Origin of the sequence: Rheinheimera oceanensis (assembly GCF_018831085.1) — a bacterium.
Taxonomy (GTDB): Bacteria; Pseudomonadota; Gammaproteobacteria; order Enterobacterales; family Alteromonadaceae; genus Alishewanella; species Alishewanella oceanensis.
Map to the genome: position 1 here is coordinate 171588 of NZ_JAGPNM010000003.1, position 57087 is coordinate 228674.

Below are 57087 nucleotides of genomic sequence, written 5' to 3' on the forward strand. Positions count from 1 at the left end.
AAGCCGGTGCTGATTTTGCAGAACTGGCTAAAGCAGAATCTGCTGACACTTTTTCTGCAGACAACGGTGGTGTGCTGGACTGGTTAGTTGCAGGAGATGTTGACCCTGAATTTGAACGTGTTGCTTTTGGCATGAAAGAAGCTGGCGAGCTCAGCTCTGTGGTAAAAAGCGCTTATGGTTATCATATTATTAAGTTAGTTACTCTGGAGCCGGCTCAGGTGCAAGAGCTGGCTGAGGTATCAGCTGATATAGCTAATAGCATTAAGCAAGATGCGGCAACTGCAAAGTTTTATGATTTACAGCAACGTTTGGCTGAAGTCAGTTTTGAAGTTCCGGATACACTGGAAGATGCCGCAGCAGCGGTAGATGCCAAGGTTATTTCAACGCCATTATTTAGCCGCAATGAAGCAACAGAGCCTTTGTCTGCACCTGCGGTAATGAGTAAAATTTTCGATAGTGGCTTTATTAATGAGCGGTTAAACAGTGAGGTTATTGAACTGGATAACCAACGCGCTATCGTAGTGCGCGTTACTGATCACCAGCCAAAACGCACCCAATCACTGGAAGAAGTTAAAGCTGAAGTTGAAGCTGCGGTCCGTGCAGAGCAAAGCTCATTGTTAGCCAAAGCAAAGGGCGAGCAGATATTAGCTGCGGCTGCTCAGGACAGTTTAAAGGCTCAGGCTGAGCTGGCCTCGTTGACGCTGGAACACTCTGCAGATACACCACGCTTTGGTGGTACTCTGGATGCCCAAATTCGTGCTAAAGCTTTTGCTATGCCCCGCCCGGCTGATAAGCCGGCAATAGAGCTTGCTACGCTGGCTAACGGTGATGTCGTGCTGGTATCAGTGCTGGCGGTGAAAGATGCAGAAGTAACAATGGTGCCGGAACCCGCTCAGTTGGATCGTCTGGCAGAGCAGCAGGCAGAGCAGCATTACCGCGCCATAATTGCAGCGTTAAAAGCTAAGGCTGATATAAGCCGGAATTTACGCCAGGCTGTGACGGATACCCAGTAATACCAACACAGACAGATGAAAAAACCGTGGCTTGCCACGGTTTTTTTATGCAATCGCGCTATTAATCAGTTTGCGGCTGTAGTCATGTTCGGCATTGCTAAAGACATGTGCGGTGTTGCCGTAATCCAGCGCGGTACCCTGATGTAATACCAGCAAATCGTCAGCGATATGGCGTACCAGCCGCAAATGGTTGGTGATCAGCAGGTAAGCCAGGCCGGATTTTTGCTGCAGCTCCAGCAGTAAGTTAACAATTTGCGCCCGCAGCGATGGGTCCAGTGCAGTTAGCGCTTCATCTAAAATAAGCAGCTTAGGGTCAAGGATCAGTGCTCTTGCCAGTGCCACCCGTTGCAACTGGCCGCCGGAAAACATATGTGGATAGTATTCACTGTGTTCATCCAGCAAACCGAGCTGTTTTAATGTCTGGCGGATTTTTAACTTGCGTTGTTGCGCGTCCAGCACTGTGCTGAAACGTAATACGTCGTCCAGCATTTGACCTATTTTCTGGTGTGGATTGAGTGATTTTGCTGCATCCTGAAAAATAAAGCGGATAACATGGTTATATTGCCGGTAATGGCTAATTTTAACCGGTTGGCCAGCCAGCAGAATATCGCCGCTGTCTGGCTTTTCAATGCCTACCAGTAGTTTTGCCAGCGTACTTTTGCCAGAACCGGTTTCACCAACAATCGCCAGAGTTTTACCTTCTGCCAGCGTAAAGCTGATATTTTGCAGTGCAATAACACTGCGCTGACTGAACCAGCCACTTTGTTTGTGATAGGTCTTGCACAGATCTCTGACTTCAAGCAGGGTATTCATAAGTCTTTTTTACCGATTAAGGGAAAATGGCAGCTGTAATAGTGATTTTGTAAACGGTCCAGAGTTGGTGTTTTGACACATTCTTTACGGGCATTCGGGCAGCGGGGGCCAAGGCGGCAGCCGATAGGCAGATGCTGCAGTACCGGTATACTGCCAGGCAGGGCATATAAGGGTGTTTTCGGCTGCAGGTTTGGTTGAAATTCAGGTACGCTTTTAATCAGCGCATTGGTGTAGGGATGATAAGGCTGTTTGATAATGCTGGCGGTTTCGCCTGCTTCAACCAACTGGCCACAATACAGTACACTCAGGCTTTGGGTATAACGGGCTATACTTTCCAGCTCGTGGCTTATCAGTAGTACCGAGGTGCCTTTTAGCTGGTTAAAACTGGCCAGCAAACGAAATAGTTGCGCCTGGGTAGTACTTTCCAGTGCCGTAGTGGGCTCATCAGCAATCAATAGTTTTGGTGCCTTGGCAATAGCCATCGCAATCATGATTTTCTGGCAAACACCCTCAGATAACTGGTAAGGATAACTTTGCAATACTGCCTGGTGGTCACGCACCCCTACTTTGTGTAATAAACCAATGGCCTTGCGCCGGCGCAGATAACCGCGTTTCCACCAGGGGCCCTCCAGCAGGTGGTCTGGAATAGCTTCTTCGAGCTGTTCCAGTATGGCTGCTGTAGGGTCGAGGCTGCGGCTGGGTTCCTGATATATCATGGCAATGTCACGGCCAATGACTTTGCGCTGCTGATCATAGGGTAAACGCAGCAAATCCTGCCCACACCAGTTGAAGCGGTCGGCACTAACCAGCCAGCGTTTGTTAAGTACACCCACAATAGCCTTGGCAATAAGGCTTTTACCTGAGCCTGATTCGCCTACCAGGCCGCGGGTTTCACCTTCACGCAAACTAAGATTAACCCGGTCAACAGCCCGGATTAATCCATCGGGGGTTTTCAGCTCTATGGTCAGGTTTTTAATGTCGAGTAACAGCATTAGTTTTCCCGCCGTTTTTTCATGGCGTTACGCAGGCCATCGCCCACCAGATTAACCGACAATACCGCTGTAAATATCAGTAACCCTGGCAATGCAACGCCTACAGGGGCAACGTAAATAAGATCCAGTGAGTCAGCGATAATCGCACCCCATTCTGCAGTAGGAGCCTGGGCGCCAAGGCCAAGAAAGCCCAGTGCCGCAATATCGAGAATAGCGGTTGATAATGCCATCGTTGCGGTTACGGTTAGCCGCTCCCAGATATTGGGTAAAATAAGCCGGGTAAGCACCTGCCAGTTACTGGCGCCATCTAAACGGTAAGCGGTGACGTAATCCTGATTCAACTGCTCGGCAATAGCATTACGGATGCTGTGAACAAATTGCGGCAGTAAAGCCAGCATAATGGCCCACAGTGTGTTTAACAGCCCAGGGCCGAGTATAGCCACGATAATAATAGCTAACAGTAAGGATGGGATTGTCAGCGCTAAATCGAGCACATGGTTAAATACGCTGGATTTTACGCCTTTACTCATTCCTGCCAATACCCCCAGCAACAAGCCTATTAGCAAGGCGCCCATTACCGTTATAAGTGCAATACCAAAAGTATAGCGGGCTCCCATAAGCATGCGGGAGAACATATCACGCCCCAAATCATCGGTACCAAACGGATATTGCACCAGCCCTTGTTCAGACCACGAGGGGGCAATCAGCAACAGGGTATCGTTTTGCAGGTAGGGATCATATGGGGTTAGCAGCGGTGAGAGTATTGCCAGCAGAAAAAACAGCACAAACAACGCCAACCCCAGCATTGCGCTGTGCTGGCGGGCAAACTCGCGCCATAGCAACAGCAGCGGTGAACGGGCGTGTTGCTCATCGGGTAATAAACGAAAGCGGGCCATCTCAGCGCTTCCTTGCTAGAGGGTTGAATAGCGTATGCAGAATTTCTGTTAACATATTTACACTGATAACCAGGGTTGAGATAACCAGTAAACCTGCTTGAATTGCCGGGTAATTACGTTGATAAATACTGTCTATCAGCCAGCGGCCAATACCCGGCCAGGAGAAAATAACTTCTGTAATCATTGCCAGTGTTATAAGGGTACTAAATTGCAGGCCAATCTGGCGGATAACCGGCAGCAGGGCGTTACGCAGAGCATGCCGGTACAGCACTTGTGCACGGTTAAGCCCCTTGGCGCGTGCGGTTTTGATATAACTTTGTTCCCAAACCTCCAGCATAGAATCACGGGTAAAACGGATCATCACGGTGGTGGGGAAGGTTGCCAGCACTATTGTTGGCAGCAGTGTGTGGCGCAGTGCATTGAGCAGGGCTTCTGTCTGGTGCTGGCTGTTAGACAGCAGAATATCGGCCAGCATAAAACCGGTAACATGCGGGATTTCATACAATACGCCAATGCGCCCGGCCGTTGGTAGCCAGCCAAGGCCAAGTGAAAACAGCATAATCAGCAGCAGTGCCCACCAGAATACCGGTATTGAGTAACCTGCTATAGCCAGTGCTGAAATAATGCGGCTGATAATACCGTCCGGTTTTATTGCGGCAATGATACCCAGTGGAATGCCGACAAAAAAAGACACCAGCAGAGCATAAGCGGCCAACTCCAACGTAGCGGGCAGTAATATTTTTATTTCCTGTAGCAGTGGCTGTTTACTGGCAAAAGACAAGCCCCAATCGCCACTGAAAATACGCTGCAGGTAGGCAATATACTGTTGAATGTAGCCGCTATCCAAGCGGTACTCTGCTGTTAATTGTGTTGCCAGTTCTGCAGGAATATCTGTCAGGCCGGTAAAATTTTGCAATGCATTGCCCGGAAACAAATACCCCAGGCTAAATGCCAGTATGCTCAGGGCGATAAAGACAAAAACCAGTAAAAACAGGCGACGTAGTAAATACAGGGTCATTTAACATCCTTAACGGCGGTTGCCAGCGAGATCCCGCCGTAAGGATTAATATCAATGCCGCTGATGTCGCTGTTAAGTGCCTGAAAGCGTTGCGAGTGCGCAATGCTCAGTAACGGCATTTGCTCTGCAAGATATTGTTGTGCCGCTATATAATAACTGCGGCGTTGCTTTTGATCAGATGTCAGCAGCGCCTGGCTTATTAAGCGGTCAAAGTTAGTATCGCACCAGTTGGCTCTGTTAGTACCGGTTTGTGCAGCACTACAGCTTAAAAGCGGCCGGAAAAAATTGTCAGGGTCAGCATTATCGGCCGACCAGCCAATCAGCACTGAATCATGCTCGTTGTTACTGAGTTTACGGCGAAAACTGTTCCATTCGTAAGATACTATTGTGGCTCTGACACCAATTTGGGCAAGATCTGCCTGCATCATTTCGGCCATTTTCAGTGCATTGGGGTTATACAGGCGCTGCACTGGCATTGCCCAGATATCCATACTAAAGCCGTTGGCATAACCTGCTTCGGCTAATAATGCCTTAGCCTGAGTTTGATCAAAAGGTAGTTGTGGCAAGTCAGCATTATAAGCCCAGGATGTAGGCGGTAATACGGAGTTTGCTGCAGTGGCATAGCCAAAATACACGGCCTGTAAAATGGCTTCGCGGTTAATAGCCATTGCCAGTGCCAGCCGTACCTTGGCGTTGTCAAATGGCGGCTTAGTGGTGTTAAATGCCCAGAAACCAACATTCATGCTGGTGCTTTCCTGCACGTCCACATCGGGGCGCTGGCTGATAAGACCAAGTTCGGCCACACGGGGAAAGGCTACTATATCACATTCGTGGGTAAACAATTTAGCCATACGCCGGGCATTGTTCGGCACTATGTCAAACACTAACTGCTCAGGTTTTGCCTGTTCGCGCCAGTAGCTCTTATGGCGGTAATATCGTATCAGTACATCTTTTTGGTACTCTTTAAAGCGAAAAGGCCCGGTACCAACCGGATGGCTGTCAATTCTGCCGGGCTGGCCCCGGGCAAGCACGGCTGCGCCGTATTCTGCAGATAAAATGGCGGCAAAATCAGTAGCCAGATTAGATAAAAACGAACTGTCAGGCCGGGTTAATTCAAACCGTACGGTGTTATCACTGGTAGCTACAACACGTTCAACCAAATTGGCCCAGTCAACACTTTGAAAAAACGGATAATTACCGCCACCCTGATAATGAAAAGGATGGTTTTTATCCATAATACGGTTAAAGGTAAATATCACGTCGTCGCTGTTAAATGGCCTGCTGGGGGTAAAGTATTCGGTTTGATGAAATTGCACCTCAGGGCGCAGGGTAAACTCATACACAGTGCCACTGTCATTCACCTGCCAGTGGGTGGCCAGTAAGGGTTTAAGCTCACCGCTTTGCGGGTCAATATCCAGCAAGCGGTCATATAGCTGCTGGCTGATAGCATCAATGGTTGTGCCGGAGGTAACTAACTGCGGGTTAAACGCCTCTGGCGAGCCTTCAGAGCAGTACACTAAACCGCTGCGCACGGTTTCAGGCAGTTGCGGCTGGCAAGCGCTGACAACGGTTGCCACAAGCAGAGGCAAAAAACTGCGCCCGGGGGCTGACTGTATTATCTGGTTAAAGCTAACGTTCATACTTGCTGGCTTTCCAGTAACTGATATTTTTTCATATAGCCACGTAGCTGATGATAGGTCAGATTCAACAGTTCAGCTGTTTTTTTCTGATTATACTGACTGGCGGCCAGCGCCTGCTTAATCAGGCTTACTTCAAAATCCTGCGACAGGGTTTTAAAATCCTGTACCTGGCTGAAATCGAACTGGTTAGGTCGTGTTACAACTGTGGCAGCTGCTGCAACAGGCAACATGTTTGTGCTTTCCTGCACCGGTGCAGCTTGTTGTGTCTGCAGGCGTGGCGCTTTGATGCGATGTTTTGGCCGGTAAGGCGATTCGAACGGGTCTAACTGAATATCATGTACCGGCACATACGCATTATTGGTGCGGTATACACTGCGCTCTACTACATTTTTCAGTTCACGCACATTACCGGGCCAGTGGTAATCAAGCAGGGTACGTTTGGCTTTTTCACTAAAACCACTGAACAGCTCAAAGCCCAGTTCGCGGGCCATATTTATAGCAAAATGTTCGGCCAGTACCATAATATCTTCCTGGCGTTCACGCATTGGCGGTAAGGTAATAACATCAAACGCCAGCCGGTCCAGTAAGTCGGCACGAAATTCGCCCTGCTCGGCTAATACCGGCAAATCTTCGTTGGTAGCACAAATCAGTCTGACATCCGTTTTTATAGAGCGGCTGCCGCCTACGCGTTCAAATTCGCCATATTCAATTACCCTTAATAGCTTTTCCTGCACTAAACCCGGCGTATTTGCCAGCTCGTCCAGAAATAAGGTGCCGCCGTGAGCCCGCTCAAAACGTCCTTCATGGCGTTTACTGGCTCCGGTAAAGGCGCCTGCTTCGTGGCCGAATAGTTCACTTTCCAACAGGTTTTCATTCAGTGAGGCGCAGTTGAGCGTAAGGTATTGCTGATCCCAGCGCTGCGACAAAAAGTGCAGACGGGCAGCGATGAGTTCTTTACCGGTGCCACGTTCACCGATAATTAATACCGGCTTGTCTAACGGCGCTATTTGTGAGACCTGATCCAGCACATTAAGAAAACTGTTAGACTGGCCCACCAGATTATCTTGTTTGAATTTTATGCTCATGGCGTGCTATTTGTTAGTTAAATTGGCTAATTAGTAGTGTATTTCATAATATCCGCCAGCAGAAGCTTTAATGCAAAATAAATAAAAATTGATACTAATCATTGAGTTAAAATAAATTGCAAAGTTGGCAAGGAAACTGAATAGATTAGGTTGTACTAAACCAGTCATTTAAGAGGTAAATATTATGGGTATTTTTTCACGCTTCTCAGACATAGTGAACTCAAATATCAACGCACTGTTAGATAAAGCCGAAGATCCGGAAAAAATGGTCCGGCTGATTATCCAGGAAATGGAAGACACCTTAGTAGAAGTACGTTCTTCTTCGGCTAAAACCATTGCCGAGAAAAAAGAGTTGCAGCGGGTGGTAAACCGTTTGCAGGAAGAAGTGGCCGACTGGCAGGCCAAGGCCGAGCTGGCACTTAGCAAAGAACGCGAAGACTTAGCGCGCTCTGCACTGATTGAACGGCAAAAAGCTGCGGATCAGGCCAATGCAGTGGCAGCAGATATTACCAATCTGGATGAGCATATCAGCAAGCTGCAGGATGAAGTTGCACAGTTGCAGGAGAAACTGGCAGATGCCAAAGCCCGGCAGAAATCGATGTTAATGCGCCAGAAAACAGTGGCATCACGGCTGGAAGTGAAAAAGACACTGGACAGCAACCGTATTAACGATGCGATGTATAAATTTGAGCGTTACGAGCAGAAAATTGATACGCTGGAAGCTCAGGTTGAAGCCTATGATTTAGGTAAGAAAACCTTAAAGGATGAGTTTGCTGAACTGGCTGCTCAGGACAAAATTGACAATGAACTGGCGGCATTAAAGGCTAAAGTTAATCAGAAAGATAAAGACGCCTGAGCAGCAGGCGTTTAGGAGTAACTCATGGATTTTTCAGAAGTCATTGGTGTACCAATTATCCTGTTTATGATTTTTGTGGCACCGATCTGGGTCATCATGCATTACCGTAGCAAGAACAAAATGGGGCAGGGGTTGTCAGATCAGGAACTGTTGCAGTTAAATGATCTGGCACACCGGGCAGAGAAGATGGCCGACCGCATTAAAACGCTGGAAGCCATTTTAGATGCTGAAAGCCCGAAATGGAGGTCTTCACATGACTAAGCTTAAGCGTGAACTGTTACGTGATGATACCAATGGCAAGATAGCTGGCGTATGTGCCGGTATCGCCGACTACTTTGGCTGGGAACTCTGGCTGGTGCGCATTATTACTGTATCAGCATTTTTTCTTGGTGCCGGTGGTTTGGTTTCAGTGTTGTATATTGCTGCCTGGGTGGTACTGGAAAAAAAGTCCAAGGCCGCCTTCAAAGCAACAACTACGGCTGATTTAAGCCCGGCAACAGAGAAGGTGGTAGAGGTAAAAACCCGGGTATGGCAGCGTGGCGAAGCACCAAAAGACGCGCTGCAGCATTTAACCAACCAGTTTAACGGGTTGGAACTACGTTTGCGTGATCTCGAACGCCACGTGACATCAGCTAAATTTCAGTTAAATCGCGAATTTAACAGCCTCTAGGGTGGTAAGCCTTAGCTTATGGATCTATTCAAGCAACTTCAGCATCAAAGGCGCGAGCTGACAAGCCGCGCTTTTGATCGTCATTTACGCCTGGGGGTCACCGGGCTTAGCGGTTCAGGTAAAACGGCATTTATTACCTCATTGGTACACCAGCTAACGCAGGGCGATCAGCCGTTTAATTTGCCATTTTTTGATGTAGTACGCGAACAGCGTTATCTGGGCGGACGCCTGGCAAGCCAGATACTGGCTGTGCCGCGCTTTCCGCTGGAGCAAAACCTGCAGTATCTGCAGCAAGACCCGCCCGCATGGCCGCCATCAACCACGGGCTGGAGTCAGCTAAGCCTGCAACTGCGTTACAAAGCTGCATCTGGTTTGCGCTCTCATTTGCAGAGCCACAGCGAACTGGCGCTGGATGTTATAGATTATCCCGGTGAATGGTTGCTGGATTTACCGATGCTGGATATGAGTTATGCCCGGTGGTGTGAGTTTAGCTGGCAGCTATTTGCCAAAAGCCACCGCAGTACTGCGGCACAACCGTTTAAACAACTACTGCAAAATACCAACTTGCAGGATGCCAGCGAATTACATCTGCAGCAGCTTACAGACAGCTACAAGCAGCTACTGGCACAGTTTCATCAAACGCCCGGCGCCTATTTAAACCAGCCCGGCCGTTTGCTGGTACCGGGTGTATTGGCTGGTGCGCCTATGTTGCAACTATTTCCGCTGTTACCACAGCAGGCAGAGCAACCCTCTGCACTGGCAACCCAACTGGAGCAGCATTACGACAGCTATCGTAAACATGTGATCAAGCCGTTTTATCAGCAACATTTTTCTGCGCTTGATCGTCAGGTCATACTGGTAGATTGCCTGTCGGCTCTCAATGCCGGTTATGCTGCTATCACTGAGTTGCAGCAGGCCCTGCGGCTTATTTTGCAAAGCTTTAATTATGGGCCGTCCAGCCTGTTAAGCCGGTTGTTTAAACCTAAAATCAGCAAAGTACTATTTGCAGCCAGTAAAGCTGATCATGCTACGCCAGAGCAACACAAAGCGCTTACTTTGCTGTTGCAACAGCTATTACAGCAACCGCTGAAAAACAGCCAGTATCAGGCTGCTACCACTGAGGCCATGGCAATAGCTGCAATACGCGCCAGTAACAGTGGCTTTGTGCAGGCAGATGGTTTGGCACAGCCCTGCATAACGGGTACCGGGCTGGATCAGCAGGTGCTGACGTATTTCCCTGGCGACGTTCCGGCCAGCGTGCCGTCTGAAGCGGTGTTTGAACAACATAGGTTTGCTTTTTTACCGCTACGGCCATTGCCGTGGAACGACTCTCAGGCTTTACCTCATATGCGGATGGACCACGTGTTGCAGTTTATCCTCGGAGACAAATTACGATGAGCGAATTAAAGCAGGCCCGTTATTTTAGCCAGCCGAAGCTGACACCGACAGCTGTTGAGTTAAAAAGTGCCAGTTATTACCACGATGATGACTTTGTTAGTACAGCAGTAACTGAGGCTGCCCTGCCGGTGAAAACTAACCTTTGGTGGTGGCGTTTATCTGCGGCAACCTTGCTGGTTATTGTTGTGCTGTCGGTATGGCAATGGGGGCTAATGTTGCAACAAAGCTGGCAGCAAAGTGTGTTGCAAGGCGGCCTGTTAAGCCTGGTTACTGTGGCAGTACTGGTGCTGCTGACCAGTCTCGTCTGGCGTGAAGTAAAGTTATGGCGCCGTTTAGCCCGTAACCGGCAGTGGCAGCAAAGTGCACAACGTATCCGCCATAGCGTACAGTTTGGCGAAGCACAAAAGTTGTGTCAGGCGGTGGCGGCCAGTTTGCCGGCAAATCCCGATATTAGCGCGGCAATAAGCCAGTGGCGGGCGGCAGTAAAAGATGAGCATAGCGACGAAGAACAACTGGCATTGTTTGAGCATTTTGTGTTAACCGTGCTGGATAAACAGGCGCAGCAAATTATCTACCGTGCAGCCACAGATACCAGCATGGCGGTGGCAATAAGCCCCTTTGCCCTGGCTGACATGATATTAGTGTTATGGCGCAGCAGCCGTTTAGTGCGCGAATTGGCACAGCTGTACGGCGGCGCTATCGGCCAGTTGCGCAGTATGCTGTTGTTAAAGCGGCTGTTTGCAGCGCTGCTGTGGGCCGGAGGTTCAGAGCTGGCGCTTGATATGGCATCCGACGTGATTGGCAGCGAGTTAACGGCCAAGTTATCGGCCCGGGCCGGGCAGGGCGTGATTGCCGGTTTACTGGTGGCACGCCTTGGTAATCTGGCGCAGCAACAGTTGCGGCCATTACCGGTAACGGCTACTGCCAAAGTCAGTATAAAATCACTCGGCCGTGCTTTATTACAACGTTTTAGCACTGCTGCGCAAACTAAAGCTGACAGCGCAGGATAAACTGTGCTGATACCGCCAGACTGCAAGATGTCTGGCTTGCTTCCATTAATATTAGTTTCTGCTATTTGTTACAGCGACTTTAACTTTCAGCAGCAGTAACTTTATGCATGACAATAATAAAAAAGCCGAAACCCTGTGTATTCACGCCGGTAAAGAAAAAAATCAACACGGTACTTTAGCCACGCCGTTATACCAAACCTCTACTTTTATTTTTGATAATGCTGAGCAGGGTGCCGCCCGCTTTGCCGGCGAGGCCGAAGGCTATATTTATACCCGGCTGGGTAACCCGACTACCCGCGAACTGGAACTAAAAATAGCAGCGCTGGAAGGCATGGCTGATGCGGCTGCAACGGCTACCGGTATGGGTGCTGTCGCGGCCAGTACTATGGCGTTTTTGCAGCAGGGTGATCATTTAATTGCCAGTAAAGCCATTTATGGCTGCAGTTTTGCACTGTTTAACCATATGTTTGCCCGTTACGGCATTGAAGTGAGCTTTGTTGATATGACAGACCACGCTGCGGTTGAACAGGCCGTTAAACCTAACACCAAAATGTTGTTTGCCGAAACGCCAATAAACCCAAATCTGGTGGTGTTGGATCTGGCCTTTCTCGGTGATTTCTGTCAGCGTCATCAGCTGATTTCGGTGATTGATAACACCTTTCTTACGCCTTTGCTGCAAAAGCCGGCCGATTACGGCATTGATATCGTGATCCACAGCGCTACCAAATACCTGAACGGCCACGGCGATGTGGTAGCGGGGCTGATTGTATCGGATAGCGAAACTATTAAAACCATTAAACTGACCACGTTAAAAGATATGGGCGCCACCATTAGCCCGCATGATGCATGGCTGATTATCCGCGGTTTAAAAACGCTGTCAGTGCGGCTGGAGCGCCATTGCAGTAATGCGCAGAGAGTTGCGGAATATCTGCAGGCGCATCCAGCCGTAAGCGCAGTGTTTTACCCTGGTTTACCATCGCACCCGGGCTTTAAGTTTATTGGCAACCAGATGAAAGCCGCCGGTGGCGTGCTGGCGTTTGAGCTAAATGCCAGCCTGGATGACAGCCGCTATTTTATCAACCAGTGTCGTCTGCTTAGCCTGGCAGTAAGCCTGGGCGATGCCGAATCGCTTATTCAACATCCGGCGTCGATGACGCACAGCCCTTACACGGCAGAAGAGCGGCAGATGGCCGGTATCAGTGACGGTTTAATTCGTGTTTCTGTCGGGCTTGAACATGTTGATGACATCATCGCCGATCTGGCGCAGGCGCTGGATAAAATGCAGCAACGCCAGCGCTGATGCTTAGTCAGGTTGTAAGCTAAACTTTACGCCACGCCGGCCAACTTTAGGCGGCAACGAGATTAACTCTTGCCGCACTATCGCTTAGTATCCGCACTAACTAATTATCTGCCCGTATAGCAATAATAATTTAACTGCAGATAAGCGGGACACTCCCGTATAACAGAATATTCAACAGGTTGTTTATGAGTAAGTCGAGTAAATATGTGTCCCGTCAGTCTGACGAGCATGGCTTTATTGCCTGGACAGATGAAGAAAATCAAATCTGGCATGAACTGATCACCCGCCAGCTAAGTGTGATTAATGGCAAAGCCTGTGATGAATACATGGCAGGGCTGGATAAACTACAGTTGCCAACCGATCGCATTCCGCAACTGGAAGAAGTCAGTAAAGTATTGCGTGCCACTACCGGCTGGGAATGTGCTGAAGTTCCGGCGTTAATCAGCTTCGATAAATTTTTTGAGCTGTTGGCCAATAAGCGTTTTCCGGTGGCCACCTTTATCCGTAGCCGCGAAGAGTTTGATTATCTGCAGGAACCGGATGTGTTCCATGAGATTTTCGGCCACTGCGCTATGCTGACCAACCCGGCTTTTGCCGAGTTCACCCATACCTACGGTAAACTCGGGCTGGCGGCCAGTAAGCAAGACCGTGTCTACCTGGCCCGCTTATACTGGTTTACCATTGAATTTGGTTTGTTAAGCACGCCAGATGGTTTGCGGATATATGGCGGCGGTATTTTATCGTCGCCGGGTGAAACCACCTACGCACTTGAATCTGCTGTGCCTGAGCGTAAACCCTTTGATGCGGTAGATGTATTACGTACACCGTACCGCATCGATATTATGCAGCCGGTGTACTTTATGATTGAGCGTATTGACCAGCTGTTTGATATAGCCCATCTGGATATGATGGCGCTGGTTGAGCAAGCCAAAGCACTGGGGCTGCATGCGCCAAAATTTCCGCCAAAAGAAAAACAAGCAAGTTAGGATTACAGAATGTCTGAATTAAAAGCAATGCAATGTGAAGCCTGTCGTGCAGATGCGCCCAAAGTGTCTGACGCCGAGCTGCCTGAGTTAATGCGGCAGATCCCCGACTGGACGCCGGTAGTGCGTGACGGTATTTTGCAACTGGAGCGTGAGTTTAAGTTTAAAAACTTTAAGCTGGCCTGGGCGTTTCACAATAAAGTAGCTGAACTGGCAGAAACTGAAGGCCATCATCCTGCGCTGTTGCTGGAGTGGGGCAAGCTGACGGTAACCTGGTGGTCGCATTCTATTAAAGGCCTGCACAAAAATGACTTTATCTGTGCTGCCAAAACGGATACCTTGCTGTCTGCTTAATAAGATATTTATTCTTTCAGTGGCGGGTGGTGTTATACCACCGCTCGTCTCAGTTACCCGCTAAATAGCGCATTTGTTCACATTTCTTTACAAAACTACTGGTCTAGGCTCATCGTTTTACCGTATTATGCTGGTAATTACTTGGTCTTGGGGCACTTTGCGGTATGCGTTTAGAAATTCAATGCCAGAACAGGCTTGGCCTGGCACAAGAAGTATTAAATGTACTGGTAAGTTATCAGCTGGATCTGCGTGGTATTGAAGTAGACCCCAGCTTAAGCCGGATGTATGTGTCGTTTCCGACAGTAAACTTTGAAAAGTTTCAGGAGCTAATGGCTAAAATGCGCCGTATTACCGGCGTAGAAGATGTTAAAACCACTGCTTTTATGCCGTCAGAGCGTGAGCATAATGAATTATCTACCTTGCTTAAAACACTACCGGATGGCTTGATTGCCGTTGATATTAAAGCCAATGTTACTGTAATTAATGATGCTGCACTGGAAGCGTTGTCGGTAGAACATAGCGCTATCGCCGGCCAATCATTGCAGGGCATGGTTAAGGGGTTTAACTTTCAGCGCTGGTTAGAAGGCGATGATGTGCTGGCACAAACCCGGCGGCTGGAAATTCATGGCAAGCGTTTTGTCGCTGACATTCTGCCGGTGATGGTGCCGGATGAAACCGGCCACGAAATTCTGGCCGGCGCTGTTATTAATTTAAAATCTGAAAGCCGGCTGGGCCAGCATATGGTGGCGTTTAAAAAAGGTGATCAGGAAAGTTTTAACACCTTGCAGGCGCACAGTAACTTAATGCGCAAAGTTGTGCGTGAAGCGAAGAAAATGTCACAGCTGGATGCACCTATTCTGATTATCGGTGAAACCGGCACTGGTAAAGAGTTGCTGGCCCGGGCCTGTCATGCTGCCAGCAGCCGCACCGGTAAACCTTTTTTAGCACTTAGCTGTGCTTCGTTACCAGACAACGTAGCAGAGTCTGAGCTGTTTGGTTATGGCGCCAATGCCTTTCCCGGCACTGCAGAAGGCAAAAAAGGTATTTTCGAGCTGGCCAATGGCGGTACAGTATTCTTAGATGAAGTAGGCGAAATGTCGCATCAGTTGCAAACCAAACTGATCCGCTTTTTGCAGGACGGCAGTTTCCGCCGTGTTGCCGATGAAAACGAAGTAAAAGTTGATGTGCGGGTAATTTGCACCACGCAAAAAGATTTACCCAGCATGGTGCAGGAGGGCAAGTTCCGTGAAGACTTATACTACCGCCTTAATGTATTGACACTGGCTTTACCGCCCCTGCGCGAGCGCAAGCAGGATGTGCTCCCGCTGGCCGAATTCTTTATTGCCCGTTTTGCGGCAAGGCTTGGTCGCAAAGCGCCGAAGTTAACCGATAGCTGTGCTAATTTTCTGCAAAATTATCCGTGGCCGGGTAACGTACGCCAGCTGGAAAATGCGCTGTATCGCGCCATTACGCTGCTTGAAGGTTTTGAACTGGATAAAGAACATCTGCAACTGCCAAGCTACAACAATGATTTTGGCTATTTAGAACAAGACTTCGACGGTACCCTGGATGAAGCGGTAAAACGTTTTGAAGCTAATCTGCTGCGTAAATTGTTTCCGGCTTATCCCAGTTCACGCCAGTTAGCGAAAAAGCTTGGTTTAAGCCACACCGCTATTGCTAATAAATTGCGTGATTACGGTATTAATCGTAAGAGTGTAAAAATTTAACTACGCTTTGTGCGTAAAACTGTACTTAAGAGGGGCTGCCAAAGCGATTTGGCGGCCCTTTTAGATCACTTTTTCAAAAAAGGGCTGTTTTGTATCAGCAGCTTTACAAAACAGCAGTTTAGCAGCCATTAAGCTGTTACTTGCTGCCCTCTTCCTTTTTTTTAGCGCAAGCGCATTATTAGCGCCAACCAAGACGTAGTTAGGACTATAACAATGACAGATAAAATTAATCCGCTGGGAACTGATGGTTTCGAGTTTGTTGAATACACCGCAGCTAATGCTGAGGGTATTCAGAAGTTAAAAGATTTATTTTATGCACTGGGCTTTACTGAAGTAGCACAGCACCGCTCTAAGCAAGCCTGGTTATATAAGCAAGGCGACATTAACTTTATTGTTAATGCTGAGCCAAACTCGCAGGCAGAAGAATTTGCCCGTAAGCATGGCCCCAGTGTATGTGCTATGGCATTTCGGGTAAAAGATGCTGCCCATGCGTTAAAGCATGCCGTGGCTAACGGCGCTAAAGAGTATAAAAACCAGATTGGCCCGATGGAGCTGAATATCCCGGCCGTTTACGGTATTGGCAGCAGTTTGCTGTATTTTGTTGACCGTTATGGTGCCAGTTCAGTTTACGATGTTGATTTTAAATACTATGACAACTGGCAGCTTGAAATGACCAAGCACGGTGTTGGCCTGGAAGTGCTGGATCATTTAACGCATAACGTCATGCGCGGCAATATGAATACCTGGGCTGGCTTCTATGAAAATATCGGTAACTTCCGTGAAATCCGGTATTTTGATATTGAAGGTAAACTTACCGGTCTGGTGTCAAAAGCGATGACAGCACCATGCGGTAAAATCCGTATTCCTATCAATGAATCGTCAGACGATAAATCGCAGATTGAAGAGTTTATCCGTGAATACAAAGGCGAGGGCATCCAGCATATCGCCCTGACGACTGAAAACATTTATGAAACTGTGCGTACTTTACGTAGCCGCGGTATGGACTTTATGCCAACGCCGGACACCTACTACAACAAAGTAAACGAGCGTGTAGTAGGCCATGATGAAGATTTAGATCAACTACGTGAGTTACGTATTCTGATTGACGGCGCGCCAATGAAAGACGGCATTTTGCTGCAAATTTTCACCAAAACCGTGATTGGCCCGGTGTTTTTTGAAATTATTCAGCGCAAAGGCAATGAAGGCTTTGGCGAGGGTAACTTTAAAGCCTTGTTTGAGTCTATCGAAGAAGATCAAATTCAGCGCGGAGTGTTAAGCAATGCGTAAATGGGCATCGTTTCCGTTAAAGGAAGGTGATGTATCAAGACAGGCGCATGCTGATTTTCCTGAGCAGGCGATATACGAGCGCGAGACTGGCCGCAGCGGCTTTTTTGGCCCGGCTACGCACTTTCATCACCGCCATGCGCCAACCGGCTGGACCGACTGGCAGGGGCCACTGCGGCCGCACCTGTTTAACTTTAATGAGATTGGTGTCGATAACACTAATTCGCCGTGGGCCGTGCCAAATTTGCTGTTTAATGCGCATTGCAAAATGCGCACCTGGCGCTTAAGCGCCAACATGAGCAAGCTGGTGCGCAATGCCGACGGTGATGAACTGCTGTTTATCCATGAAGGCAGCGCTGAGCTGTATTGTGACTACGGTCATATGACAGTGCGCGACGGTGATTATATTGTTATTCCGCGCTCGACCATGTGGCGGTTAGAGCCAAAAGAGCCGATGTTTATCCTGCTGGTTGAAGCCACCAACGACAGCTATCAACTGCCGGAAAAAGGTCTGGTAGGTAACCACGCTATTTTTGACCCGGCCATGCTGGATACACCGAAAATAGATGACGCCTTTAAAGCGCAGTACAGCGAGCAGCAATGGCAGGTTGAGGTAAAACGCCACGGCCAGATATCGGTTATTACTTACCCGTATAACCCGTTAGATGCCATTGGCTGGCACGGCGATTTAGCGGTAATGCGGATTAACTGGCGCGATATCCGCCCGTTAATGAGCCATCGTTATCATTTGCCACCGTCGGCGCACACCACTTTTGTTGCGCAGCGCTTTGTAGTGTGTACCTTTGTGCCCAGACCGATTGAGAGCGATCCGGGTGCATTAAAAGTACCGTTTTATCACAACAATGACGATTACGATGAAGTGCTGTTTTATCATGCCGGTGATTTTTTCAGCCGCGATAATATCGAAAAAGGTATGGTGACTTTCCATCCGGCGGGTTTTACCCATGGCCCACACCCGAAAGCTTTTGCGGCAGGGCGTGAGTATAAAAAGAAATTTACTGACGAAGTGGCAGTAATGCTTGATACCCGCGACGCACTGGAGATAGGCGCAGCGGCGCTGGCGACGGAAAACCCGGAATATGTCAACAGCTGGAAAGTAAAACCAGAGCAGGCGAAGGAATAATAATGAAGTTAGCAAGTTTAAAAAATGGCAGCCGTGACGGCTTACTGGTTGTTGTCAGCCGTGATTTAAGCCGCTGCGTAGCCGCACCGGCAGTAGCTACCACTATGCAGCAATTGCTGGATAGCTGGGCACAGTTAAGCCCGAAGCTGGAAGAAATATATCAGGCACTGAATAACGGCAAAGTAGACGGTGAAATGGCGTTTGACGAAGGCCAGTGTGAATCGCCTTTGCCGCGGGCTTATCAGTGGGCCGATGGCAGTGCTTATGTGAATCACGTAGAACTGGTGCGCAAAGCACGTAATGCCGAAATGCCGCCAAGCTTCTGGACAGATCCGTTAATGTATCAGGGCGGCTCGGACGATTTTATCGGCCCGCGCGACAATATCGAAGTGGTCAGCGAAGACTACGGTATTGACTTTGAAGGCGAAGTAGCGGTAATTACCGATGATGTGGCGATGGCATGCAGTGCTGACGAAGCGCGCAGTAAAATCCGCTTACTGATGCTGGTAAATGATGTGTCGCTGCGTGGCCTTATTCCGAATGAGTTAGCCAAAGGCTTTGGCTTTTTTCAATCTAAGCCGGCATCGGCATTCAGTCCGGTAGCTGTAACGCCGGATGAGCTGGGTGATAACTGGCGTGAGGGCCGTGTGCATCTGCCACTGCTGTCTACCTATAACGGCAAACTGTTTGGTAAGCCCAATGCCGGTATCGATATGACGTTTGACTTTGGCCAACTGGTCGCCCATGCGGCAAAAACCCGTAATTTAGGCGCCGGTGCCGTTATTGGCTCGGGCACAGTATCGAACAAGCAGGGCACTGAACATGGCACTGCAGTGGATGAGGGCGGTGTTGGCTATAGCTGTATCGCTGAAATCCGCATGATTGAAACCATTCGTGATGGCAAGCCGGCCACTGCATTTATGAAGTTTGGCGATACTATTCGTATGGAAATGCTGGATGCACAGGGCAATAGCATCTTTGGTGCTATTGATCAGAAAGTAGTGCAGTATAAAGCCTGAGTTTGACTCAGATTCGGTAGCATCACTGCGTACATTTTTTCCGCGACACGCCGTAAACCCATCCCTGGGGGCTCGACTCAGGCATCCATGCCTTCAACGGTCGCGGAAAAAAGTACATCCGTGCTTCTACCTGGCTCAACTTCAGGGGATAACAATGAAACTCTACGGCTACTGGCGCTCTTCAGCAGCATATCGTGTGCGTATCGCGCTAAACTTAAAACAGCTGACGTTTGAAAATCTACCGGTGCATCTGGTAAAAAACGGCGGTGAGCAACACAGCGCAGATTACAAAACCCTAAACCCGGCAGAGCTGGTACCTGTGCTGGTTGATGATGATCTTAGCCTGAATCAGTCGCTGGCCATTATAGAATATCTGGACGAAACCTATCCGCAACCGGTATTACTGCCGGAAGAACCCGCAGCAAGAGCCAAAGTGCGTGCGCTGGCGCTGGATATTGCCTGTGATATGCATCCGCTGAATAACCTGCGTGTATTGCAATACCTTACCGGGCCTTTGGCATTAACCGAGCAGCAAAAACTAAACTGGATTAGCCATTGGCTTAATACTGGCTTTAGCGCATTAGAACAACGTTTAAAGCATAGTGCCGGGCAGTTTTGCTTTGGCGATGAGGTAACGCTGGCTGATTTGTGTCTGGTGCCTCAGGTATACAATGCTCAGCGCTTTGCGCTGGATATGAGTGCTTTTCCGACAGTTATGGCCGTGCACCATAATTGCCAACAACTGGCTGCATTTGCTTTGGCTGCTCCGGAGCAACAACCAGACGCCCAGGTAAACTAACTCAGCAGAAAGACCGGCCAGGCGCTGCCCTTCGGGTTCGTCTGGCGGCGCTCTGCACTTTGTTACTCGTCTCGCTTATTTAGAATGACTAAACTTCGCTCCTCGTTTCGCGTTCAGAACGCCGCCAAAGCGAACAAAATCTAACCTCGAAACGTCAACAAGCCCTAGACGATTAGCTATACTCGCCTATGCTTATACAAATTTCTGTCTTGCGGATACAGGTCTGCATTGCTTAGCTGGCAGCAACATGCTGTAGTAGCGCATGTTTAGTATTAACCGCGCAGCGGCTGATTAAGCCCAAGAGGTATAAAATTATGAGTAAACTAATGGCCGCAGTGAATCAGCGGACAAATCTGGTAGGTAATAACCGGCTGGAATTGTTGTTGTTTCGTTTGTACGGCCCTCAGCCGTTTGGCATTAACGTGTTTAAAGTACGCGAAGTGTTGCAGTGCCCGGAGTTGACAGAAATGCCCGGCTCCAGCCCGCATGTGCGTGGCATAGCGCATTTACGCGGTGTACCGGTGATGGTAATTGATCTAAGCCAGGCGACCGGCGGTAAACGTATTGAAGACTTATCTACCGCTTATGTACTGGTAACTGAATATAATCGTCATACGCAGGGTTTTTTGGTAAGCGGTGTGGACCGTATCGTTAACACAAACTGGGATCAGATTATGCCGCCGCCCAAAGGGGCTGGGGCAAGCCATTATCTTACAGCTGTTACGCAAATTGACAATAAGTTAGTGCAAATTATTGACGTAGAAAAAGTTTTTGCAGAAATATCGCCGGTTAATGAAGAGGTCAGTGAAGATATAAAAGTAAAAGCTACAGAGCGCAATTTTAAAGATGTTATTGTACTGGTAGCTGATGATTCTGCCGTAGCACGTAATCAGGTAAAGCGGGCACTGACATCAATTGGTATTCAGGTTGAACTGGTAAACGACGGTAAACTGGCACTGGACTGGCTAACCGCCAAGGCAGCAGAATTAGGCGGCGATATTTCTACAAAAGTACCGCTGCTGATATCTGATATTGAAATGCCTGAAATGGATGGCTACACCCTGACGGCAGAAATAAAAGCCAACCCGGCTCTGCGGCAAATGCATGTGGTGTTGCACTCGTCGCTTAGCGGTGTGTTTAATGAGGCGATGGTTAAAAAAGTGGGAGCAGATCAGTTTATTGCGAAGTTTCACCCGGATGAGCTGGTATCTGCAGTGCAAAAGTGGATGCAAACAGATTAACACTGATCTGGCATCACAGAAGTAAACAGGCATTAAAATGAAAGTGTTTTCTCTACCTAAAAGGCTACTTAACCGGGCTTTAGTTTATGCTGGCTTATTCGGCATTATATTTCAGCTAACGGCAGCTGGTTACGCCTGGTGGCATGATATTAGTTTACAGGCAGGCTGGTTTTTAACCTTACTGGCGCCTTTGCTGTGTATCGCATCGGGAACCATTTCGGCATTGCAATTACAAAAAGAGCCTGATTAACCCCGTTATTTACGCGGCTTAAACATGCCTTCAACTCTTACATCGCGGATGCCGGTTTCGGTAAAGTAAAAATTTATCTGGCCGGGACCGCGACTAAAATAATAGGTTTCATCATTCAGTTGCAGTACAAAGTTTCCCGGCGCATTTACTGCCTGCGGATCAACAAATAACTTTATTGAGTATTGCTCCAGTTGCAATTCAAAACTGCTAAGCGGATCGTTAATAAAATCGGGTACCCAAACGTGACTGTTATTCTGCAAAATGACGGCAATAGAATATTTTTGTGGTACGGATGGTACGTTCAGGCTTTGGCGGCCAACAGTAAAACGGTAGGTACCATCCTGACGAAAGTAGCTAAAGCCGAAATCGAATGTCTGGCTGCTGTTGTTGGTAAGCGTTGCTTTTCCTTCACCACTGATATCAAACTGTGCCTGGCTCAGAGGTGCGAACAGTAATGCTGTACACAGCAGATATTGCAATTTCATGGCTATAACCCCGTTAGCAGTTTATACCTGCGTCATACTCACCATCAGTTTCAGCTGTTGGCCTGGTTGCAGATAGTTAGCGGTATTAATATTGTTCCACTTTACAATGTCGGATACTGAAACGCTGAAACGCTGGGCAATTCTGGCCAGAGAGTCACCTTTACGTACTTTGTAGGTAACAGTACGGGATATGCCTGTGGTGTTACCTGTTGCTGTGGCTGGCTGCCATATCGCCAGTGTCTGGCCTGGCTTAAGGATAGAGCGTTGCGTTAACGTATTCCATTTAGTCAGGTCTGCTACCGTTACTTTGTGCTCACGGCTAATGTCCCACAGCGTATCTCCGTCTTTAACAATATATTCCAGCTTAGTGCCGTTATTAGCTTGTTGCCGGGCATTGGCTACCCGGTTTGGCTGGCTCAGGCTGTAATCTGCGTCATCGCCCGATGATACTGGTAACAGCAAATGCTGACCAAGGCGAATAGTGTTGCCATCAAGCTTATTTATGCGCTGAATAGCACTGATATTCGTACCATGCTTTTGAGCGATTTTACCCAAAGTATCGCCTTTGGCTACGGTGTAGCGTTTCCAGCGCAGTAAGTCTTTGCTTGGTGTTTGCGCCAGTTTCTGCCGGAAAGTTTCTACCTGGTTTATGGGTAATACTAAATGATGTGGGCCGTCAGGGTCGGTCGCCCACTGGCTGAAACCAGGGTTGAGTGCCTGTAACTCAGCGACACTCAATCCTGCCATCTCTGCAGCTATTGTCAGGTCAATTTGGTTGCTCAGCTCTACAACATCTATCTTCGGCTCGTTGGCAATGAACTTCCAGACAATATCGAAGTCGTCCGGACGCTTAAGAATATCAACCAGCGCTAATAATTTAGGTACATAAGCGGTGGTTTCTGATGGTAAATCCAACGACCAGAAGTCTGTAGGTAAACGCTTTTGCTTATTACGTTTAATGGCTGCCAGGATCCGGCCTTCACCAGAATTGTACGCGGCAATGGCATTAAGCCAGTCACCTTCGAGTTTGTCGTGCAGATACTGCAGATAATCTAATGCTGCGCGCGTGGACGCAACTACATCGCGGCGGCCGTCATACCAGAAGTTTTGTTTTAAACCAAAACGCTTGCCGGTAGCGGGCATAAACTGCCACATACCTGAAGCCGCAGCATGTGAATAAGCAAAGGGATCAAAAGCACTTTCTACAATAGGTAATAGTGCCAGCTCCAGTGGCATCTGGCGTTTTTCCAACTCTTGTACAATATGGAATAAAAACGGCTGAGCCCGGCTGGCTACTCTGTCCAGATAAGCCTGATGGCTGCTGTAAAAGTTACGTTGTTCCACAATTGGCCGGGTTTGCGGCACATTAAAACTCATCTGCAACTGAATACGCTGCCATAAGTCTTCTAATTCTGTGGCATCCAGTTCAATAATGTCGTTGCCTGACGGTTGGCCTGCACTCCATAAACGGTTGGCTATTTGTTCGGCGCTGGCGGCGTGCTTATGAAAATCTGCCGGCTTGGTTTGTGGGGCTTTAACTACAGGAGGTATGTTAGTTTTGTTAGTGTTATCCGTGCTAACACATCCTGCAAGGATCATGGCTCCAGCCAGGGCAGATAATCTTCTCAGCATTATTTTGTTCCACATGTAAAAAATCGAATGTTACCTGTTCGGTCACTGAATGCAAGTCAGCTTTTAAACTGGTCCTTACTGGCTCTTAACCAGCTAAACAGCGCCAAGGCTGTATCTTTGTGCCATTTCTGCTGTAGGTTTTTGTTATTACAGCGTAAAAATGGATTAATTTGTTTCTCTTTTGCTAACCCTGCAGGCAGGGTTGGCTGTTTTGCCAAACGTAAATCATGACAACGTTGCGTGTATTCGATTAACGCCGCGTTATCTGGTTCCACGGTCAGAGCAAATTTTAAGTTAGCCAGGGTGTACTCGTGGGTACAGTAAATCTGGGTGCTGTCGGGTAACGCCAGCAACGTCTGCAGCGACTGCCACATTTGTTGCGGGCTGCCTTCGAACAGCCTGCCACAACCTGCGCTGAACAGAGTATCACCAGAAAACAAAACCGGTGCTGAATAAAACGCAATATGGCCCAGAGTATGTCCCGGTACTGCAATAACAGTAAAAGTAAGCTGCAGCTGAGGAATTTCCACCAACTGATTGTCGTTCACAGTTTCTGTAAGCTGCGGGATGCGGCTATGTTCCATAGCCGGGCCTATTACTCTGACATTTGGAAAGTGCTGTTGTAGTTTTGTAATGCCGCCAGTGTGGTCAGCATGATGGTGTGTAATAAGTATTGCCGCTGGTATTTTTTGCTGTTGCTGTAAAAATGCTAAAACAGGGCCTGCATCGCCGGGGTCAACTACAATGCAACTGGGGTTGTCTTGCTGACATAACACCCAAATATAGTTATCCTCAAACGCCGCTACTGGAGTGATCTGATACATAATGACAACCATCTTAATGAATCCGGCTGTTAATTTAACATGAAACCAGCACTGAGCGAAAAAGACCGTACTTCACCGTCTGACTGGCAGCAGTTTACGCAAGGGCTGGCGCTGGCTGATGCCATATCTGGCCAGTTACAGCCCTGGTGGCAGCAGATTTTTGGTTACTACATGCTAAAAGTCGGTGATCTTAGTTGTCAGCTGGATACCAGCAATTGCAAAATTCAGCATCATATCGGTGTTGGCCGCTATTGTCCGCAAGCCATGTTACTGGCCGATGCCGATGCCTTGCCTGTTATTGAAAATAGTGTAGATGCAGTGTTGTTAAGCCATTGTCTGGAATATACTGCTGATCCGCATCATGTGGTGCGTGAGGCGCATCGGGTGCTGGTACCGGATGGTTATTTGCTACTTAGCGGTATCAACCCCTACAGTGCTGTTGGTTTTTTAAAATGGCTGCCCGGGCTGGCGCAGAAATATCCTTGGCAGGGGCGGTTTTTCAGCGCATCACGTATTAAAGACTGGTTACATCTTATTGGTTTTGAAGTACTGTCAGAGCAACGTTTTTTTTGTTCTGCCATGTTGGCGAAAGACTATAAGGCAACCCGCTGGCAACTGTGTAATGAGCAGTATCTGAATTACTTTGGTGCCGCCTATTTGCTGGTAGCCCGCAAACGCGAGCTGCCGCTGACGCCAATAAGGCCAAAGTGGCAATTAAGCCCCGCCTTCGCCCAGCAGGTGAAAGGTGTCAGCGCCAGACAGCGCTCAGACTAGCTTTGTTGCTGCAGGTAGCGGTTAACACTGACAATCGCCTTATCGGCTTGCAGCATCATAAAATGCAGGCGTGGGTTTTCAGCTTCCGGCGGTGGGCAAATTTCAAACCCCAGGCTGGTATAACATTGCAAAGCAATACTATTGTGCCGGTGTACGTACAGTGATATGTCGCGGTACTGCTGGCTTAGCGCCTGAATGCTCAGCTCGCTAATCAGGGCTTTCGCCAAACCCTTACCGCGTTGCTGCGGGTGAATAACCAGCCGGGCCAGATGATGGCAACCAAAACGATCACATATCTGACCAAAACCCAACATGGTATTGTTATCGCTATCAAGCAAGCTAAAACTTTGCGCGCCTGGCCGGCATAGCAATTGAAGAAAACGCAACCCGGTGCACAGATAATCAAAGTTATCACCGCCCCAGCTTTGTTGTTGCTCTGCACTGCTGAACCAGTGTTGCAGTTGCAGCATTTCACTAACGCTGGCTAATACCAATTGGGTAGTCATCTGTACCTTCTGTTGACCAAAGCTACGCCGGGTTTACCACATTAAATCATCAGGAATTTTAAAGTCGGCGTAGGGGTCATCTTCATCCACCTGCTGTTGCTTCACATTCAGTACTATAATGCTGTCACTCTGGCGCTGTTTAATTTTTTCGGCAACCGCAGCAGGCACCAGATAATACTGCTCATCCTGCTTCGCTATGGCTAACAGGCCCCGGCTTAGTTCATCATGCAGTTTGTTATTCACATACAGCCGTTTAACCAGTTTACCATCGGTAAAGTTATAGGCTACTTCACCCTGCGCTTTAATAGTGTTGTTACTGATAAGCTGTTTTACCTGGGCTGCAATAGCTTTTTGCTGCAGTACAGCTTGTTTTTGCTGGTTTAGAACACGGTCGCGTTCTATCTGTTGCTGGCGTGTTTGCTCTGCCAAAACACTGGCTTCGTTAACTATTTTCTGCTTCTTGCCAGCCTGAACTTTCTGCTGGTGCTTCTCTTTTTTTACGGCTTTTAGCTTTTTGGCATCTGCCAGACCCGCTTTTAACAGTTGCTCTTTTAGTGCATTACTCATGGTGTACCCTGATATTCAATACTTTTTTGCGGTTGTCATAATGCGCTTATAGTAGCGCAAAGGTTGCCAGTTAAGAAATCAAACTAACTCAATTTGCCAGCTTCGGTTATCATATAGCGGTAATTTAAGGTTTAAGAGGTTCACTTTGCCATTTAATGATTTATCGCTCGATCCGCGGCTAATGCGTTCGGTACAGCACCTGGGCTTTGTTAAGCCAACTGAAATTCAGCAAGAGGCTATTCCTGCTGTGATGGTTGGCCGTGATTTAATCGTGTCATCGCAAACCGGCTCAGGTAAAACGCTGGCTTATTTATTGCCAATGATGCAGCGCCTGCTAAAAAGCCGGCCGTTGTCCAAGCGTGATGCACGGGCGCTAATACTGGCACCAACCCGGGAATTAGCCAGACAGGTATATGCACAACTGCGCTTGTTTGTATCTAATACACCGTTGACGTCAGCATTGATCGTCGGCGGGGAAAACTTTAACGATCAGGAAAAGCTGCTTAAACGCGAACCCAATATTATTGTTGCAACACCTGGCCGTTTTGTTGATCACCTTGAGCATAAATCAGTATTTATTAATGGCCTGGAAATGCTGATCCTCGACGAAGCTGATCGGATGCTGGATCTGGGCTTTATGCCGCAGTTGACGCAGATCAATAAGGCTGCAGATCATCGCTTACGTCAGACCTTATTGTTTTCTGCCACATTAGATCATGCCGAAGTTGATGAACTGACACTGGCATTGCTGAAAAATCCATATCGTGTTGCTGTTGGTGCGTCGCATCAACAACATCAGGATATCAGCCAGCGGTTTTTCCTGGCTGATCACCTGACACACAAAGAAGCATTGCTGCAGCATTTTTTACAGCAGGATGATATTAAGCAACTGATTATTTTTACGGCCACACGCGAAGATGCTGAGCGTCTGGCATTATTGTGTGAACAGCTTGGCCGCAGTGCAGTGGGGTTAAGCGGCAAGTTAAGCCAAAGCAGCCGTAATGCAGTAATGCAAGCCTTTGCTACCGGCAAGCACCAGGTGCTGGTTACCACTGATTTGGCTTCGCGTGGTCTGGACTTATTGCAGGTGTCGCACGTTATCAATTTCGATTTACCCAAACATGCGGAAGAATATGTACATCGTATTGGCCGTACCGGCCGTGCTGGCGCCAAGGGCCAGGCGATTTCATTGGTTGGGCCAAAAGATATTGCAGCACTGGAGCGAATTGAAACCTTTTTACGCCAGCCAACCACTTTTGCCGAAGTTGAAGGATTAGCTGCTAAGTTTGACGGTAAGCCCAAAGCCGCAAAAGCTGCAGTTAAAGCGGTAGCAGGTAAAAAAGCGCTGCCGGGGAAAGGCAAAACAAAAACTAAAGTGGCCAAGCAGGTAACAAAGAAAGCACCGCAGTTTTTTCAGGGTGGAGATGATGGTTCGGCTCCGGTAAGGCGTAAACAAAAATAAATTAACACTGATTATTTTTTCAGCACTATTGCTGCTACACTAAAATTGTTGCTGTTTAGTATGCTGACAACAACAGGGTTATCAGTAATGTGGCTCACGTTGCTGATACGGTCAAAGCAGAAAATATTTTCTGTGTGGCAGGCAAGGTTATTGACCCCTTATATGGCTTAACTGATAATGAGGGCGAAAATATATGCTAGTCAGCTGAGATGACCGGTTATATTTAAGTCGCCAGCGAGCTGGCAAATTTAGTTAAAGTAAGAGAGTGTTATGTCACAGTTAATTTCCGGTTCAGTTAAGTGGTTCAACGAAGAGAAAGGTTACGGTTTCCTGGAGCGTGATGGTGGTAAGGACGTTTTCGTTCACTTCCGTGCGATCAACGGTACCGGCCGCAAAACTTTAGTTGAAGGTCAGAAAGTTACTTTTGAAGTAACTGAAGGCCAAAAAGGCCCACAAGCTGAGAACGTAACTGTTATCGGGTAATTCCGGCCAGGCTTGCATAAAACCGGCTTTTGCCGGTTTTCTGTTATTTGCAAAACGCTAATGTTGATCTGGCTTAAAAAGGCAAAGCCAGTTGCTGTAAAGCCGCAGTTTTAAAACCTATTTGCAAACCTATTAATCTTACCCCTTGTTGTTGCCTGCGTTGCCAGGCTTCATCCAGTAGTGGCAGTAACTTATCAAGCTGCAGTGGCTGACCTTGTTTTTCTACGGTTGTCTGGCGAAAGTCGCTGAACTTCAATTTAATGCCTACTTTTTGAATCGGCGTTAGCCGTCCTGCTGCGGTGTTAGTGTAGTGCTCCAGCCGGCGCTGTAATTGCGGCAGTAACTGGCTCAGTGTTTCTACGCACTCGGTATATTGCAGTAAATCATGCTCAAGGGTGCGCTCTACCCCTAATGATTTTCGTTGCTCACGGCTACATACCGGCCGCTCGTCAATGCCCTGGCTGCGCTTTAGCAGGCTATCGGCCAGGCTGCCAAACTGTTTTACCAGTAACGGCAGTGGGGCAGTGGCAATGTCGGCGCAGTAGTTTAAACCCAGCTGACTTAAGCGCTCGGCTGTTTTGGCCCCCACACCTGGCAGACGTTTCAGCGGCAGTTGCTTAACAAAGCTGCTGACAGCATCGGGGGTTATAACATATAAACCATCGGGCTTATTTTCATCGCTGGCAATTTTTGCCAGAAATTTATTCGGTGCCACACCGGCAGAGGCGGTCAGGCCGGTTTCCATATAAATACTACGGCGGATATCTTCAGCAATGCGGGTGGCGCTGCCATTAAATAGCGGGCAATCGGTGACGTCCAGATAAGCTTCATCTAAAGACAATGGCTCTATGCTGTCGGTATAGCGGGCAAAAATAGCCCGGATTTGTCGGCTGGCGGCGCTGTATTTCTCCATATTACCGCTAAGCAAGGTTAAGTGAGGGCATAACTTTAACGCCTGGCCGGTTGGCATTGCCGAGCGTACACCATAAGCACGGGCCGGGTAGTTACAGGTAGATATTACGCCGCGGGCTTGTCTTGAACCGCCAACAGCAATAGGAATATGCTTCAGTGCCGGGTTGTCGCGCATTTCTACGGCAGCAAAAAAACAATCCATATCTATATGTATAATTTTGCGCATGCAAACACCAAGGCTGTTTTTATATACAGTATATTAGGCTGTGTTTTATATATTGTAAAGCTTGCAACACGGAGTTACCTGGTTAAACCTGTGTGGCATTTTTGTTTTGGATGTTTAGATGGCTAAATTGCGGGTGCATAAAGTCATATTTACAGGTAGAATGGCGGCCAATTTTATTAAGCCTGTTTTGATTCAACTGAATTTGATTGAAACTACGCGTGCAAGCCGCACCAGGAGAGAGCATGTTAAAGCGTGATATGAATATTGCCGATTTCGACCCACAATTATGGCAGGCGATAACCGATGAAAACGACCGTCAGGAAGCGCACATTGAGCTTATCGCATCAGAAAACTATGCCAGCCCAAGGGTACTGCAAGCGCAAGGCTCTCAGTTGACTAACAAATATGCCGAAGGCTACCCGCATAAACGCTACTACGGTGGTTGTGAATATGTTGATATAGCTGAAGATTTAGCTATTGCCCGCGCTAAAGAGCTGTTTGGTGCCGATTATGCTAACGTGCAGCCGCACTCTGGTTCACAAGCTAACTCTGCGGTATTTCTGGCGTTATTAAATGCTGGCGACACTATTTTAGGCATGAGTCTGGCACATGGTGGCCACTTAACTCATGGTGCTCATGTTAGCTCATCCGGCAAACTTTACAATGCTGTGCAATATGGTTTGCACCCTGAAACGGGTGTGATTGATTATGATCAGGCTGAAGCGCTGGCGCTGGCGCATAAACCAAAACTGATTATCGCCGGCTTCTCGGCCTATTCAGGTATTGTTGATTGGCAGCGTTTTCGTGATATCGCTGACAAAGTCGGTGCCTATCTGATGGTAGATATGGCCCACGTTGCTGGTTTAGTTGCGGCAGGCCTGTATCCTAACCCGGTTCCGGTAGCTGATGTGGTAACTACCACTACGCACAAAACGCTGGCTGGCCCGCGCGGTGGCTTAATTTTGGCACGTAAAAACGAAGAGATTGAGAAGAAACTGAATTCTGCGGTATTCCCGGGTGGCCAGGGCGGCCCGTTAATGCATGTTATTGCTGCTAAGGCTGTGGCCTTTAAAGAAGCTCTGCAGCCTGAATTTAAAGCTTACCAGCAGCAGGTATTAAAGAATGCTGTGGCTATGTGCGATGCGATGATGGCGCGCGGTTACAAGATTGTTTCCGGTGGTACGCAAAACCATTTGTTCCTGATGGATTTAATTGACAAGGATATTACCGGCAAAGAGGCCGATGCCTGGTTAGGCCAGGCGCACATTACGGTGAATAAAAACTCGGTACCTAATGATCCGCGCTCGCCGTTTGTGACCTCTGGTTTGCGCATCGGTACGCCGGCGATTACCCGTCGTGGCTTTAACGAGACAGAAGCCCGTACAGTGGCAAACTTTATTTGCGATGTGCTGGACAGCCGTGGCGATGCCGGGGTGATTGATAAAGTGCGTAGTCAGGTATCTGAGCTGTGCAGCCGTTTCCCGGTTTATGCCTAAACGCTGATTAAGTGCTATGATGGCCGCTGTTGCGGCCATTTCTTTATCTGGCCCTTTCTTTTTGGTTTTTGACAGCTTAGCAGGGTTTCTATCATGTACTGTCCGTTTTGTAATGCAGACGATACCAAAGTCATTGACTCACGCCTGGTGGCCGACGGCCATCAGGTGCGCCGCCGCCGTGAATGCCTGGCTTGCCATGAGCGCTTTACCACCTTTGAGTCAGCCGAACTGGTGATGCCGCGCATTATTAAACGCGACGGCTCGCGCGAGCCCTTTAACGAAGACAAATTACGTAGTGGCTTGCTGCGCTCACTGGAAAAACGGCCGGTATCCACCGAGCAGATTGAACAGCTAATCAATAAAATTAAATCTCAATTGCGCGCCACCGGTGAACGTGAAGTGGGTAGCCAACTGCTGGGTAATCTTATTATGGATGAGCTGGTAAAAGTCGATAAAGTCGCTTATGTGCGTTTTGCTTCGGTGTACCGCTCGTTCAAAGATATCCGTGAATTTGGCGAAGAAATTGCCCGCTTAGGGGAGAAAGCCTGATGTTTAGCGCCGCTGATGTAACTTTTATGGCGCAGGCCATCCGTCTGGCAGAGCTTGGCCGTTATACCACTAGCCCAAACCCGAATGTGGGTGCGGTGCTGGTGCAAAACGGTGTAGTTGTGGGCTCCGGCTACCATAAGCAAGCCGGTGGGCCCCATGCCGAAGTGTTTGCTTTGCGTGAAGCCGGCAGCGCAGCAAAAGGCTCAACCTGTTATGTCACGTTAGAGCCTTGCAGCCATTATGGCCGTACACCGCCTTGTGCTGAAGCCTTGATTGCAGCGGGTGTTGCCCGCGTGGTAATGGCAATGCAAGACCCAAATCCGCAGGTAGCCGGGCGCGGTGTCGCCATGTTGCGCTCTGCCGGTATTGTTGTCGACGTGGGGTTACTGGAGGCTCAGGCGCGGGCTTTAAACCCGGGCTTTTTAAGCCGGATGGAGCGCAAGCGCCCTTATGTGCAGCTAAAACTGGCTGCCAGTTTAGACGGGCGCACCGCGCTGGCTAACGGCGACAGCAAATGGTTAACCGGCGCTGCTGCCCGCGCCGATGTGCAGCATTACCGTGCACAAAGCTGCGCTATTTTATCTACCGCCACCACAGTGCTTGCTGACAATGCCCGGTTGAATTTACGTGCGGAACAACTATTGCAAAGTGTGACGGCACTGGAAAATGGCGAACTGCGCCAGCCCAAGCGGGTGATCCTCGACAGAAACGGTACACTGGATCATAAGCTGGCACTATTTAATGACGGCGGTGAAGTATTACTGTGTGTCAGCAAGGTTGAAAACTCCCGGCAACTGCCCAATATCGCCAGACAAATTCATTGCCCTTTAGATAGCAATGCGCAATTTGATTTAGTGGCGCTGCTGGAGCATTTAGCGCTGCGCGAGAATGTTAATACCTTATGGGTAGAAGCTGGGGCCACGCTGGCAGGCACCTTGTTGCAGTTAGATCTGGTAGATGAATTAATCGTCTATCTTGCACCAAAACTATTAGGTAATTCTGCTCAGCCGCTGGCAGTGCTGCCACAGTTTACTGCTCTGGCTCAGGTGCCTGAGCTAAGCTGGACAGACATACGTATGGTGGGGGCCGATATCCGCCTTACTGCCACTTTAAATCATGCTGCAAAAGGCTAACGGGATAACCTATGTTTACAGGTATTATTGAAGCCACAGGCCAGCTTAGCGCGATACAACAACGCGGTGCTGATATCACGGTAACTATACACAGCCAGAACCTGGACTTTTGTGACGTAAAGTTGGGCGACAGCATTGCCAGCAACGGCGTATGTTTAACGGTAACCAGACTGGATAAGTACAGCTTTGATGCTGATGTGTCATCAGAAACACTGGCGCATACCTTGTTCGGCCAGTATAAAACCGGGCAACAAATTAACCTAGAAAAAGCGATGTTGCCCACCACCCGCATGGGCGGGCATTTAGTCAGCGGCCATGTTGATGGTGTCAGCCGCGTAACAAAAATTGAAGCCAGCGGCCGCGCCCGGCATATCTGGCTTACGTTGCCTAAAGCACTGGCGCATTATATTGCCGCTAAAGGTTCAGTTACTGTTGATGGGGTTAGTCTCACGGTAAATGAGCTGAGCAATGATGCATTCAGGCTTACTATAGTGCCACATACGGCAGAGCAAACTACCATTTCCCAGCTTAAAGTGGGTTCTAAGGTACACCTTGAGGTAGATTTAATTGCCCGTTACCTGGAACGTTTACTCAGTAAAGACAATGGCAGCGCCAATAGCGGTGTCAGTATGGCGCTGTTGGCTCAGCGTGGTTTTTTATAAATAAGGTTTGTTATGCAACTGAATACTCCTGCTGAAATTATTGAAGACATCCGTCAGGGTAAAATGGTCGTGCTGATGGACGATGAAGATCGCGAAAATGAAGGCGATCTGTTGATGGCGGCAGAATATGTTACGCCCGAAGCGATTAATTTTATGGCTACCCATGGCCGCGGTTTAATTTGCTTAACGCTGACGAAAAAACGCTGCACTCAGTTAGCGTTACCTTTAATGGTAGATGCGAATAAATCACCGTTTTCTACTAACTTTACCGTGTCAATTGAGGCAGCAGAGGGCGTTACCACCGGTATTTCTGCAGCAGATCGGGCCCGCACGGTAAAAGCGGCAGTCGCGCGCGATGCCAGACCCAGCGATATAGTACAGCCGGGGCATATTTTCCCGCTGATGGCACAAGATGGTGGCGTGCTGGTGCGTGCCGGCCACACTGAGGCCGGTTGTGATCTGGCCCGTTTAGCCGGGCTTGAACCTGCTGCAGTAATTGTTGAAGTGCTGAATGATGACGGCACTATGGCGCGGCGGCCTGATTTGGAGCTGTTCGCGCAAAAACACGGTATTAAAATTGGCACCATTGCCGATTTAATTGAATATCGCAACCTTAATGAAACCACTATAGAACAGGTAGCCAGTTGCCAGCTACCCACCGAAGTGGGTGAATTTAAGCTGGTAACCTTTAAAGATACCATCGACAACCAGATCCATTTTGCTTTGGTAAAAGGCGAAATCAGTGCTGATGAGCCTACTTTGGTGCGGGTGCATTTACATGACACTTTCAGCGATTTGTTAATGGCTGACCGGGCAGCTAACCGCAGTTTTCCATTGCATACCGCCATGGCGCGGATTGCCAAAGACGGCGGCGTGCTGGTGTTGCTTGGCAAGCATGAATCTACCGAACAGCTTATCCGTACTGTACAAGCGTTTGAAGCTGAAGATAAAGGTGAAAAGCCACGCAGCGCACCCTGGAAAGGCACTTCCCGTAATGTAGGGGTGGGGTCGCAAATTCTGGCCAGTTTGGGCGTGAAGAAAATGCGTTTACTCAGCCAGCCGAAAAAATACCATGCCTTGTCTGGTTTTGGTCTGGAAGTAGTGGATTACGTTAGCGAATAACCCGGTTATTCGCTTGCAAAGAAAGCCTATAGCCAATGGATTTCAAGATGCACCTAGGCGGCAAGCGAGTGAATCCCCATGAGCTTAGCTGTACTAAGTGATTGGGGTGAGCGAGCGCAGCCAACAACGGGGCATCTTGAAAGACGAAGGGTATGAGCCTGTGTTACAAAGACTATGCCGGTTTAGGCAGTGTTGTGCTATTATGCACGGCTAATTTTCAGCGGTCAGATTTTAAGGGCAACTTATGCAGGTTATTGAAGCAGGGTTTTCTGCCAACGGTAAGAAGTTTGCGTTAGTGGTAGCGCGGTTTAACAGCTTTATTGTTGAGAGCTTATTGAGCGGTGCAACCGACACATTACAGCGTATTGGTAACGTGGCAGAGCAGGATATCACTGTGATCCGGGTGCCGGGAGCCTTTGAATTACCGCTGGCAGTACAGCGGGTTGCCGCCAGTAAAAAATATGACGGTATTATTGCGCTGGGTGCAGTTATCCGCGGTGGCACGCCACATTTTGAATATGTATCCGGTGAATGTACCAAAGGTATTGCCCAGGTAATGATGCAACATGACATTCCGGTTGCTTTTGGTGTACTAACGGTAGACAGCATTGAGCAGGCCATTGAGCGTGCAGGTACCAAAGCGGGCAATAAAGGTAGCGAAGCTGCTATGTCTACGCTGGAAATGGTTAACCTGCTGGCCAAGCTGTAACAGGAAGAGACACATACATGAAACCTAATGCCCGTCGTCAGTCACGGTCACTTGCAGTGCAGGGAATTTACAGCTGGCATGTCAGCCAAAATCCTATTGCAGACATTGAGCAGCAATTACTGCTGGAAACTAACGTTAAACATATGGACGTTGGCTATTTTCAGGATCTGGTGCGCGGTGTGGTTAAAAACCATGCAGTACTGGATGAAGCATTAAAACCGTATTTAGACCGGCCGTTCGATGAAATTGATTTTGTTGAAAAAGCCATATTGCGGGTATCTGCTTACGAGCTTAAATATCGTCTTGATGTACCGTACAAGGTGATTATCAACGAAGCTATTGAGTTGGCTAAAGCGTTCGCCGCTGACGATAGCCACAAGTTTGTTAACGGCATTTTGGATAAAGCCGTACGCGTACTGCGTCCAAGTTAAAGGAGAGCCGACATTAGTCGGCTTCTTAGTTCTATGGGTGAATTCGAACTCATTTCCCGCTATTTTGCCAGTTGTGGCGCCAAGCGCGCTGACAGTGCCATCGGTGTTGGTGACGATGGTGCCGTGTTGCAGGTGCGTGATGGTTATGACTTAGTGGTAACCACTGATACCATGGTGGTAGGCACACACTTTTTTCCTGATGACGCCCCCCGGGCACTTGGCCACAAACTGGTAACGGTAAATGTCAGTGATTTAGCCGCCATGGGCGCCGAGCCCGCCTGGTTGTCTCTGGCGCTGACGTTACCGGCTGTAGATGAACCCTGGGTGGCAGCCTTTGCTGCGGGCTTGCATGAAACCGCCGAATATTATAATTGCCAGCTAATTGGTGGCGATACAACGCGTGGCCCGCTTAGCCTGACGATGATAGCCAAAGGCATAGTGCCGCGTGGTAAAGCGCTGACGCGTAGCGGCGCCAAAGTAGGCGATTATATTTATGTTACCGGCACTTTAGGGGACGCCGCATTAGGGCTGAAACTGTGTCAGGGCCTGCATGAGGTCAGCAAAAAACATCAAACCCATATTCTGCAACGTTTTCATTATCCGTCAGCCCGCGTTGCCCTTGGCCAGGCACTACGGAATATTGCCAGCAGTGCAATGGATTTATCTGATGGCCTGTATAGCGATATTCAACATATTATGAAGCGTTCTGCGGTAGGGGCCAGTATTGACGTTGCACGCTTGCCGTTGTCACAGGCGGTTAAAGACAGTTGTGACAGCGCAACTGCCATACAGCTGGCGTTATCAGGCGGTGAAGATTATGAACTGCTGTTTACTGTACCAGAAGCCCGGCGGGGGTCACTTGATGTATTGCTGTCACCTTACGGTATTGGCGTTAGCTGTATCGGCCGCATTACCGGGGCCGCCGGTAAGCTGGAACTGAAACAGGGTGAGCAACCGTTCAACTACCAGCATAATGGTTTTAAGCACTTCGCATGAGCACTGCACAGTTTAACCTGAAAAAATGGTATCAGTTTCTTGCACTTGGCTTTGGCAGTGGTCTGTCACCCAAAGCCCCCGGTACTTTTGGTACTTTAGCTGCTGTGCCGCTGGTTATATTGTTGCTGTGGGCCGGTAACATCTATTTGCTGGCCTTTGTTATCGCCGGTAGTGTACTTGGTGTGTACTTATGTGGCCAGACAGCACGGGACATTGGCGAGCATGATCATGGCGCTATTGTCTGGGATGAAATTATCGGTTATAGCATTACCATGTTATGGGCGCCATTGCATTGGCAAACATTACTGCTGGGTTTTGTATTATTCCGCTTGTTTGATATTGTAAAACCATGGCCAATAAGTTGGTTCGATAAAAATGTACATGACGGAACTGGCATTATGCTGGACGATATTGTCGCCGGTATTGCTGCGCTGTTGTCATTACAACTGTTATTACCGTTTTTACCTTTGGGTTAATTAAAAAGTAGAAAGAGAACGCACCAATGAAAAATGCCTTACTGTTGCTTTTATTGTGGTGTCCTCTTTTCTCACATGCGTACAATCAGCCTTCGGTGTATGACTTTGATATTAAACACTGGAACAGTGCTGATGGTTTATCCAGCAATTCAGTGCGTTCTGTCAGCCAGGATTCGCAGGGCTTTATCTGGGTAGCTACCTTGTATGGCCTGAACCGCTTTGATGGTGTGCAGTTTGAACACTTTACCAAAGAAAGCCACCGCCACCTGGCCAGCAATAGTGTTACCCGCCTGTTACATGACAGCCAGGGCTACATGTGGGTGGGTACTAAGTCTGGCCTGTCTGGCTTTAACCCTTTAACACTACAGTTTGAACGCTACCAGATATTATCTGAAGTTACTGCCATTATTGAAGTTCGCCCCGGTGAAATTTGGGTAGCGGCTGATCATCTGTTTCGTATTCACAACGGCAGGGTCAGCAGGGTGCAACAAGTTCTTTCACAGGTAAGCCAGTTAGAACTGGTAGACGAACATATCTGGATCATGGGTTCAGAGCAACTGTACCGCATGGATCTGGATGGTAATATGAAAAGCTATACCTTACCGGCCGAGCTTATTCAGACACCTGTGTATGATTTGTACTGGACCGAAAAAGGCTTACATATTGCCGGTGAGTCTGGTTTTTATCATCTGGATGCCGACTCAGGCCTGGTGCAAAAATGCCAGTTGCCGGATCAAAACAGCGCAGCGGTATATAAGCTGCTGCGTGATAGCCGCGGCAATAGCTGGATATCAGCCCACCGTAAACTGTTTCACAAACATGCTGGTCAGCCATGGCAACATATTACCGGTGATGAATTGGGGAGCTACCCCTGGTTCAGTGATATTTTTGAAGACCGTGACAACAATATCTGGCTTGCCAGTTTCAGCGACGGTTTGTACCGTGCCGCAGTAGGAAATATTCGCCGGGTAGTGCCATTTCAGCCTGACGCAGTGGTGCGCAGTGTAGCTGTTACGCCTTCAGACACCTTGCTGGTGGCTGGGCAGTCGGATATTGGCGAGTTAATGGCTGATGGCCAGTATCACAGCCTGGTTAACACTGAACAGCTTGGTAGTGGCACCGTACATGATATTTACTGGCCGGATGCTAACCATATGTGGCTGGCTACTGACAATGGTGTACTGGCGTATCAGCGCGATACCAAGCAGTTTAAGGCGCAGTTTGATAGCTTAAAAGGTTTTACTGTAAGAGTGTTGCAAGCAGATATTCATGGCGGTTTGTGGATTGGCGGAGTGATGGGGTTGGTGCACTACCAGCACAACAAGCTGACACCTTTTGCGTTAAACACTGAGCTGGAGTCCCGCCATATTACAGTGTTACAGCAAACAAACGAACAACTGGTATTTGGTACTACCCGCGGTTTATATCTGTATGAACAACAGCGTCTGAGCCGGCTGGGCGTGGGAACTGCATTATATAACAGCTACATTACTGCCTTACAATTGCTGCCGGGTGGGCACTTGCTGGCCAGTACACTGGATGACGGCATTTTTATTCGTCGCACTGACAACAGCTGGTATCAGTTACATTCGGCTAACGGGTTGCCACACAGCCCGGTGGTCAGTATGACATACGATGCCGCTACAGATTATATTTGGATCAGCAGTCACAAAGGCATTTTCCGGCTGCAGGCAGCGGACCTTGACCAGCCCGGCAACCTGGATAACCTGCCAATACAAGATGTGCTGGGGCCGTATGACCGCCAGTTGGGTACTGTACCGGGGCGCTGCTGCAATGGGGCTGGCCATGCTAAGGTAGCGTTCTGGCAGCAACAGTATTGGTATCCGACATTAAAGGGGCTGGTAGCGGTACCGGCAGAGCTTAACCGTAACGCCGATAAACCTGTGCAACCGGTAATTAAGCTGGTGCAGGGCCAACAAAGTTATGTTGTTGCCGCCGAGCAGCCGCGTGTTGTACTGGAGCTGGATGATCGCAATATCAGTATCAAATACTCTGCGCTTGAATTTATCAAACCGGCGGCTTTACAGTTTCGCTATCAGTTAAAAGGCTTTGAACAACACTGGCACGACGCCGCAGATCGGCGTGAGGCGGTTTATACTAATCTGGAGCCGGGCCGGTTTGTATTTCGTGTGCAAACCCGGTTGGAGAATGAACCCTGGGCCACCGCACAAACGCAAGAACTGGAGCTTGTTGTCCCCAAGCGTTTTGATGAAACCCTGGTATACCGTGGCTTATGGCTGGTGCTGTTTTTGTTTTGTCTGTACGGCCTGATTTGGCTACTGCGACGTAATACCGTACACCAGCAACAACAACTGGAACGCCTGGTAAAACAGCGCACACAGGAGCTGGAAAACAGTAACCTGAAGTTGAATGAGCTAAATGAGCAGCTGGCATTATTAACACACAAAGACAGTTTAACCGGCTTGCGTAACCGGCGCTTTATGTTTGAACAGTTGCCAAAAGACATAGAACATTTTCAGCGTAACCGTGAGTCAATGCAAACGCAGGGTAAATGCGTGGCGTTAATTCATCTGGACTTAGATAATTTTAAGCAGGTTAATGATCAGTTTGGTAACAGCGCAGGTGACAGCTGTATTCAGCAGGTAGCCGGCTTGCTGATCCGCGAAACGCGTGGCTCAGATTATGTTGTACGTTTTGCCGGAGAAGAGTTTGTGCTGGTATTGCGGGATATACCGCTTGAGCTGGTGGCGCAGTTTAGTTACCGGCTGAACGAGCTGGTAGCTAAAACGGTATTTAATTTACCTGACGGGCATCGTACCCGGTTAACCTGCTCGGTGGGTTATGCTGTGTATCCGTTAGAATTGCTTGGCGGCCAGCTGATTAACTGGGAAGTATCGTTACAACTGGCTGAAATGGCGCTATACCATGTTAAACATGCCGGCAAAAATGGCGTAGCCACTATTACATTTGATCAGCAGGTAGACGCTTTTGAATTTGAGGATTCATCTCATGTCGAAGCACAGGTAGAGCGTTTGCTATCTGCCGGGCTGGCACATTTTGACCTGAAAAACAGCCGCTGATGACAGCTTGGTCAGCAGCGGGCTTTTTAGTGGTATTAATGACTAGTGTTAACGATTAAAGCCGTTGCCGGATACTGGCAAGAATACCATCGCTGTCCAGCGCCAGTTCGGTATAAATTTCTTCCTGGCTACCATGTTTAATAAAGTGATCCGGCAAACCAAGGTTCAGACTTTGTACTGACAGCCGGGCTTTGGCAATAAACTCATTCACGGCCGAACCGGCCCCACCGGTGATGGCATTGTCTTCAACCGTTACCAGTAGCGTATGGCTTTGCGCCAATTCAGTTAACAATTTTTCATCCAACGGCTTTACAAAGCGCATATCTACCAACGTGGCGTTTAGCTGCTCTGCCACGTACTGACAGGCACTTAGCAACGGGCCAAATGCCAGTATAGCGGTATGCTCGCCCCGGCGTACCACTCTGGCTTTACCCAGCGGCAGCAATTGCATTTGTGGCTGCACATCAATACCGGTGCCACTGCCACGCGGATAACGCACCGCTGCCGGGCCATGATATTGATAGCCGGTGTACAGCATCTGGCGGCATTCGTTTTCGTCTGATGGTGCCATAATCACCATATTCGGAATACAGCGCATAAAGCTGATATCAAAGGCTCCCTGGTGGGTTGGGCCATCGGCACCAACTACGCCGGCACGGTCAACCGCGAACAGTACATCAAGGTTTTGCAGGGCAACATCATGGATCAATTGATCATAACCGCGTTGTAAAAAGCTGGAGTAAATAGCCACTACCGGCTTTAAACCCTCAATGGCCATACCTGCGGCCAGTGTTACCGCATGTTGCTCGGCTATGGCGACATCGAAATAGCGTTTGGGGTAGCTTTTAGAAAACCGGACTAAATCAGAGCCTTCACGCATAGCGGGTGTAATAGCCTGCAAGCGTTCATCCTGGGCGGCCATATCGCAAATCCAGTTGCCGAAGATATTCGAGAAACTCGGCCGGCCAGCCTTCTTTGCCGGCTGTTTTTGATCGTCCGGGTTAAATTTAGATACCGCATGATAGCCGATAGGATCGGCTTCTGCCGGTGCATAGCCTTTGCCTTTTTTCGTAACAATATGCAGCAGCTGCGGGCCCTTTAAATTACGCATATTGCGGATGGTATCTACCAGCCCCAGCACGTCATGGCCGTCAATTGGACCAATATAGTTAAAACCCAGCTCTTCAAAAAAGGTGCCAGGGGTAACCATACCTTTAAAATGCTCCTCTGCGCGGCTGGCCAGCTCATGTAATGGTGGCACACCGCTTAAAATCTTTTTGCCGCCTTCGCGCAGGCTGGTGTAAAAACTGCCGGATAAAATACGGGCAAAATACTGGTTTAAGGCGCCAACATTCTCTGAAATCGACATTTCATTATCATTCAGAATAACCAGCATGTCGGGGCGTACTTCTCCGGCATGGTTCAGCGCTTCAAATGCCATACCGGCCGTAATAGCTCCATCACCAATTACGGCGACAACTTTACGGTTGTTGCGCGCCTGCTGGGCGGCAATTGCCATACCCAGAGCAGCGCTGATTGACGTACTGGAATGACCGACAGATAACACGTCGTATTCGCTTTCTTCACGATACGGAAAAGGGTGCAAGCCATCTTTCTGACGGATGGTGTGCATACGCTCAGCCCGGCCGGTCAGAATTTTATGCGGATAAGCCTGATGGCCTACATCCCATATCAACCGGTCAAACGGGGTGTTATAGACATAATGCAGCGCTACGGTAAGCTCGACGGTGCCTAAACCAGAGGCAAAATGGCCACTGCTCTGGCTGACACTTTGCAATAAATAACTGCGCAACTCGTCACTGAGTGCGGGCAGTTTGTCTTGTGGCAGCTGACGCAGCTGCTCGGGTAAATTAGCCTTGGCTAATAACGGGTAATCGTTAATATCTAACGCCATAATCCATGCCTGTGTTAAAACCTGCGTTCGATAATATACTGCGCAAAGGCGCGTAGCTCATCAGTGTTATACGGTAAGCGAGCCAGAGCGTTCAGTGCATCCTGATATAATTGCTGTGCTTTGGCTTTGGCATTATCCAGCCCCAATAGTGCCGGATAGGTTGATTTGTTGGCCTTGGTGTCTGACCCCTGTGGCTTGCCAAGTGTGCTGGTGTCGCTTTCAATGTCGAGAATATCATCCTGCACCTGAAATGCCAGCCCTAAAGCCTGGGCAAATTGCACTAATGCATCGCGTTCGGCTAAATTTTGCTGTTTGCTGCACAGCCAGGCCAAATGTACCGCGCATTCAATCAGGGCACCGGTTTTTAGTCTGTGCATTTGTTCCAGTTGCGCCAGGCTGGTGTGCTGATTGGTTTGGGCTAAATCTATTGCCTGGCCACCACACATACCGCTATAGCCAGCAGCGCGCGATAACTGCTGCAGCATTTTTACAATGCTACTGCTATCCACCTGCTGGTACGGGTGTGTGCTTAACATTTCAAAAGCCAGGGTTTGTAAAGCATCACCTGCCAGTATGGCTGTGGCTTCATCAAACGCTTTATGGCAGGTAGGTTTGCCGCGGCGCAAGTCATCGTTATCCATCGCCGGTAAATCGTCATGAATAAGCGAGTAACTGTGCAAGGCTTCCAGCGCAGCAGCCGGGCCGTCTAAGTCATGCAGGCTGGCGCCAAGCAGTGTGCCGCAACTGTACACCAGAAAAGGCCTTACTCTTTTGCCTCCCAGCAATAAGCTGTAAGACATAGCAGACAATAGCCGCTGATCGGTAACAGTACGGCTGTTTAAATGTTGCTGTAAATGCTGTTCGACCCGCTGCTGATATACGGCTAAACGTTCAGGTTGCACCTTATTCTCCTGCAGGCGGCTCAAAGGGTAATAATGATTCCTGCTGTTGTTGCTGCATCAGGATCTGTACTTTTTGTTCTGCAGCTTGCAACAGCTGCTGGCTTTGCCGGGCCAGGGTAATACCGCGTTCAAATTGCTGCAGAGACTGATCCAGTGACAACTCGCCCTGCTCCAGTTGCTGCACAATAAGCTCAAGTTCAGACAAGGTTTGCTCGAACTGGCTTAAATCTGCTTTTTTCTTGCTCATACTACCCCCGGAAAAAGTGTGCGCAAAGGTACCTTAGCAGGCTATTATGGTCAATCATAAAGCGGATGTGAAAGGCTAAATTGATAATTTTACATAATTTATGCTTAATCATTCGGCGTGGTTGTCGATAAACAACTATCGTCTAAGATAAACTTGTACAGATGGCTGGTGCAGTAGTGTTGCAATTAAGGAGAGTAAAGTGGATTTAGCTACCCTTGTTGGTATGTTAGGTGCAATTGGTTTTATCGTAATGGCGATGATTTTGGGTAGCAGCGGTGCTCCGGGGATGTTCGCCGATACGGTATCTGTACTGATTGTCTTTGGTGGCTCTATTTTTGTGGTTATCTCTTAGTTTACGTTGACCCAGTTTTTTGGTTCGGGCAAAGCAGCTGTTAAAGCCTTTATGTTTAAAATTGAATCGCCCGAAGAGCTGATCGAAAAAGCTGTACAACTGGCTGACTCTGCACGTAAAGGCGGCTTTCTGGCGCTGGAAGAGGCTGAAATTCCTAATTCGTTTATGCAAAAAGGCGTCAATATGCTGGTTGACGGCCACGATGCCGATGTAGTGCGGGCCACTTTGTTAAAAGATATCAGCCTGACGGAAAAACGGCATGAATCCGCGATCGGCATTTTTAAAAGCCTGGGAGATGTCGCTCCGGCCATGGGGATGATAGGTACTCTGATAGGCCTGGTGGCGATGTTGTCGAATATGGATGATCCAAAAGCCATAGGGCCGGCTATGGCGGTAGCTTTGTTAACCACCTTGTACGGGGCTTTTATTGCCAACGTCATTGCAATACCTCTGGCCGATAAACTGGCGATCCGCAACCAGCAGGAAAAATTAAATAACCAACTGATCCTTGATGCTATTTTAGGCATTCAGGATGGCCAGAATCCAAAAGTGATAGAAGGCATACTGCGTAATTATTTAGCGCAGGGTAAACGTGAAGTGGCCCCGGCGGAGTAATGTATGAGTGAGCAAGCAGAACAGGAATGCAAATGTCCACCGCCTGGTTTACCGCAGTATATGGGTACTTTTGCTGATTTAATGGCATTGCTAATGTGCTTTTTTGTGCTGCTGCTGGCATTTTCAGAAATGGATGTACTGAAGTTTAAGCAAATTGCCGGCTCAATGAAGTTTGCTTTTGGCGTGCAAAATAAAATTGAAGTGGAAGATATTCCTAAAGGCACCAGCGTGATTGCAATGGAGTTTCGCCCGGGGCGCCCTGATCCTACGCCTATTGAAACCCTGCAACAACAAACTATTGAAATTACTCAGCAGGTCATTGAATTTCAGGCCGGTGAGGAAGATTCAGCCGGTGGGCGGCAAGAGCAGCGTGAAGACTTAAGTGGCGGCCAGTCGGTCAGTAATGCTGAAGAAGTTATGGATGGTGAAACTGCTGCGGCAACAGCCGAAGCACAAGAGGCACAGGAACAAACCAATGAAATGGTGAAAAAGCTTGCCGAGCAACTGCAGCAACAAATTATTGATGGCGCCATAGAGCTGGAATCTCTGGGGCAGCAAATTATTATCCGTATTCGTGAAAACGGCTCATTCCCGTCGGGCTCGTCTTTTTTACAACCCAGATTTAAGCCGATAGTGCAGCGTATAGGCACTTTGCTAAATGAGGTACCCGGCGAAATTACGGTTACCGGCCACACTGATAATATTCAGGTGTCTGACGAATTGCACAGTAACAACTGGGATTTATCGGCCAAGCGGGCTGTATCAGTTGCTACTGAAATGATAAAAGCAACCGGTTTTGACCGTACCCGTTTAGTGGTAGTGGGACATGCCGACACCAAGCCATTGGTGCCCAATGACACTGAACAGGGACGGCGGCGTAACCGCAGGGTAGAAATTGCCATTATGCAGGGTAAAGCCAAAGAGTCAGATCCGATAAGCCTGGAACCTCCCAGCCAGCAATTGCCTTAATTACCTCCTCAGTAGTGCGCAGATTAGGTCTTTCTGTACAGATCCGCTATAATCTGCGCCACTTTTTTTCTGCTTAACTATGCTGTCAGATGATCGAATTTCTTATCAAATTGCACCCCGAAATCGCTATAAAAAGCAAATCAGTACGTAAACGCCAAACACTGTTATTGGAGCGTAATATCAAAACAATCTTGCTACGTACCGATAGCAATATTGAGGTGAATAATAATTACGATCACCTGACAATCCGCTCTTTTACTGATGATGTTGCCATTCATCAGCAATTGATCGACCGGCTGAGTTGTATACCGGGCATAGTGCATTTTTCAGAAATGCAATCCAGCACCTTCAGTTCTTTACATGATATTTTTGAGCAGGTTGCAGAGGTTTATGCCGGGCAATTACATAATAAAACATTCTGTGTACGGGTACGCCGTGCCGGTAAGCACGATTTTTCGTCAATTGAGGCTGAACGCTACATAGGCGGTGGCTTAAATCAGCAGGTAGAATCGGCCCGGGTCAAACTGAATAAGCCTGACTTGGTTGTTGCACTTGAAGTCAGAAAAGATCAGCTGATTATGGTGCGTAAACAGCACCAGGGGATGGGCGGTTTTCCATTGCCGTCGCAGTCAGATGTGCTGTCATTGATCTCCGGTGGCTATGATTCTGCTGTTGCCAGTTACCTGATGATCCGCAAAGGCTTGCGCACTCATTACCTGTTTTTTAACCTTGGTGGCGCAGCACATGAGGCCGGTGTGCGTGAAATGGCGTTTCATATCTGGCAAAAATACAGCCTGTCTCACAAAGTAAAGTTTGTCAGTGTTAACTTTGCTCCGGTGGTGGATCAGATTTTAGAAACTATCGACAATGGTTTAATGGGCGTAGTACTTAAGCGCATGATGATGCGGGCCGCCAGCGAAGTTGCTGAAAACCTGGGTATTAAGGCGATAGTTACCGGTGAAAGTATTGGCCAGGTATCCAGCCAGACCATTACCAATTTAAATGTGATAGACCGGGTTACTGATATGCTGATCCTGCGGCCACTGATATATCAGGATAAGCAGGAAATTATCGATATGTGCCGCAAAATTGGCGCAGAAGATATTGCTAAAAGTATGCCGGAATACTGTGGTGTAATATCGAAAAAGCCTACCGTGAATGCAGTGCTGTCAGAAGTGTTGGCCAACGAGCAAAAGTTTGATTTCACCGTGCTGGAGCAGGCGGTAAAAGCGGCGAAAGTGCTGGATATCCGTACGATAGATTATCAGGCTGAACAGCAGGCTCATGTTGTTACTGAACTGGCACAGTTGCCGGCAGATGCAGTAGTGCTGGATATTCGCAGCCCGGAAGAAACTGATATTAAACCGCTGACAGTTGACGGACATAACGTGGTTGAACTGCCGTTTTTCCGTCTGGCATCGCAGTTTACCAACCTTGATCAGAGTAAACATTACTATTTTTACTGTGAGCGCGGCGTAATGAGCCGCTTGCAAGCCGTGGTATTGCAGGAACAGGGCTTTAATAACGTATCGGTATACCGGCCTTAATATTATGCACGGTGCTGCAATTGCAGCACCTGCTGCGTCAGTTCTATGTTGTACGGCACGTCTATGTTATAGAGTGCGGCCTGGGTAACGATATAGCCATTGATGGCGTCTATTTCGGTACGGCGTCTGTGTGCGATATCCTGTTGCATTGACGAGAAATTAGCCGCTGTACTTTGAATAACTTGCTGCACTTTTTCCAGTATTTGAGCGTATTGCAGCGGATAACCGGCCGCAGCTGCTACCTGGCAAACTTCTGTCAGGATCTGGCTTATCTGCGGTTGATACTGCTCTTTTGCCAGCTCGCCATTACTGCAGTTATTTAATGCTGTCAGCGGGTTAATTACTGCATTAATTGCCAGCTTGTGCCATAAAAATGGCAGAATATTGTCTGTTAGCGTAACAGGACCAAGGGCGATATCCATCGCCTGCTGCACGGCTAAAAGCTGGTTTTTTGCCGCCGGGTTTAACGGCGCCAGTACACTCTGGCCTTGCCCGGTATGGTGCACAGTAGCGCCTTGCTTTAGTGCACCATGCGTAGTGGTAAGAAACCACAAGCCTTGTGCCGGGCTAAGCAAAGGTAAAATATGCTCTGTGGCGGCCATACCATTATGGCTAAGCACCAGTTGGGCATCAGCTGCCAGGGCGGGTAATAAAGCCTGTACCGCAGCGGGCACAGCATAGCTTTTTACCGGAATTAATACGGCTGTAATGGGCGCAGTAGCGCAGGCAAAATGAAGGGGTTGCTGATTAAAGCAGATATCAACCGGTGCAGGTTGTCGTAACCACAGTTGTACCGGCCAGCCTGCCAGTTTAAAGCGGCTGGCAGCCAGTAAGCCTATGGCGCCCTGGCCGACAACCGTCCAGCTTAACGCTGGTTGCGGGGGCGAATTTTGTGCCACAGGGCCCGCACCAGATAAAAACTGAGTACACCGGCAAGATCTGCCAGCAAATCCCACCAGTCGCCGTTACGACGGGTAAAGTAATGCTGTGCCAGTTCAATCGCGCCACCGTATGCACCCAGCAATATAAAGGCCAGCCAGGGGCCGAGTTTAAAACCTTTCCACAGCAAGGCACTTAAGATGGCAAAAATACCAAAATGCGCCACTTTATCTAAATGGGCTATGCCGCCACCAATCCGATGGCCGCTTAATTCAGCTAAAAAGCTGGCTGTAGCAGCGACAAAACAGAAAACACACAACCAACGATAAAAAGTTTGTGACACAAAGATCCCCCAGGCATTTATGGCACTCGGATTGTAGCAGTTTTCTGGTTATAATCACCAGCAGACAGAATGGCTTATGATTAGGAGAAGGTGCATGCCCTCATTTGATATCGTTTCAGAAATTGATATGAATCAGGCGAAGAACGCCGTAGAGAACGCCAAACGGGAACTTGAGACCCGCTTTGATTTTCGTGGCGTTAACGCCAAAATTGAGCTGAACAAAGAGCAAATTGAGCTGACCGCTGAAGCCGACCAGCAAGTGATGCAGCTGTTTGATATTTTTGCCACTAAAGCCAGTAAGTTGCAGCTGGATGTCAGTAGTTTCAAGATTGAAAAAGAAGAGCGTCACGGCAAATTTATCACCCGTCATGTCAGTATCAAGCAGGGTATTGATAAAGAGATGGCAAAAAAAATCGTTAAGCTGGTTAAGGATAGCAATATTAAGGTGCAGGTAGCGATCCAGGGTGAAGAGCTGCGGGTAACCGGTAAAAAGCGTGACGATTTGCAGGCCGTTATGCAATTGGTGCGCACCAGCGAGCTGGGCCAGCCGTTCCAGTTTAAAAACTTCCGCGACTAATATTTGGCCATCCAGCCATCTGTTGACATTTTGCCTTGATGGCGTAAACTGCACGCGGCTCCGACAGGGAGCCGCTTTTTCTGGTGCTGCAGGCAACTGCAGGTAAACGGGAATCTGGTGTTAATCCAGAGCTGCCCCCGCAACGGTAAACAACTGAGCTGTGTTCAATGCCACTGTCTGAAGATGGGAAGGCGAGCACAGGCGCAAGCAGGTTGTCAGCCCGGAGACCGGCCGGAAAAAAACCTTCAACATTATTAAATGTGCGGTGGGCACATTTTCGGAGCCTATATGTTTAAACCTGCTTTTGCGGCTGTGCTGGTCGCATCTTGCTGCTCTGCTGCAGCTAACACTACTGAACACACTAATATTGAGCATATCAGTATTTACGCTAACCGCACTGCAACACCACAACAAGACGTGCTGGCCAGTATAACAGTGCTGGAGCGTGACGATATCGTAGCGCGCCAGGCTAATGATTTACCCGCCTTACTGGCGCAACTGCCGGGTATTAATCTTTCCCGCGATGGCGGCCGCGGTCAAAATAGCAGTGTTTATATCCGTGGCGGTAATACCGGCCATACGCTGGTCATTATTGACGGCGTGCGCAGTGGCTCAGCTACGCTGGGTTATAAAACATTGTCAATGTTACCGCTAGAACTGATCGAACGAATTGAAGTTGTGCGTGGCCCACGGGCTGCATGGTATGGCTCGGATGCGCTATCCGGTGTGATTGCTATTACTACCCGGCGTAGTAGTGCGGTAGAGCTAAACGCTAACGTTGGCAGTGACGGCCAAGCGGGTACTGATATCAGTTTAAGCCACGCTGTCGATCAACTGACTTTACGCGCAACAGCAGGTGTCAGCCGTGCTGACGGCTACAACGTGCAGCCGGCACAAGATCAGGATCGGGATGGCTATAATCAGAAATTTGTTAAAGTGGCGGCTGACTATCAGACAGCGCTTGGCTTATGGAGCGCTCAGGCAGATGTTAACTCAGGTTTTTATCAGTTTGATACTGATTTCGGAAATGAAGATGAAGCTGATACCTTAAGCCGGGCTTACTTGTTGGGTTGGCAACATCAGTTGGGGCAATGGCAACATCAGGCACAACTGAGCCGTAATCTCGACAGTGATACAACTTTCGGCCCTGATTCACGCAGCCCTTTTGTTACTGAACGCGACGAGTTTAACTATCAGGCAGCTACCGATATAACAGACGCACTAAGTTTTGTTGGTGGAGTAAACTGGTATCATGAGCAAGTTGATCAATCAGCGACTGCATACGAAGAAACCAGCCGCATTAACCGCGCTATATTCGCAGGTTTCAACTATCAGTACAGCGCGTTACAGCTGGAAGCTGCAGTACGCCGCGATCTGGTTAATCAGTATGGTGGGCAAAATACCTGGCAACTGGCGGCAGGTTATCAGTTGGCAGAGCATTGGCTAATACGTGCAAGTCGCGGCAGCGCATTTAAACTACCTACGTTTAACGAGCTGTATTACCCTGATTTCGCTAACCCTGATCTGCAGCCACAAGAGTCGATATCAGATGAAGTGGCGCTGGTTTACCAAGGGGATGCGCTGACAGCAGAACTGGCATGGTTTGATCGTGATGTGACTAACTTGATTCAGGGGGTTCAGCAGGCAGAAAATGTGTTGCTGGCAACCGTGCAGGGCATTGAGTTCACTATTAAACAACAGTGGCGGCAGTATAGCAGCCAGTTTAGTTATACCTGGCTGGATACGGAAAACCAAACCAGCGGTAAGAAACTGGAGCGCAGGCCAGAAAATACTGTGAATTGGCGCGGTAGCTATGATGCCGATAAATGGTCAGCATTTGTTACAGCTGATTATCAAAGCGCTACCTATCAGGGAGCAGATTGGCTAACAGGTGAAGATCGCCCTTATGCCCCAGCTCATACTTTGTGGGGCGTAGGTGCCAGTTATACGTTGTCACCGGCATTAACTCTACGTGCCAAGGTTGATAACCTGTTTGATAAAGACTATTACACCAGCCATGGTTATGCCACTCAAGGCACTAACTTCGGCCTTAGTATTAGCTATACACCGCAGTAAATGCAGTTATCAGAAAAGCGTGCCCCGGCACGCTTTTTCAGTTTGGCTTGAGTAACTTAGTATAGTTTTGCCGGAACTTAGCCATTTTCGGCGCCACAATAAACTGGCAATAGCCTTGCTCAGGGTGTTGCAGAAAATAGCCCTGATGATACTCCTCGGCCACGTAAAACGGGCCAGCCGGGCTAACTTCTGTGACAATACGCTGCGTAAATACGCCGGTACGCTCCAGCTCTGCCATTACGCCGCGCACCAGTTGTAACTGTTCATCATTATGGTAAAACACCACGGATCTGTACTGAGTGCCAACATCATTACCCTGACGGTTTAACTGAGTAGGATCATGCAAACTGAAGAAAATCAGACAGAGTTGCTCAAAACTTATAATATTGCTTTCAAATTGCACCTGCACTACTTCAGCATGGCCGGTATCGCCGCGGCATACCTGCTCGTAGGTAGGAAAACTGCTCTCACCGCCCATATAACCACTTAAAGCCTGAATAACGCCGCTAAGCTGGTTCATTGCGGCCTCTAAGCACCAAAAACAGCCTGCACCAAAAGTTGCCGTTTGCATTGCCATATCATCTCTCCTGTGGCCCGGTACTTGTAGCCCAATACTGAATGTATCCTAACATTAGCGTCTGCACCAGTTTATACCGGCAATACGCCATAGCCTTGTATAGCGATCATAATGGTTAGTTAGCGGGTGTTAATTCAGGGGGGGTACCGCATGATTATCTTTGGTTGAGCTGAGTTGTTTTAACCAGTGTGCCACAGGCGCCGGTTTGGCAAAAAAGTAGCCTTGCATTTGCTTGCAGCCCAGTTTAATTAAAAAGCGGCGCTGAATATCGGTTTCAACACCCTCGATTACCAGCTTTAGCTGCAGCGCCGCGGCCAGTTGGATCACCGATTGTACCAGCCTGACCTGTACCGGGTTACTTGGTACTTCTTTAAGGAAACTTCTGTCAAGTTTTATTTTATTTACCGGTAGTTTGCTTAGCATGCTTAATGACGCCTGGCCGGTACCAAAATCGTCCAGAGCGATGCTAAAACCGAGTTTTTTCAGCGCGTGTATTTTGTCAAACAGCGGCTGCTTATGGCTGATAATACTGTTTTCTGTCAGCTCCAGTGTAAGCTGGTTAAGTAGATCAGGTTGGTGGGTAGCAACGTCAATTAAAGCATTGTAAAACGAATGTACCAGTAAATCTGAACCGGCCAGATTAATCGCCACCGGATAGTTAAGGGCTATTGCTTTGAACTGCTGCACTATATTGATAGCCTGATTAAGCACCTTTAACGATACCTCGCCAATCATACCGTACAGTTCTGCCAGCCTTATAATCGTCTCTGGCGCGACAAAACTACCATCAGCGCGGGGCCAACGTAATAAAGCTTCAAAGCTTTGTATAGTGCCATCCGGTGTTACTTTGGGCTGCAGCCATAACGCAAGTTCATCTTTGTGTAAGGCTTGTTTTAAATCGGCCAGCAGTTGCAAATCAAGGTTACGTTGTTGCAAATAGTCGGCCTGATAGTAAGCAACCGGGCAGTTATAAGCATCGGCCAGTTCAAGTGCCGACTCACATTGCTCCAACATTTCCTCAGGGCTAAAGTGGTTTGAGGTTGCGATGCTTACCCCAATTTCATACATCGGTTTTATGCTGCCAACCGACAGTATCAGCTCCGCAGGCAACAGGCTGCGCAACTGTGCTACCTGATCACTAACTGAGCTGCTGCTGTTAAGTAAATCTGTCCACAGTACAAATTTTACCCCTCTTAAGCGGCCAAATATTACTTGCTCTGGCAGAGCATTTTGCAGTTGTTGGGCAAAGGTAGTTAATAGCTCATCGCCAGCCTGATAACTGTTTTGATGGTTAAAGGCTTTGACGTGGCATAACCTGAGAATAAGCATCAGCCCTGCTACGGTGCTTTCCCGCTGCTTATGGATCAGGTGTAATAAAAAACCGGCGTTAGGTAATGATGTCAGGTTATCGTAGTTATACCACAACTCATGCTGCTGCTCGCTGGCGGCCAGCTTTTTATGCATTTGCTTTAACGGGGTAATATCGTCCAGTTGCAGTAAATGGTGCTGCTGTTGTGTGCTGCAAAGATGGTTCAGTAACAAATGTTTGTTGCTGTCTGCCAGCAACTGGCATTCAGTATCATGCCCGATCCAGAATGCTGTTTTGTCGTGTGCTGCGGTGCTTATAACTTCGGTTAAATGTCTGTGCTCGGCGTTTGTCAGTGCCAGCATCTGCTGCGCTTTGGCATTAGCTTTTAGAATCTGCCCCTCAGCAGTAACCAACAGTGTAGCTTTATTCTGGTGGTTAAAAATATCCTGATACAGCTGATTGCTTTGCAGAATGTTAGCATTTTGTGCCTTTAGCGCAGCGGCATTACGGTTTAGTGTGCTAAGCATGCGCATAATCGTTAGCGGAATACACAGATTAAAAAACAAAAACAGTAAACTGTGCAGGTAAGTAGGTGTTGCTGGCAAGGTAATTGAAAAGTTAAACAAATTTATCGGTGTCGTACTGTATAGAAGAAATAAAAACGGCAGCACATTTATTGCCATTACCAATAGCGTTACCGTGCGGTTAAAAAACAGCAATGCAATAAGCGGGGCGGTATAAACAAAAATAACCCCCAGCTTTGACAGTTCAAAATCATCAATAAAAAACAGCATACAAAGCCCGGCAGCAAACACGGTAAATAACAAAATAACCCGGCTGATAGCTAAATGATGGGTGGAAAAATAGAGTGCCAGCAATAAGATAGCGTAAAAACTAGTTGTTATGGCGATGGTGTACCAGGCTCCGGCCTGATATGCCTGCCAAGAGCTGTGCAGCACTATAGTTAACACCAGTAACAAGCCTGAAGTCAGAATAATACGCAGAGTACTTTGTTGTAAAACGGTTGTAGACGGCGAATTAAGGTGTGTTTCAGTTAATAACAGTAGCTGCTTTATACGGCTTAACATGAATTATCCACTAAATTAGGCTTGGGGTCCGTCTGTTTTCAAAGCGGAAAATACGCAATAGCAATTAACGTCCTGTTAAATGACAGCCTAGCGTAAACAAATACCTGTATCGGGACAATAGCAAAGTGAAAACTGTTTTAAACAGTGTATAAAAATGTATATAAGTTGGGCAAATAAAGACGGTAAATACTGCTGCAAGTACTTAAATAAAAATAAGGTTAGCCTTGTCGAATTTACCGGTTGTTATCCGATTATAAGCAGGCAGCCTGCCAGGCTGTATTGTTGGCTATTATTCATAGCTATTATCTGTAACAACTATTCACAACTGCTACCCGGAGAAACAGCATGAGCCGAATGATATTTGTTAACCTGCCGGTAAAAGATTTAAAAACCTCAATGGCGTTTTATACCGCACTGGGTTTTACCAACAACCCGCACTTTACTGACGACACCGCCGCTTGTATGGTTTGGAGCAAAGCAATAAACGTTATGCTGTTAACCCACGATAAGTGGCGCCAGTTTACTAACCGGCCTATTCCGGCAACAACCTCAAGCGAGGTAATGCTGGCGTTGTCGTGCGACAGCCGCGAAGCCGTTGATGCTATGAATAATGCTGCAAAGCAAGGCGGTACAGCAGATATTAACCCGGTTCAGGATTTAGGCTTTATGTATAGCCGTGCCTTAACCGATCCGGACGGCCATATCTGGGAACCGTTCTGGATGGACCCAGCTGCTATTCCGGGCGAATAAACGTGTTTATCAGGTAACTATTGCACGATCAGAACAACCTAACAAAGAGGCCATGATGTTTAAAGACGTACTAATTTTGGGTTTAAAGCATTAGAGCTTAAGCAGTGGTGGTGTCAGAACCTGATGTTGACGCGCTGATTAAACAGCGTTTTTTTGGCACAGGAAGCCGTGGCGGCTGATAACCCGGTTTTACCCGGCTTTAATGTTTTAGAATGACGTACAGCGCATGGATAATGCCGGGTATAAAGCCAAACAGCGTTAGCAAAATGCTAAGCCAGAAATGACCTTTCAGGCCTACTTCAAGGAAAACCCCCAGCGGTGGCAGGATTATTGCGAAAATAATTTTAATCGGATCGGTTGCGGTAACTGCCATAACAGGCTCCTTAGATAGTAAGTCAGATGCTTTGCTTGCCCGGCTCTCTGTGCTTTGTTTAAAGCAAGCACTATCTATGCCGTTTGTAATAAAGTGGTGTGGCACAGCCTTATCGGAGCGACAGTATTGCTCTGCGGGACCTTTCCTGGCTTGATTTTCGCCATTGTCGCTGTAGGGAAGTTTAGCAAACATTACTTGACCTGGTTACTCTGTGGCGGGAGGGCTAAGCGCATAATTTATAGCGTAGTGTGCAAACTTTACCGGTATCTAAATAAATATTTCACTGCAGCGAAAAACAACAAGCCGGTCAACAGACCGGCTTGGGATGGTGAGACAGCCAAAGGCTATCAGGCTTTGCTGGCAGCAATATATTCGTCTACCAGTTGCTCTAATACATCCAGCGGCACTGCGCCGTTTTTCAGCACCACATCGTGGAACTGGCGGATATCAAACTTATCGCCCAGCTCAGTTTTAGCTTTTTCACGTAGTTCGATAATTTTGATCATACCAATTTTGTAAGCGGTGGCCTGGGCGGGCATAACGATATAGCGCTCTATGGCTTTTTCTGCCGCAGTTTGTGTATTGGGTGTGTTATCCAGCAGGTATTGTATCGCCTGTTCGCGGCTCCACTTTTTGGCATGAATACCGGTGTCTACCACTAAACGGCAGGCGCGCCACAGTTCCATTGCTAAACGGCCAAAATCTGAGTAGGGATCCTGATACAGGCCGATTTCTTTGGGCAGTAATTCGGTATATAAACCCCAGCCTTCAATATAGGCGGTGTAGCTACCAAAACGGCGGAACTTGGGCATGTCTTCCAGTTCCTGTGCTATGGCCAGTTGCATATGGTGGCCCGGTATACCTTCATGGTAAGCAAGTGCTTCCAACTCGTATTTGGGCATATCGCTCATGCGGTACAGGTTGGCGTAATAAATACCGGGACGGCTACCGTCCATCGACGGTCGCTGGTAAAACGCTTTACCGGCGCTTTGCTCACGAAACGCCTCAACAGCTTTTACTATCATGTCGGCTTTGGGTTTTACTAAAAACAGCTCGTCCAGCCGGGTGCGCATATTGTCGATAACGGCAGTAGCCTCAGCCAGGTAGGCCGCTTTGCCCTCTTCAGTATCCGGGTAGTAAAACTGTGGATCGGTTTGCATAAACCGGAAAAAGGCTTTTAAGTCACCGTTAAAGCCGGTTTTTTGCATAATAGCCTGCATTTCTGCATGAATGCGGGCTACTTCATCCAGACCAATCTGGTGTATTTCATCGGCTGTTAAATTGGTGGTAGTAATGCGTTTTAGCTCATCATTGTAAAATGCTGCGCCATCTTTAAACCGCCATACGCCGTCAACGGTACCGGCTTGTTGTTCCAGCGTATTTAAATAGCGGATTAAGCTGGTATAGGCCGGTTTAACACTGGTTAACAGCGCGACTTTGGCTTCATCCATCAACAATTTTTTCGCGTGATCATCAATGTTAAGCTGGCTGAGCTTTTTACTGAAATCGGCCAGTAAGGTACTGTCGGCACCGGTATCAAACGGTGCGCCTTTAATAACATTTTCACTGGCTGACAGCACCAGTGGAAACACAAATTTGGGTGGAATAATGCCAATCTCAGCACGTTTTTGCAGTTGCTCCTGCAGCTGATTAAACAACTCAGGTACGGCATTTAACCGGGCGATATAAGCTTTAGCATCACTTTCGCTGCTAATACTGTGTTGGTTGATCAACACCGATGGCACCTGCGAGTGTGTACCAAACATCTGGTTAACCGGGTAGCTGTACAGCCGCCACTTGGCCTCATCCAGGGTTTGCTGCAGGTTTTGTTGCATCAGCAGATAACTGATACGGGTGCTGTCGTCCAGTTTGCTGACATCAATAGCTTTTAACATGGTTAAATGCTGTTGGGTAAGGGCGATGTCTGCCTCGAAGTGGGCATCGGATAAATTCTGCCATTTATCGTAGTCATCTTTAATGCCTAGCCGGGTTTGCCGCAGCGGATCGCGCCGTACTTCGTCCATAAATATTTGTTCAAACAGGGCATTGGCTTTATCTGATTCAGATGGTGTTACCACTGCTGATGGTGCATTGCTGTGCTGCGGGCTCTGGTTTTGCTGCGGGCCACAGCCTGCCAGTAAAGCGGCTGTGATGGCAAGTGGCAGCAAGGCTTTGCGGGTAAAGGCGGTTTTCATACTGGTTCCTGTCTTATTGTTAGAGTAATGGTTTTATTCTACGCAACTGGCCGCAGATGAAAAGACAATGTATCGCAACAACAAGTTAATCAGACCTGGAGCACGCCCTAGATAAACAAAGTGAGTAAATCGTTCAGGTAGCGTGCGCCTTTCTCGGTAACCTGCCAGTGCGTGGCATTAACACTGAGCAGGCCTTTTTGCTCGGCATCGCGAATAGCGCTGGCAACTGTGCTAAGTGGTAAGCCGGTGTAAGCGGTAAAATCGGCTACCGGGCAGGGCTCCAGCAGGCGAAAGCGGTTCATAAAAAACTCAAACGGCCGGTCATCTGCTTCAACCTGCTCACGGCTGTCCATATAGCCACGGCTGATATCCAT

General features: G+C 48.3%; 56 protein-coding genes, 1 pseudogene and 1 riboswitch (2 of these 58 running past the window's edge). Of the genes and pseudogenes, 35 read left to right on the forward strand and 22 right to left on the reverse strand.

Translation table 11 applies throughout. The features are described from left to right. Positions 1-1013 carry the 3' portion of a SurA N-terminal domain-containing protein gene (locus J3B89_RS08905; protein ID WP_215397187.1) on the forward strand. Its footprint begins 895 nt before the window's first position, so only the last 1013 of its 1908 coding nucleotides appear in the window; the start codon falls outside the window, past its left edge; it ends in the stop codon at positions 1011-1013. A 45-nt stretch (positions 1014-1058) separates the two neighbouring features. Here the strand turns inward: J3B89_RS08905 and J3B89_RS08910 are convergent, their stop codons facing one another. From J3B89_RS08910 to pspF, 6 genes are read right to left on the reverse strand one after another with little or no spacing between them, the layout of a single operon-like run. Next, on the reverse strand, positions 1059-1826 hold the full coding sequence (locus J3B89_RS08910; protein ID WP_215397188.1) for an ATP-binding cassette domain-containing protein: 768 nt from the start codon (positions 1824-1826) through the stop codon (positions 1059-1061). After that, positions 1823-2818, reverse strand: coding sequence for a peptide ABC transporter ATP-binding protein (locus J3B89_RS08915; protein WP_215397189.1), 996 nt, complete (start codon positions 2816-2818; stop codon positions 1823-1825). Before J3B89_RS08915 ends, J3B89_RS08910 begins: the two co-directional genes overlap by 4 nt. Beyond that, on the reverse strand, positions 2818-3714 hold the full coding sequence (locus tag J3B89_RS08920; RefSeq protein WP_215397190.1) for an ABC transporter permease subunit: 897 nt from the start codon (positions 3712-3714) through the stop codon (positions 2818-2820). The genes J3B89_RS08915 and J3B89_RS08920 overlap by 1 nt, the downstream gene beginning before the upstream one ends. A gap of 1 nt (position 3715) precedes the next feature. Beyond that, a complete protein-coding gene (locus J3B89_RS08925) occupies positions 3716-4732 on the reverse strand; it encodes an ABC transporter permease (RefSeq protein ID WP_215397191.1) in 1017 nt (338 codons plus the stop codon). Then, a complete protein-coding gene (locus J3B89_RS08930) occupies positions 4729-6372 on the reverse strand; it encodes an ABC transporter substrate-binding protein (RefSeq protein WP_215397192.1) in 1644 nt (547 codons plus the stop codon). Before J3B89_RS08930 ends, J3B89_RS08925 begins: the two co-directional genes overlap by 4 nt. Then, positions 6369-7457 (reverse strand): phage shock protein operon transcriptional activator, encoded by a 1089-nt coding sequence (pspF, locus tag J3B89_RS08935; protein ID WP_215397193.1) that lies wholly within the window; start codon positions 7455-7457, stop codon positions 6369-6371. The genes J3B89_RS08930 and pspF overlap by 4 nt, the downstream gene beginning before the upstream one ends. 184 nt (positions 7458-7641) lie before the next feature. Between pspF and pspA the strand changes: the two genes are divergently transcribed. The 15 genes from pspA (at position 7642) to J3B89_RS09010 (ending at position 21492) form a co-directional block, all read left to right on the forward strand. Then, entirely contained in the window at positions 7642-8313 is a 672-nt protein-coding gene (gene pspA / locus J3B89_RS08940) for a phage shock protein PspA (RefSeq protein ID WP_215397194.1), read from the forward strand. Between the two features lie 24 nt (positions 8314-8337). Beyond that, positions 8338-8574 carry an envelope stress response membrane protein PspB gene (gene pspB / locus J3B89_RS08945; RefSeq protein WP_215397195.1) on the forward strand — a complete coding sequence of 79 codons (237 nt, stop codon included), beginning with the start codon at positions 8338-8340 and terminating at the stop codon, positions 8572-8574. Continuing rightward, positions 8567-8983 (forward strand): envelope stress response membrane protein PspC, encoded by a 417-nt coding sequence (gene pspC, locus J3B89_RS08950; protein ID WP_215397196.1) that lies wholly within the window; start codon positions 8567-8569, stop codon positions 8981-8983. Before pspB ends, pspC begins: the two co-directional genes overlap by 8 nt. A gap of 18 nt (positions 8984-9001) precedes the next feature. After that, positions 9002-10381, forward strand: a complete 1380-nt coding sequence (locus J3B89_RS08955) for a YcjX family GTP-binding protein (protein ID WP_215397197.1) — start codon at positions 9002-9004, stop codon at positions 10379-10381. Beyond that, complete coding sequence (locus J3B89_RS08960; protein WP_215397198.1) at positions 10378-11391, forward strand: TIGR01620 family protein; 1014 nt, start codon at positions 10378-10380, stop codon at positions 11389-11391. Before J3B89_RS08955 ends, J3B89_RS08960 begins: the two co-directional genes overlap by 4 nt. A gap of 103 nt (positions 11392-11494) precedes the next feature. Beyond that, on the forward strand, positions 11495-12691 hold the full coding sequence (locus J3B89_RS08965) for a trans-sulfuration enzyme family protein (RefSeq protein ID WP_215397199.1): 1197 nt from the start codon (positions 11495-11497) through the stop codon (positions 12689-12691). Positions 12692-12876: 185 nt separating this feature from the next. Then, positions 12877-13677 carry a phenylalanine 4-monooxygenase gene (gene phhA / locus J3B89_RS08970; protein WP_215397200.1) on the forward strand — a complete coding sequence of 267 codons (801 nt, stop codon included), beginning with the start codon at positions 12877-12879 and terminating at the stop codon, positions 13675-13677. 9 nt (positions 13678-13686) lie between these two features. Next, on the forward strand, positions 13687-14028 hold the full coding sequence (locus J3B89_RS08975; RefSeq protein ID WP_215397201.1) for a 4a-hydroxytetrahydrobiopterin dehydratase: 342 nt from the start codon (positions 13687-13689) through the stop codon (positions 14026-14028). A gap of 164 nt (positions 14029-14192) precedes the next feature. Next, on the forward strand, positions 14193-15755 hold the full coding sequence (gene tyrR / locus J3B89_RS08980; protein ID WP_215397202.1) for a transcriptional regulator TyrR: 1563 nt from the start codon (positions 14193-14195) through the stop codon (positions 15753-15755). Positions 15756-15968: 213 nt separating this feature from the next. Beyond that, a complete protein-coding gene (hppD, locus tag J3B89_RS08985; RefSeq protein WP_215397203.1) occupies positions 15969-17042 on the forward strand; it encodes a 4-hydroxyphenylpyruvate dioxygenase in 1074 nt (357 codons plus the stop codon). Further along, the gene (locus tag J3B89_RS08990; protein ID WP_215397204.1) at positions 17035-18183 is read left to right on the forward strand and encodes a homogentisate 1,2-dioxygenase; all 1149 of its coding nucleotides are present in this window, start codon (positions 17035-17037) and stop codon (positions 18181-18183) included. Before hppD ends, J3B89_RS08990 begins: the two co-directional genes overlap by 8 nt. A gap of 2 nt (positions 18184-18185) precedes the next feature. Then, positions 18186-19202 (forward strand): fumarylacetoacetate hydrolase family protein, encoded by a 1017-nt coding sequence (locus J3B89_RS08995; RefSeq protein ID WP_215397205.1) that lies wholly within the window; start codon positions 18186-18188, stop codon positions 19200-19202. A gap of 154 nt (positions 19203-19356) precedes the next feature. Further along, positions 19357-20001 carry a maleylacetoacetate isomerase gene (gene maiA / locus J3B89_RS09000; protein WP_215397206.1) on the forward strand — a complete coding sequence of 215 codons (645 nt, stop codon included), beginning with the start codon at positions 19357-19359 and terminating at the stop codon, positions 19999-20001. A 314-nt stretch (positions 20002-20315) separates the two neighbouring features. Then, positions 20316-21242: a chemotaxis protein gene (locus J3B89_RS09005; protein ID WP_215397207.1), complete on the forward strand. Its 927-nt coding sequence runs from the start codon at positions 20316-20318 to the stop codon at positions 21240-21242. A gap of 37 nt (positions 21243-21279) precedes the next feature. Then, the gene (locus J3B89_RS09010) at positions 21280-21492 is read left to right on the forward strand and encodes a hypothetical protein (RefSeq protein WP_215397208.1); all 213 of its coding nucleotides are present in this window, start codon (positions 21280-21282) and stop codon (positions 21490-21492) included. A 5-nt stretch (positions 21493-21497) separates the two neighbouring features. On the opposite strand, the gene J3B89_RS09015 is transcribed toward J3B89_RS09010, so the two are convergent. Genes J3B89_RS09015 through gloB form a run of 3 tightly spaced genes read right to left on the reverse strand, consistent with a single transcriptional unit; the run spans position 21498 to position 24445 of the window. Further along, on the reverse strand, positions 21498-21977 hold the full coding sequence (locus tag J3B89_RS09015; RefSeq protein WP_215397209.1) for a hypothetical protein: 480 nt from the start codon (positions 21975-21977) through the stop codon (positions 21498-21500). 21 nt (positions 21978-21998) lie between these two features. Further along, complete coding sequence (locus tag J3B89_RS09020; RefSeq protein WP_215397210.1) at positions 21999-23609, reverse strand: LysM peptidoglycan-binding domain-containing protein; 1611 nt, start codon at positions 23607-23609, stop codon at positions 21999-22001. Between the two features lie 56 nt (positions 23610-23665). Beyond that, positions 23666-24445, reverse strand: coding sequence for a hydroxyacylglutathione hydrolase (gene gloB, locus J3B89_RS09025; protein WP_251372320.1), 780 nt, complete (start codon positions 24443-24445; stop codon positions 23666-23668). A 27-nt stretch (positions 24446-24472) separates the two neighbouring features. Here gloB and J3B89_RS09030 point away from each other — a divergent pair, with 27 nt between their 5' ends. Beyond that, positions 24473-25207: a class I SAM-dependent methyltransferase gene (locus tag J3B89_RS09030; RefSeq protein ID WP_215397211.1), complete on the forward strand. Its 735-nt coding sequence runs from the start codon at positions 24473-24475 to the stop codon at positions 25205-25207. Here the strand turns inward: J3B89_RS09030 and J3B89_RS09035 are convergent. Together J3B89_RS09035 and J3B89_RS09040 are read right to left on the reverse strand one after the other, a co-directional pair. Next, positions 25204-25713: a GNAT family N-acetyltransferase gene (locus J3B89_RS09035; protein WP_215397212.1), complete on the reverse strand. Its 510-nt coding sequence runs from the start codon at positions 25711-25713 to the stop codon at positions 25204-25206. The genes J3B89_RS09030 and J3B89_RS09035 overlap by 4 nt on opposite strands. A 33-nt stretch (positions 25714-25746) precedes the next feature. After that, complete coding sequence (locus J3B89_RS09040) at positions 25747-26280, reverse strand: DUF2058 domain-containing protein (protein WP_215397213.1); 534 nt, start codon at positions 26278-26280, stop codon at positions 25747-25749. A 145-nt stretch (positions 26281-26425) separates the two neighbouring features. Here J3B89_RS09040 and J3B89_RS09045 point away from each other — a divergent pair, with 145 nt between their 5' ends. After that, complete coding sequence (locus J3B89_RS09045; protein WP_215397214.1) at positions 26426-27742, forward strand: DEAD/DEAH box helicase; 1317 nt, start codon at positions 26426-26428, stop codon at positions 27740-27742. A 270-nt stretch (positions 27743-28012) separates the two neighbouring features. Continuing rightward, positions 28013-28225: a cold-shock protein gene (locus J3B89_RS09050; protein WP_068230058.1), complete on the forward strand. Its 213-nt coding sequence runs from the start codon at positions 28013-28015 to the stop codon at positions 28223-28225. Between the two features lie 73 nt (positions 28226-28298). Here J3B89_RS09050 and dinB read toward each other — a convergent pair whose 3' ends face one another. Beyond that, positions 28299-29363: a DNA polymerase IV gene (gene dinB / locus J3B89_RS09055; RefSeq protein ID WP_215397215.1), complete on the reverse strand. Its 1065-nt coding sequence runs from the start codon at positions 29361-29363 to the stop codon at positions 28299-28301. A 242-nt stretch (positions 29364-29605) separates the two neighbouring features. On the opposite strand from dinB, the gene glyA reads away from it, so the two are divergent. The 10 genes from glyA (at position 29606) to J3B89_RS09105 (ending at position 39999) form a co-directional block, all read left to right on the forward strand. Continuing rightward, positions 29606-30859, forward strand: a complete 1254-nt coding sequence (gene glyA, locus J3B89_RS09060) for a serine hydroxymethyltransferase (protein WP_215397216.1) — start codon at positions 29606-29608, stop codon at positions 30857-30859. A 93-nt stretch (positions 30860-30952) separates the two neighbouring features. Continuing rightward, positions 30953-31408: a transcriptional regulator NrdR gene (nrdR, locus tag J3B89_RS09065; protein WP_068231240.1), complete on the forward strand. Its 456-nt coding sequence runs from the start codon at positions 30953-30955 to the stop codon at positions 31406-31408. Next, positions 31408-32541 carry a bifunctional diaminohydroxyphosphoribosylaminopyrimidine deaminase/5-amino-6-(5-phosphoribosylamino)uracil reductase RibD gene (gene ribD / locus J3B89_RS09070; RefSeq protein WP_215397217.1) on the forward strand — a complete coding sequence of 378 codons (1134 nt, stop codon included), beginning with the start codon at positions 31408-31410 and terminating at the stop codon, positions 32539-32541. The genes nrdR and ribD overlap by 1 nt, the downstream gene beginning before the upstream one ends. Before the next feature lie 11 nt (positions 32542-32552). Continuing rightward, a complete protein-coding gene (locus J3B89_RS09075) occupies positions 32553-33203 on the forward strand; it encodes a riboflavin synthase (RefSeq protein WP_215397218.1) in 651 nt (216 codons plus the stop codon). Positions 33204-33215: 12 nt separating this feature from the next. Continuing rightward, a complete protein-coding gene (gene ribBA / locus J3B89_RS09080; protein WP_215397219.1) occupies positions 33216-34325 on the forward strand; it encodes a bifunctional 3,4-dihydroxy-2-butanone-4-phosphate synthase/GTP cyclohydrolase II in 1110 nt (369 codons plus the stop codon). A gap of 244 nt (positions 34326-34569) precedes the next feature. Then, positions 34570-35034, forward strand: a complete 465-nt coding sequence (gene ribH, locus J3B89_RS09085; RefSeq protein WP_068230076.1) for a 6,7-dimethyl-8-ribityllumazine synthase — start codon at positions 34570-34572, stop codon at positions 35032-35034. A 17-nt stretch (positions 35035-35051) separates the two neighbouring features. Beyond that, positions 35052-35465: a transcription antitermination factor NusB gene (nusB, locus tag J3B89_RS09090; RefSeq protein WP_215397220.1), complete on the forward strand. Its 414-nt coding sequence runs from the start codon at positions 35052-35054 to the stop codon at positions 35463-35465. Positions 35466-35498: 33 nt separating this feature from the next. Then, entirely contained in the window at positions 35499-36461 is a 963-nt protein-coding gene (thiL, locus tag J3B89_RS09095; RefSeq protein WP_215397221.1) for a thiamine-phosphate kinase, read from the forward strand. Further along, a complete protein-coding gene (locus J3B89_RS09100) occupies positions 36458-36937 on the forward strand; it encodes a phosphatidylglycerophosphatase A family protein (RefSeq protein WP_215397222.1) in 480 nt (159 codons plus the stop codon). The genes thiL and J3B89_RS09100 overlap by 4 nt, the downstream gene beginning before the upstream one ends. A gap of 26 nt (positions 36938-36963) precedes the next feature. After that, entirely contained in the window at positions 36964-39999 is a 3036-nt protein-coding gene (locus J3B89_RS09105) for a ligand-binding sensor domain-containing protein (RefSeq protein WP_215397223.1), read from the forward strand. A 55-nt stretch (positions 40000-40054) separates the two neighbouring features. Here J3B89_RS09105 and dxs read toward each other — a convergent pair whose 3' ends face one another. Genes dxs through xseB form a run of 3 tightly spaced genes read right to left on the reverse strand, consistent with a single transcriptional unit; the run spans position 40055 to position 43063 of the window. Further along, entirely contained in the window at positions 40055-41914 is a 1860-nt protein-coding gene (gene dxs, locus J3B89_RS09110) for a 1-deoxy-D-xylulose-5-phosphate synthase (protein ID WP_215397224.1), read from the reverse strand. Between the two features lie 14 nt (positions 41915-41928). Beyond that, positions 41929-42816 (reverse strand): (2E,6E)-farnesyl diphosphate synthase, encoded by an 888-nt coding sequence (gene ispA / locus J3B89_RS09115; RefSeq protein WP_215397225.1) that lies wholly within the window; start codon positions 42814-42816, stop codon positions 41929-41931. Position 42817: 1 nt separating this feature from the next. Continuing rightward, positions 42818-43063, reverse strand: coding sequence for an exodeoxyribonuclease VII small subunit (xseB, locus tag J3B89_RS09120; RefSeq protein WP_215397226.1), 246 nt, complete (start codon positions 43061-43063; stop codon positions 42818-42820). 199 nt (positions 43064-43262) lie between these two features. On the opposite strand from xseB, the pseudogene pomA reads away from it, so the two are divergent. From pomA to thiI, 3 genes and pseudogenes are all read left to right on the forward strand, one after another. Then, positions 43263-44030 (forward strand): annotated as a pseudogene (pomA, locus tag J3B89_RS09125) (flagellar motor protein PomA). Positions 44031-44033: 3 nt separating this feature from the next. Further along, on the forward strand, positions 44034-44999 hold the full coding sequence (locus J3B89_RS09130; RefSeq protein WP_215397228.1) for a flagellar motor protein MotB: 966 nt from the start codon (positions 44034-44036) through the stop codon (positions 44997-44999). 89 nt (positions 45000-45088) lie between these two features. Next, the gene (thiI, locus tag J3B89_RS09135) at positions 45089-46546 is read left to right on the forward strand and encodes a tRNA uracil 4-sulfurtransferase ThiI (RefSeq protein WP_215397229.1); all 1458 of its coding nucleotides are present in this window, start codon (positions 45089-45091) and stop codon (positions 46544-46546) included. A gap of 2 nt (positions 46547-46548) precedes the next feature. Here the strand turns inward: thiI and J3B89_RS09140 are convergent, their stop codons facing one another. Further along, entirely contained in the window at positions 46549-47445 is an 897-nt protein-coding gene (locus tag J3B89_RS09140; RefSeq protein ID WP_215397230.1) for a ketopantoate reductase family protein, read from the reverse strand. Then, a complete protein-coding gene (locus J3B89_RS09145; protein ID WP_215397231.1) occupies positions 47412-47768 on the reverse strand; it encodes a VanZ family protein in 357 nt (118 codons plus the stop codon). Before J3B89_RS09145 ends, J3B89_RS09140 begins: the two co-directional genes overlap by 34 nt. A gap of 94 nt (positions 47769-47862) precedes the next feature. On the opposite strand from J3B89_RS09145, the gene J3B89_RS09150 reads away from it, so the two are divergent. Together J3B89_RS09150 and J3B89_RS09155 are read left to right on the forward strand one after the other, a co-directional pair. Further along, the gene (locus J3B89_RS09150) at positions 47863-48345 is read left to right on the forward strand and encodes a YajQ family cyclic di-GMP-binding protein (protein ID WP_215397232.1); all 483 of its coding nucleotides are present in this window, start codon (positions 47863-47865) and stop codon (positions 48343-48345) included. 64 nt (positions 48346-48409) lie between these two features. Further along, positions 48410-48595: riboswitch (cobalamin riboswitch) on the forward strand. Positions 48596-48633: 38 nt separating this feature from the next. Further along, positions 48634-50421 carry a TonB-dependent receptor domain-containing protein gene (locus J3B89_RS09155; RefSeq protein WP_215397233.1) on the forward strand — a complete coding sequence of 596 codons (1788 nt, stop codon included), beginning with the start codon at positions 48634-48636 and terminating at the stop codon, positions 50419-50421. Positions 50422-50458: 37 nt separating this feature from the next. On the opposite strand, the gene msrA is transcribed toward J3B89_RS09155, so the two are convergent. After that, complete coding sequence (msrA, locus tag J3B89_RS09160; RefSeq protein ID WP_215397234.1) at positions 50459-50998, reverse strand: peptide-methionine (S)-S-oxide reductase MsrA; 540 nt, start codon at positions 50996-50998, stop codon at positions 50459-50461. A 129-nt stretch (positions 50999-51127) separates the two neighbouring features. Continuing rightward, complete coding sequence (locus tag J3B89_RS09165) at positions 51128-53395, reverse strand: GGDEF domain-containing phosphodiesterase (protein WP_215397235.1); 2268 nt, start codon at positions 53393-53395, stop codon at positions 51128-51130. Positions 53396-53740: 345 nt separating this feature from the next. On the opposite strand from J3B89_RS09165, the gene J3B89_RS09170 reads away from it, so the two are divergent. Continuing rightward, positions 53741-54145 carry a VOC family protein gene (locus J3B89_RS09170; RefSeq protein ID WP_215397236.1) on the forward strand — a complete coding sequence of 135 codons (405 nt, stop codon included), beginning with the start codon at positions 53741-53743 and terminating at the stop codon, positions 54143-54145. Positions 54146-54344: 199 nt separating this feature from the next. Here J3B89_RS09170 and J3B89_RS09175 read toward each other — a convergent pair whose 3' ends face one another. From J3B89_RS09175 to hemW, 3 genes are all read right to left on the reverse strand, one after another. Then, entirely contained in the window at positions 54345-54518 is a 174-nt protein-coding gene (locus J3B89_RS09175; protein WP_092791688.1) for a YqaE/Pmp3 family membrane protein, read from the reverse strand. A 347-nt stretch (positions 54519-54865) separates the two neighbouring features. Next, positions 54866-56713 (reverse strand): DUF885 domain-containing protein, encoded by a 1848-nt coding sequence (locus tag J3B89_RS09180; RefSeq protein WP_215397237.1) that lies wholly within the window; start codon positions 56711-56713, stop codon positions 54866-54868. A 107-nt stretch (positions 56714-56820) separates the two neighbouring features. After that, positions 56821-57087 carry the end of a radical SAM family heme chaperone HemW gene (gene hemW / locus J3B89_RS09185; protein WP_215397238.1) on the reverse strand. 876 nt of this gene lie beyond the right edge of the window, so the window shows 267 of its 1143 coding nt (coding positions 877-1143); its start codon lies beyond the right edge, outside the window; its stop codon occupies positions 56821-56823.

What these genes read in the sequence shown, in the direction of transcription:
- xseB (WP_215397226.1), bottom strand. Translation starts at nt 43,063, where the DNA reads ATGAGCAAGAAAAAAGCAGATTTAAGCCAGTTCGAGCAAACCTTGTCT.
- J3B89_RS08965 (WP_215397199.1), top strand. Translation starts at nt 11,495, where the DNA reads ATGCATGACAATAATAAAAAAGCCGAAACCCTGTGTATTCACGCCGGT.
- J3B89_RS08955 (WP_215397197.1), top strand. Translation starts at nt 9,002, where the DNA reads ATGGATCTATTCAAGCAACTTCAGCATCAAAGGCGCGAGCTGACAAGC.
- J3B89_RS09030 (WP_215397211.1), top strand. Translation starts at nt 24,473, where the DNA reads ATGAAACCAGCACTGAGCGAAAAAGACCGTACTTCACCGTCTGACTGG.
- thiL (WP_215397221.1), top strand. Translation starts at nt 35,499, where the DNA reads ATGGGTGAATTCGAACTCATTTCCCGCTATTTTGCCAGTTGTGGCGCC.
- glyA (WP_215397216.1), top strand. Translation starts at nt 29,606, where the DNA reads ATGTTAAAGCGTGATATGAATATTGCCGATTTCGACCCACAATTATGG.
- J3B89_RS09170 (WP_215397236.1), top strand. Translation starts at nt 53,741, where the DNA reads ATGAGCCGAATGATATTTGTTAACCTGCCGGTAAAAGATTTAAAAACC.
- J3B89_RS09010 (WP_215397208.1), top strand. Translation starts at nt 21,280, where the DNA reads ATGAAAGTGTTTTCTCTACCTAAAAGGCTACTTAACCGGGCTTTAGTT.
- J3B89_RS09005 (WP_215397207.1), top strand. Translation starts at nt 20,316, where the DNA reads ATGAGTAAACTAATGGCCGCAGTGAATCAGCGGACAAATCTGGTAGGT.
- J3B89_RS09075 (WP_215397218.1), top strand. Translation starts at nt 32,553, where the DNA reads ATGTTTACAGGTATTATTGAAGCCACAGGCCAGCTTAGCGCGATACAA.
- pspF (WP_215397193.1), bottom strand. Translation starts at nt 7,457, where the DNA reads ATGAGCATAAAATTCAAACAAGATAATCTGGTGGGCCAGTCTAACAGT.
- J3B89_RS09130 (WP_215397228.1), top strand. Translation starts at nt 44,034, where the DNA reads ATGAGTGAGCAAGCAGAACAGGAATGCAAATGTCCACCGCCTGGTTTA.
- J3B89_RS09180 (WP_215397237.1), bottom strand. Translation starts at nt 56,713, where the DNA reads ATGAAAACCGCCTTTACCCGCAAAGCCTTGCTGCCACTTGCCATCACA.
- J3B89_RS09155 (WP_215397233.1), top strand. Translation starts at nt 48,634, where the DNA reads ATGTTTAAACCTGCTTTTGCGGCTGTGCTGGTCGCATCTTGCTGCTCT.
- J3B89_RS08960 (WP_215397198.1), top strand. Translation starts at nt 10,378, where the DNA reads ATGAGCGAATTAAAGCAGGCCCGTTATTTTAGCCAGCCGAAGCTGACA.
- dxs (WP_215397224.1), bottom strand. Translation starts at nt 41,914, where the DNA reads ATGGCGTTAGATATTAACGATTACCCGTTATTAGCCAAGGCTAATTTA.
- pspC (WP_215397196.1), top strand. Translation starts at nt 8,567, where the DNA reads ATGACTAAGCTTAAGCGTGAACTGTTACGTGATGATACCAATGGCAAG.
- msrA (WP_215397234.1), bottom strand. Translation starts at nt 50,998, where the DNA reads ATGGCAATGCAAACGGCAACTTTTGGTGCAGGCTGTTTTTGGTGCTTA.
- J3B89_RS09165 (WP_215397235.1), bottom strand. Translation starts at nt 53,395, where the DNA reads ATGTTAAGCCGTATAAAGCAGCTACTGTTATTAACTGAAACACACCTT.
- gloB (WP_251372320.1), bottom strand. Translation starts at nt 24,445, where the DNA reads ATGGTTGTCATTATGTATCAGATCACTCCAGTAGCGGCGTTTGAGGAT.
- J3B89_RS09150 (WP_215397232.1), top strand. Translation starts at nt 47,863, where the DNA reads ATGCCCTCATTTGATATCGTTTCAGAAATTGATATGAATCAGGCGAAG.
- J3B89_RS09105 (WP_215397223.1), top strand. Translation starts at nt 36,964, where the DNA reads ATGAAAAATGCCTTACTGTTGCTTTTATTGTGGTGTCCTCTTTTCTCA.
- J3B89_RS08920 (WP_215397190.1), bottom strand. Translation starts at nt 3,714, where the DNA reads ATGGCCCGCTTTCGTTTATTACCCGATGAGCAACACGCCCGTTCACCG.
- J3B89_RS08990 (WP_215397204.1), top strand. Translation starts at nt 17,035, where the DNA reads ATGCGTAAATGGGCATCGTTTCCGTTAAAGGAAGGTGATGTATCAAGA.
- maiA (WP_215397206.1), top strand. Translation starts at nt 19,357, where the DNA reads ATGAAACTCTACGGCTACTGGCGCTCTTCAGCAGCATATCGTGTGCGT.
- J3B89_RS09020 (WP_215397210.1), bottom strand. Translation starts at nt 23,609, where the DNA reads ATGCTGAGAAGATTATCTGCCCTGGCTGGAGCCATGATCCTTGCAGGA.
- ribBA (WP_215397219.1), top strand. Translation starts at nt 33,216, where the DNA reads ATGCAACTGAATACTCCTGCTGAAATTATTGAAGACATCCGTCAGGGT.
- J3B89_RS08975 (WP_215397201.1), top strand. Translation starts at nt 13,687, where the DNA reads ATGTCTGAATTAAAAGCAATGCAATGTGAAGCCTGTCGTGCAGATGCG.
- pspA (WP_215397194.1), top strand. Translation starts at nt 7,642, where the DNA reads ATGGGTATTTTTTCACGCTTCTCAGACATAGTGAACTCAAATATCAAC.
- ribH (WP_068230076.1), top strand. Translation starts at nt 34,570, where the DNA reads ATGCAGGTTATTGAAGCAGGGTTTTCTGCCAACGGTAAGAAGTTTGCG.
- J3B89_RS08925 (WP_215397191.1), bottom strand. Translation starts at nt 4,732, where the DNA reads ATGACCCTGTATTTACTACGTCGCCTGTTTTTACTGGTTTTTGTCTTT.
- J3B89_RS09015 (WP_215397209.1), bottom strand. Translation starts at nt 21,977, where the DNA reads ATGAAATTGCAATATCTGCTGTGTACAGCATTACTGTTCGCACCTCTG.
- dinB (WP_215397215.1), bottom strand. Translation starts at nt 29,363, where the DNA reads ATGCGCAAAATTATACATATAGATATGGATTGTTTTTTTGCTGCCGTA.
- J3B89_RS08995 (WP_215397205.1), top strand. Translation starts at nt 18,186, where the DNA reads ATGAAGTTAGCAAGTTTAAAAAATGGCAGCCGTGACGGCTTACTGGTT.
- J3B89_RS09035 (WP_215397212.1), bottom strand. Translation starts at nt 25,713, where the DNA reads ATGACTACCCAATTGGTATTAGCCAGCGTTAGTGAAATGCTGCAACTG.
- phhA (WP_215397200.1), top strand. Translation starts at nt 12,877, where the DNA reads ATGAGTAAGTCGAGTAAATATGTGTCCCGTCAGTCTGACGAGCATGGC.
- J3B89_RS08930 (WP_215397192.1), bottom strand. Translation starts at nt 6,372, where the DNA reads ATGAACGTTAGCTTTAACCAGATAATACAGTCAGCCCCCGGGCGCAGT.
- J3B89_RS08910 (WP_215397188.1), bottom strand. Translation starts at nt 1,826, where the DNA reads ATGAATACCCTGCTTGAAGTCAGAGATCTGTGCAAGACCTATCACAAA.
- J3B89_RS09050 (WP_068230058.1), top strand. Translation starts at nt 28,013, where the DNA reads ATGTCACAGTTAATTTCCGGTTCAGTTAAGTGGTTCAACGAAGAGAAA.
- ribD (WP_215397217.1), top strand. Translation starts at nt 31,408, where the DNA reads ATGTTTAGCGCCGCTGATGTAACTTTTATGGCGCAGGCCATCCGTCTG.
- tyrR (WP_215397202.1), top strand. Translation starts at nt 14,193, where the DNA reads ATGCGTTTAGAAATTCAATGCCAGAACAGGCTTGGCCTGGCACAAGAA.
- J3B89_RS09175 (WP_092791688.1), bottom strand. Translation starts at nt 54,518, where the DNA reads ATGGCAGTTACCGCAACCGATCCGATTAAAATTATTTTCGCAATAATC.
- J3B89_RS08915 (WP_215397189.1), bottom strand. Translation starts at nt 2,818, where the DNA reads ATGCTGTTACTCGACATTAAAAACCTGACCATAGAGCTGAAAACCCCC.
- hppD (WP_215397203.1), top strand. Translation starts at nt 15,969, where the DNA reads ATGACAGATAAAATTAATCCGCTGGGAACTGATGGTTTCGAGTTTGTT.
- J3B89_RS09100 (WP_215397222.1), top strand. Translation starts at nt 36,458, where the DNA reads ATGAGCACTGCACAGTTTAACCTGAAAAAATGGTATCAGTTTCTTGCA.
- J3B89_RS09040 (WP_215397213.1), bottom strand. Translation starts at nt 26,280, where the DNA reads ATGAGTAATGCACTAAAAGAGCAACTGTTAAAAGCGGGTCTGGCAGAT.
- pspB (WP_215397195.1), top strand. Translation starts at nt 8,338, where the DNA reads ATGGATTTTTCAGAAGTCATTGGTGTACCAATTATCCTGTTTATGATT.
- thiI (WP_215397229.1), top strand. Translation starts at nt 45,089, where the DNA reads ATGATCGAATTTCTTATCAAATTGCACCCCGAAATCGCTATAAAAAGC.
- nrdR (WP_068231240.1), top strand. Translation starts at nt 30,953, where the DNA reads ATGTACTGTCCGTTTTGTAATGCAGACGATACCAAAGTCATTGACTCA.
- nusB (WP_215397220.1), top strand. Translation starts at nt 35,052, where the DNA reads ATGAAACCTAATGCCCGTCGTCAGTCACGGTCACTTGCAGTGCAGGGA.